A 56,024-nucleotide genomic window follows, 5' to 3' on the forward strand; every position below is an offset into this window, starting at 1 on the left:
AGGACCACGGTTTCGCGATCGAGCAGTCGCATCACCACCGACTCGCCGTGCGCGGTCGGCACCGTGCTCACGCGCAGGTCGAGTTCCTTGCCCTGCACCCGCGCCACGATCCGCCCGTCCTGCGGCAGTCGGCGCTCGGCGATGTTGAGCTTGGCCATGATCTTGACGCGGCTGATGACCGCCGCAGTCAGGTTGGCCGGCGGGCTTTCGCCTTCCTCCAGCACGCCGTCGATGCGGTAGCGCACCTTCAGCCGGTTCTCGAACGGTTCGATGTGGATGTCGGAGGCGCGCAGCTCGACCGCCCGCTGGACGATCAGGTTCACCAGCCGGATGACCGGCGCCTCCGAAGCCAGATCGCGCAGGCGCTCGACATCGTCGAGGATCTCCTCGCCGCCTTCGGCGCCCTCGACGATGCTGTCCATCGTGCTGCGGCCCTGGCCGTACCAGCGCTCGATCAGTTCGTCGATTTCGGAGCGCGGGCAGACCGCCGGGCGCAGCGCGCGGCCCAGCGCCAGTTCCACCGCTTCGAGAATGTACGGGTCCTGCGGGTCGGCCAGCAGCACGTCGACCCCGTCCGCATCCACGCCCACCGGGACGACGTGGTACTGCTTCATGAACTTCACGCTGAGCGCGAGGTCCTCGGGCGGCAGGTCGGGCAGATCCTTGGTGTTGCGCAGTTCGAGCCCGTATTCGGACGAACAGGCGACGGCGTGGTCGCGCTCGGAGACCAGCCCGAGCCGCGCCAGCAGGATCAAAAGGTCGCCGCCGTCCTGCTCCTGCAACCGGCGCGCGCTGGCGAGATCGGCCTCCTTCAGGCGGCCGTACTTGAGCAACTGGGCGATGATGCGTTCTTCCGGGCCCTGCGGGACCTGGACAGAGTCTTCTGCAACGGCGTTCACTCGCGCCCCTCCGAGCACCTGCCGCAGACTTTAGCAGGACGGCGGGCGCGCCGGAACCGCAGGCGCCGCGCCTGCGGCCGTCAGCCCAACCAGACCCGGGCGTTGCGGAACATCCGCACCCACGGCGAATCGTCGGGCCAGCCGCCGGGCGCCCAGCTGAAATTGCCGCGGCGCAGGGTGCGCTCCGGATGCGGCATCAGCGCCAACACGCGGCCGTCGCGGTTGCAGACTCCGGCAATGCCGTCGGGCGAGCCGTTCGGGTTGGCGGGATAGCAATCGGCGCCCGCGACCTCGCTTCCGATGGCGTAGCGCAGGGCCACATCCACTGCCCCCTGGTCGGTGGCGTCGGCAAATACCGCCCTGCCCTCGCCGTGGGCGGAGGCCACCGGCAGGCGCGATCCTTCCATGCCGCGCAGGAAGATCGACGGCGACTGCTGCACCTGCAGCTGGACCAGGCGCGCCTCGAACTGCTCGCTGGCATTGCGCTGGAAACTGGGCCAGCGATCGGCGCCGGGGATGATGTCGCGCAACTGGGCCAGCATCTGGCAACCGTTGCAGATGCCCAGCGCGAAGGTCGCATCGCGGGCAAAAAACGCGCCGAACATCTCGCGCAGCGCGGCGCGCTCGAGGATCGAGGTCGCCCAGCCGCGGCCGGCGCCGAGCACGTCGCCGTAGCTGAAGCCGCCACAGGCCACCAGGCCGTGGAAATCGGCGAGGTCGAAGCGCCCGGAAATCAGGTCGCTCATGTGCACGTCGTAGCTGTCGAACCCGGCGCGGTGGAAGGCGAAGGCGGTCTCGACCTGGCTGTTGACGCCCTGCTCGCGCAGGATCGCCACTTTCGGCCGAGCGCCGGTGGCGACAAATGGCGCGGCGACATCTTCGGCCGCATCGAATGTCAGCTCGGGGAGCAGCCCGGGCGCATCGAAACGGCGGGCATGCGCGCGTTCGCTGTCGGCGCTTTCGGGGTTGTCGCGCAGGCGTTGGATCGCGTGACTCACCGACCACCACGCATCGAACAGTTCGTCCCAACGCCACTGCGTCAGCAATTCGTCGCCGTCGCTGACCCTGACCGTCGGAGCCGTGGTCGGCACCGCGATGCGCTGGGCGCACTCGATCAGACCGTGGTGGGCCACCAGATCGGCGAACGCGGCGCGCTCGGCGATCGGCACCTGCACCACCGCACCCAATTCCTCGTTGAACAGCACCCGCAGCGGATCGCCGGAGCGGCTTTCGCCCCAGCCATCGAGGCGAATCTCCAGCCCCATGCGGGAGGCAAAGGCCATCTCGCACAGGCTGGCGAACACGCCGCCGTCGGAGCGGTCGTGGTAGGCCAGCAGCAGGCCTTCCTCGCGCGCTTCCCGAATCAGTTCGAACAGCGCGCGCAGTCGCTGCGGGTCGTCCAGGTCCGGGACATCGCCACCAAACGCCGGCAGCGCGCCCTCGCCGTTGGCCTCGGGATAACACTGCGCCAGGATCGAACCGCCCATGCGTTGGCGCCCTGCGCCCAGCCCGATCAGCCAGAGTTCGGACGCCACCCCGCGTTGCAGCAGCGGCGTCAGCTGCCCATGCACATCCGACACCGGAGCGAAGGCCGTGACGATGAGGGAAACGGGCGAGATGGATCTGTTCGTTGGTGCCGATGCCTGGTCCGGATTCCGGCCCGCGCCCTCCTGCCACACCGCCTGCATCGACAACGAATCCTTGCCGACCGGGATGCCCAGTTCCAGCGCCGGGCACAGTTCCATGCCCACCGCCTTGACCGCGTCGAACAGCCGCGCGTCCTCGCCGGCGTGGCCGGCGGCGGCCATCCAGTTGGCCGACAGCTTGACCCGGCGCAGCGATTCCAGCGGTGCCGCCATCAGGTTGGTGATCGCCTCGCCCACCGCCATGCGGGCGGCGGCGGCGGCGTCCAGCAGCGCCAGCGGCGTGCGCTCGCCGATCGCCATCGCCTCGCCGGCCTGGCCCTCGAAGCCGGCGAAGGTGATTGCGCAGTCGGCCACCGGCAGCTGCCAAGGCCCGACCATCTGGTCGCGCGCGGTCAACCCGCCGACGGCGCGGTCGCCGATCGTGACGAGGAAGGACTTGGACGCGACCGTCGGATGCGCCAGCACCCGCAGCCCGGCCTCGCGCAGGTCCAGCGCGTCAGTCTCCAGCTGCGGCCAGCGCGGCCGCACGGGATGCGCGGCGTCGCGGTGCATCTTCGGCGTCTTGCCGAACAGCACGTCCATCGGCAGGTCGATGGCCAACGGCTGCGACCCGCGCTGATGGTCTGGTGCCTCGTGAACCTGGATATCCACGCCGTGACCGACCACCAGGCGCTCCTCGGCGGTGGCGGTGCCGACCACCGCGAACGGGCAGCGCTCGCGACCGCACAGTGCGGAAAACTCCGGGAGCCGCGACTGCGCCACGCCGAGCACGTAGCGCTCCTGCGATTCGTTGCACCACAGCTGCATCGGCGTCAACGAAGAATCGTCGCTGGGCACGCGATCCAGGTCGATCACACCGCCCACGCCGGAGTCGTGCAGCAGCTCGGGGATGGCGTTGGACAGCCCGCCCGCGCCGACGTCGTGGATGCACAGGATCGGATTGTCCGCGCCCAGCGCCACGCAGCGGTCGATCACTTCCTGGGCGCGCCGCTCCATTTCCGGGTTGTCGCGCTGCACCGAAGCGAAATCGAGGTCCTCGGCGGAATCGCCGGAGGCCACCGAACTGGCGGCACCGCCGCCGAGGCCGATCAGCATCGCCGGCCCGCCGAGCACGATCACCGCATCGCCCGGCGACAGCCGCAGCTTTTCCACCTGCCCGCGATCGATCGCGCCCAGACCGCCAGCCAGCATGATGGGCTTGTCGTAGGCGCGGGTGAGCCGGTCGGCTTCGTGCAGTTCGAAGCTGCGGAAATAGCCGGTCAGGTTGGGCCGGCCGAATTCGTTGTTGAAGGCGGCCGCGCCCAGCGGGCCGTCGCGCATGATTTCAAACGCTGTGGCCATGCGCGGATTGAGGCTGCGCGACGCCTCCCACGGCTGCGCCAAGGTCGGGATGCGCAGGTGCGAGACCGAGAAGCCGCACAGCCCCGCCTTCGGGCGACCGCCGCGGCCGGTGGCGCCCTCGTCGCGGATCTCGCCGCCGGCGCCGGTGGACGCGCCCGGGAACGGCGCGATCGCGGTCGGGTGGTTGTGGGTCTCGACCTTGATGCAGAACGCCGAATCCGCCGCCGGCTCGGTGCGGTACAGCTGGCTGGCAGGATCCGGGCGCCAGCGCGCAGCGGCATGGCCTTCCACGACGGCCGCGTTGTCGCTGTAGGCCGACAGCACGTGGTCGGGAGTCTGCGCCTGGGTGTTCTTGATCATCTTGAACAGCGACAGCGGCTGCGCCTGCCCGTCGATGGTCCAGCTGGCGTTGAAGATCTTGTGCCGGCAGTGTTCGGAGTTGGCCTGAGCGAACATCATCAGTTCGACGTCGTGCGGATCGCGCCCCATCTCGGCGTAACGCGCGCGCAGGTAGGCGATCTCATCGTCGGCCAGCGCCAGACCCAGTCGCGCGTTGGCCGCTTCCAACTGCGCCAGCGGAACCACCTCGAATGCCCCGGCCGGTGGTGCGGTGAACAGCTCCGCCCCGGCCTCCCTGCTGTCCAGCAGGGACTGGGTCATCGGGTCGATCAGGAGATCGCGCAACGTCTGCTGCACGCCCCGCTCCGCCGGCCATCCGAGCAGATCGACGCGGGTACCGCGCTCGACCCGGCGCACCGGCAAACCGGCCCCGCGCAGCAGTTCCGTGGCCTTGCTGGCCCAGGGCGAGAGCGTGCCCAGCCTGGGCACGATGAAGCGCGTGACGGCACCGGCCTCCGCCGCGGCGAAGGCGTCGCCCGCCTGCAGGATGCGGCACAGCGCCGCAGCGTCCGGCGTGCTTCCGGGCTCGGGGTCGATCCAGTATCCGTGCCAACTGCCGGCGATCCGCAGTTCGGGAACGAGGGTCTGCAGGCGGGCCTGCAGGCGGTCGCGGCGGAACGGCGACAGGGCGGGCGCGCCCTCGAGGGCGATCATGTCCGGCTTGGCTTTGGGCGGACCCGGATTGTAGCCGAGCCGCGGGCGCCTTGCTCATCGGCCGCGCCGTCCCCTTGTTCACGGGCGCCGTTCTGGCGGGCGTCCGGACGATGCCCCTCTTCGCCCACTTTCATCTGGCGCGGCAGGCGGTCAGGCGGTTTCGAAGCGGCCCTCGCGCAGGAAACTGGCGGCCTGTCGGGCCGCCGGCTCCGAAAACAGCAGCCCGCTGTGGCTGGCCGGCACCACCACGTGATCCGCCAGCGCCGGCACCCGGGTTTCCGCGACCGCCACGGTGCCGTCGTGCGGGCCGTCGAATCGCGCCAGCAAACCACCCAGCCCGCGCGGCACGCTGCCGGCGATCACGCCGGCCTCGATCCCCTGCGGAATGCGCCCGATACCCGCCTGCAGCAGGTCGCGATTGGAACCCACCAGCCAGTCGCCGGCAGGAATCCGTTTCACCACGCCCTGCGCCACGTGGCTGCCGGCCAGCGGACTGCCAAGACAGACGACACGTCCGGCGATCCCGGCGCCCAGCTGCCTGGCCGCACGCAGCGCCAGCAGCCCGCCCAGACTGTGCGCGACCACGTGCATGCCCGGCCGCGCGGCCCAGGTTTCGGCCAGCCGCGCCACCACCGCGTCGGTGTCCTGCAGCAGGCTGTAATAACCGAATTCACGGGGCGCAAAGCCCTGCTCGCGCAGCCGCGCCGCCAGCCAGCACATCGCGATGCTGTGCATCCACAGCCCGTGGACGAGCAGGACTTCAGTCGCCATTGCCGCGCCCCGCGTCGCCCGGGCGGCGATACATGAACTCGCGATCCTGCTGCTCGCCGACGATGAAGGCATATTCGCCCGCAAACGCGAAACCGTAGCGGGCGTAGAACCGCTGCGCGCCGAAATTCTCCGACCACACCGAAAGCCACAGCGTGCGCGGGCCCTCGGCCAGCAGCCAGGCCATCGCCGTGTCCATCAAGGCGCGCCCGAGGCCTTGGTTGCATGCCTCGGCGCGAACGTAGAGCCGCTTGAGTTCGCCGTCACCGGCGCGTACGTCCGGATGCGGCAGCCCGCAGGGACCGGCCTGCGCGTAGCCGATGGCGCGGCCATCCACCTCGGCCAGCCACAGCGCGCACATCGGATCGGCCAGTACCTTGGCATGGACCGCCGGCGCGTGGCTCTGGTCGAGGAAGGTGCGCAAGTCCTCGGGCCGGTACAGATGCCCGAAGGTTTCGGTGAAGGTCGTCGCGCCGAGTTCGGCCAGCGTGTCGGCGTCGGCAAGGGTGGCGCGGCGGATGGTGGCTTCCATGGAATGAGCAGGCCTCCTGCGCACACTGTAGCCCGGATGGCTGCAACCAATTCCGAGTCAACCCGTCATGCCCACGGTGCACGCAAGCCTGCTGCCCGGCACTGACCGCCCCGCACTGCCAGGAAACCCGCAAGCGCCGCCCGCGGTCGGGGCGCCACGGTGTCCGCACCGCACGCTCTCATGAGCCCTTCGACGACACTGCGTCGGCATGCACGCCCTTCAGCCCGCAGCGTCGCGCACCTTCACATGCACCTCGGCCAACTGCGCATCGTCGATGGGCGACGGCGCATCGGTCATCAGGCACTGCGCCGAGGTGGTCTTGGGGAAGGCGATCACGTCACGGATGGACTCGGTCCCGGCCATCAGCGCGGCGATGCGGTCGATGCCGAAGGCGATGCCGCCGTGCGGCGGCGCGCCGTACTTGAGCGCGTCCAGCAGGAAGCCGAACTTGGCGCGCTGCTCCCCGGCGCCGATGCCGAGCAGATCGAACACCGCGCTTTGCATGTCCGGGCGATGGATGCGGATCGAACCGCCGCCGATTTCGTTGCCGTTGAGCACCATGTCGTAGCCGCGGCTGACCGCCGTGCGGGCGTTGGCGCGCAGGTCGTCGATGGAATCCACCGCCGGCGCGGTAAAGGGGTGATGCAGGGCGACGTAGCGCTGCTCCTCCTCGTCCCATTCGAACATCGGGAAGTCGGTGACCCACAGCGGCGCCCAGCCCTCGGCGACGAGGTTGAAGTCCTTGCCGGCCTTCAGCCGCACCGCGCCCATGAAGTCGGACACCTTGTTGTAGCTGCCCGCGCCGAAGAACACGAGGTCGCCATTGCCGGCGCCAACGTGCCTGAGCACGGCCTCGAACGCACCCTCGGCGAAGAACTTGGCGACCGGCGAATTGACCGCGGCAGCCTCGTCGATCTTCGCGTACGCGAGGCCCTTGGCGCCGTACTTGGCGGCGTGCGCGGCGTAGTCGTCGATCTGCTTGCGCGACAGCGACGCGCCGCCGGGGATGCGCAGCGCCGCCACGCGCCCGCCCGCGTCGTTGGCGGCGCTGGAAAACACCGCAAACCCGCAGTCCTTCACCTGCTCGGCCACGTCGACCAGTTCCAGGCCGAAACGCAGATCCGGCTTGTCCGAGCCATAGCGGCGCATCGCCTCGGCATACGTCATGCGCGGGAACTCGGCGGCGAGTTCGGCGCCGACGACCTCACGGAACACGTGGCGGACCATGTCCTCGGTCAGATCCTGCACGTCGCGCTCGCCCACCCACGCGAACTCCATGTCGAGCTGGGTGAATTCCAGCTGGCGGTCGGCGCGCAGGGCTTCGTCGCGGAAGCAGCGGGCGATCTGGTAGTAGCGGTCGAAGCCGGCGACCATCAGGATCTGCTTGAACAGCTGCGGGCTCTGCGGCAGCGCGTAGAACTCGCCGGGGTGCATCCGCGCCGGCACCAGGAAGTCGCGCGCACCTTCCGGCGTAGCCTTGGTCAGGATCGGGGTTTCGATGTCCTGGAAGCCGCGGGCGTCGAGGTAGTGCCGCAGCGCCGACACCAGCTTGGTGCGGGTGCGCAGCTTGCGCTGCATCTCCGGGCTGCGCAGGTCGAGGTAGCGGTACTTCAGGCGGATGTCCTCGCCCGGGTTCTCGTGATGGTGAAAGGGCAGCGGCTCGGCCTTGTTCAGCACTTCGATGCGGGTGGCGACCACCTCCACCTGCCCGGTCCTGATCCTGTCGTTGACCGACTGGCGCCTGCGCACGATGCCGGTGACGCACAGGCAGTCCTCGTAGCCCACCTTGGCGGCGACGGCCAGCACGGCGGCATTGCCTTCCGTCTCCGCCGGCTCGGCGACAATCTGCACGATGCCTTCATGGTCGCGCAGGTCGATGAACACGATCTGGCCCATGTTGCGGGCAACGTCGGCCCAGCCGCACAGGGTGACGGTCTGGCCGATCAACGCCTCGTCGATCAGGCCGCAAAAGTGGCTGCGCATGGAAACTCCAGAACCGGATGCCGGCGATCTGCCGGTGGACTGTGTATTTTAGGGCAAACGCGCAACGACCCGGACTTTCGGAATCCGGATCATTCCCCGCTTGACGACGTTGCCGCCGGCTTGGACTCCGAGGCCGTTTCCTTCTTGCCCTCGGACGTTTTCCCGCCGTCGCCCGCCAGATTGTGGCGATGCTCGCCCTTGGACTTGAAATCGGTCTCGTACCAGCCCGAACCCGCCAGCCTGAACTGCGGCGCGGTCAGTTCGCGATGCAGCCGACCCTTTTTGCCGCAGTGTGGGCAGGTGTCCGGATCGACGTCGGACAGCCGCTGCAGGTGATCGAAATGGTGGCCGCAGGCATTGCAGGCGAAGGCGTAAATCGGCATGGCGGCTCGCGATTTCCAGACAGGGACGAACGGCGCCTACCTTGGGGCGACTTCGGAATTTTCAAGCGCAGGATGACCGGCAGTCCGAAGATCAGGGTGAGGTACGCGAATTCATGCCGCATCGGCCAAGACCAACCGACAAAACCACGGGAACTGCCGACATCAGCCGCCATACAACGCCAGCAACTCGCTCTCGGCCGCATCCAGCTCGGCGCGCAACTGCATCTGTTCGCGGGCAAGATCGGCGATCCTGCCGGGATCCGAACTGTTCTCCGGCTCCACCATCCTGGCCTCGCAGTCCGCCAATTTGCCTTCCAGTCGCGCCACCCGCTCTTCGGCCTTCTGAAGTTTGTGCGGATTGATTTTCGGCTTGGCGAACGCGACCACGACGGGCGCGGGCGATACGATCTCCGCGGCCTTCTTCGGCGCCGGCGTCCCGGGATTGTCGCTGCCCGGACGCGAACGCAGCCACGCGGCATATTCGTCCAGATCGCCATCGAAGGGCTCGACCTTGCCACCGGCCACACGCCAATAGCCGTCGCACACCAGCCCGATCAAATGGCGGTCGTGGCTGACCAGCACGATCGCGCCGTCGAAATCGGACAGCGCCTCGGCCAGCGCCTCGCGCATGTCGAGGTCAAGGTGGTTGGTGGGCTCGTCCAGCAGCAGTACGTTGGGGCGGCGCCAGGCCAGCAGTGCCAGCGCCAGCCGCGCTTTCTCGCCGCCGCTGAAGGTGTCGATGGATTCGAAGGCGCGGTCGCCGGGGAAGTTCCATTTGCCGAGAAAATCACGCAGCACCTGATTGGGCGCATCGGCGTCGAGTTTGCGCAAATGATCCAGGGGCGAAGTGCCGGCCACCAGCGATTCCACCGTGTGCTGGGCGAAATAGCCGATGCGCAGGTCCGGATGCGCCTTGCGCTCGCCGGCCATCGGCGGCAGGTCACCGACCAGCGTCTTGACCAGGGTGGACTTGCCGGCACCGTTGGGACCCAGCAGGCCGATGCGGTCACCGGACTCCAGCCCGAATTCCACGCCTCCCAGAATCCGCGCGTTGGGCCCATAGCCGGCGTCCACGGCATGCAGCGACAGCAACGAAGTGGGTAGCCGAAGCGGCACGGGCAGGTCAATCCGCAGCGCGCGCTCGGCGCGCACCGCCTCGGTGCCGGCCAGCTTGGCCAGGCGCTTGATCCGCGACTGCGCCTGCCGCGCCTTGCTGGCCTTGGCCTTGAAGCGGTCGATGAAGCTCTGCAGATGGGCGCGTTCGGCCTGTTCCTTGTCGTGCGCGATCTGCTGCTGGCGCAGGTGTTCGGCGCGCTGGCGCTCGAAATCGGTGTAGTTGCCCGCATACAGCTTCGCCGTGCCGTCGTGCAGATGCAGGATGTGGGTCGTCACGTTGTCGAGGAATTCGCGGTCGTGCGAGATCACCAGCAGGGTGCCGTCATAGCGCTTGAGCCACTCCTCCAGCCACACCACGGCATCCAGATCGAGGTGGTTGGTGGGCTCGTCCAGCAGCAGCAGGTCCGAAGGCGTCATCAGCGCACGCGCCACGTTCAGGCGCACCCGCCAGCCGCCGGAGAAGTCCGCTACCGCCTTTTCATGCACCTCGGCCGGAAATCCCAACCCATGCAGCAGCCGGCCGGCGCGCGCGGTGCCGTCGTAGCCATTCACTTCCTCCAGCCGCTGGTGCGCCTCGGCCACCGCCTCCCAATCTTCGTTGGCAAACGCATTGGCTTCCATCTGGATGGCGGCGTGCACGGCGGCATCGCCGGACAGCACGAAGTCGATCGCCGGGTCGGGTAACGTCGGAGTCTCCTGCGCCACTGCGGCAATCCGCGCTTTCCCGGGCAGTTCCAGGTCGCCCTTGTCGGGCTCCAGCGCGCCCAGCAAGGTGGCGAACAGCGACGATTTGCCGGCGCCGTTGCGACCTACCACGCCCACCCGCCAGCCAGCGTGCAGGGTCAGATCAACATTGGACAGCAGCAGGCGTTCGCCCCTGCGCAGGGCGAAATTGCGGAAGGAAATCATCGGCGGATTTTACGATGCCCGACCGCCGCCCCGCCGCATGGCGAAGATCAATGCCCGGGTTCGAGTTCCGGCTCGGGCAGATCGGCCGGCACCACCGCATCGGGACGGGCGATCTTGTACATCTCCCAGGCAATCGTGCGCGACAAGGCATGGCGGTCATTGCCCACTGTATACAGGTCGAAATGGGTGCGACCGGGCAGGAAGCGGAAGCCGGTTTTCGCTCCGACCGAGCGCATCGCCGCCTCGAGGCGACGCGCGCCGCCATCGAGATAGAACGTGTCGGCCGTGCCGACGATCAGGTGAATCCTGCCATCCAGGTCGGGTTTCAGCGTGTTCCAGTCGCGAGTGACGATGTGCGAAATGTCGTAGTGGTCGCGCCAGTAGGCGGCCACCGCCGGATCTACCGCGCCAGTACGGCGATCGAACATCGGCACCGGCCGGCCATCGGCGCCGCGCGGCGAGAATACCCATTCGAACGAGGCCATCTGCCCGCCGTAGGGACCCGTCACCGCCTCGATTCTTGCGAATTGTTCGAAGGTCGCCACCACTTTGCCATCCATGCGCACCAGCGGGATTGCCGAACCGTCGGCGCGGCGATACACGTTGGCGTTAGGCGCGTACAGATCGGCGCCAGTGAAGTCATGGAAATCGCTTGAATCCGGTGCGGTCGGCCAACTGCCGCCGAAGACTTTCGGATAGCGCACCTGCAGCCACAGTGCCGCCCAGCCGCCCGAGGAATGGCCGGTGACGAAACGGCTCGCGGGCTCGCCGTCGGTGCGGTATTCGCGATCGATCTGCGGAATCAGTTCCTCGGTCAGCGCCGCGCCCCACGGGCCGTTGTTGACCGAATCGGCGAACTCGTGGGTGCCGGTGGCGCTGGATTCGTCGAGAAACACCCAGAGCATCGGCGGGTCGTCGCCATTGGCCATGCCGGTGAACGCGGCGACGGCGGGAAACAGCGACCGGCTCAGGTTGCCGCCAAACCCGTGGGTCCAGTACACGACCGGATACCTGCCGTTGCCATCCGCATACCCGGGCGGCAGTACCACCCATCCACGCATGTGGATCGGTCGCCCCCAGAATGCCGTGAGCTTCTCGCTGACGAAATCCAGCTTCCGGATGTGCGGCTTCGCCGACGCAATCATGGCCCGCATTTCTTCCGGCGCGCCCGGCGGCAGCGCCCATGGGTCCGATGGCGCGCTGGATCTCTGGTCGAGCAGAAGCAGCGGCAGGCCACGACCGTTGCCCAAGGCGATCTTCATCGGTTTGCTGGCGATGTCGTCGCTGGAACCGCCGTAGTTGTTGTCGCGGGCGGTATCGAGCACCGCCTGGATGTAGTACTCGCCCGCAGGCAGCTCGGACAGCGCGGTTGGATAACTCTGCGCCGAGGCATCGACCACCAGAGGTTGTCCCGGTGCCAACCATGCCACGTCCATGCCGATGATGGTGCCCGTGACACCGCCGAACGGGCTCATCGAAACCGCCCGCACCACGCCGTCGCGGGCATTTCTTTCGGCCACACCGGCGGGCTGCAGATTGACCAGCAACCGACCCGAAGCCGCCGCGCCGCCCGATGGAATTTCAACCCGCAGCGGCTCCGCGGCCTGATCGGCACAAGCCTGCACGGATGGCAACACGCACAGCAAGACAGTCAGCAGCAGGCTGCGCAGGGACGGCTGGATCATGGCGACCTCCGCAAGGGAATGTGGCGAGTATGCATCGCTTCGGAGCCCAACATGATCGAAATCTAGACCTGTCCCCGTCGCAAACCGTGCGAAACTGGTCGCACTGCCACTTTGGACGCCGCATGCAGCATCACACCTCGCTGATCGCCATCCTCGTGTACGGATTCGTGCTCGCGTTCGCGCTGGGCGCGTTGGCAAACCGCTTGCGGCTGTCGCCGCTGGTGGGCTACCTGCTGGCGGGAGTGCTGGCCGGGCCGTTCACGCCCGGCTTCGTCGGCGATGCGGAACTGGCACCGCAGTTGGCCGAAATCGGCGTGATCCTGCTGATGTTCGGCGTCGGCCTGCACTTCTCGCTGCGCGACCTGATGTCGGTGAAGAACATCGCCATCCCCGGCGCGATCGCCCAGACCGCGGTCGCCACCGGGCTGGGCTGGGGGCTGGCCGAACTGATGGGCTGGCGCCACATCGAGGGCATCATTTTCGGCTTTTCGCTGGCCACCGCCAGCACCGTGGTGCTACTGCGGGCGATGGAAGAGCGGCGCCTGCTCGACACCCGGCGCGGCAAGATCGCGGTCGGCTGGCTGATCGTGGAGGACCTGGCCTGCGTGGTCGCGCTGGTGCTGATCCCCGCCTTCGCTGGCGCGCTCGGCGGCGGCGAGGCGGCCGGCCCGGCCGAGATCGGCAAGGCGCTGGCGATCACGCTCGGCAAGGTCGCGGCGTTCGTTGCCTTCATGCTGGTGGTCGGGCGCAAGGCGATCCCGTGGGTGCTGGAGCGCATCGCCGGCACCGGCTCGCGCGAGCTGTTCACGCTGGCCGTGCTGTCGATCGCGATGGGCGTGGCGTTCGGCTCGGCGGAGCTGTTCGGCGTGAGCTTCGCGCTGGGCGCGTTCTTCGCCGGCATGCTGCTCAACGAATCGGAGTTCAGCCATCAGGCGGCCAATGATTCGCTGCCGATGCGCGACGCCTTCGCGGTGCTGTTCTTCGTCTCTGTGGGCATGCTGTTCGATCCGCACATCCTGGTCCAGCATCCGCTGCAGGTGCTGGCCACCACGCTGATCATCGTGTTCGGCAAATCGGCGGCGGCCTACGCCATCGTGCGCCTGTTCGGCCACCCGAACGCCACCGCGCTCACCATTTCCACCAGCCTCGCCCAGATCGGCGAATTCGCTTTCATCATCGCCGGGCTCGGCCTGTCGCTGAAGATCCTGCCCAAGGACGGCCTCGACCTGGTGCTGGCCGGGGCGCTGATCACGATCATGCTCAACCCGCTGCTGTTCATGGCGCTGGACCGCTGGCAGGCGCGCCAGGAAGCCGTCTCTCCCGGCACAGCGCCAAACCCGCACGCAGATGAACCCACCGTCGATCCGATCACCGCCAACGACCACATCATCGTGGTGGGATACGGCCGCGTCGGCCGCCAGTTGGCGCACCTGCTGCACGACCGCGGGCTGCCGGTGGTGGTGGTCGAACACGACGCCGACCGGGTGACCGCCGCGCGCGCCAGCGGGCTGGCCACCGTGCGCGGCAACATTGCCAACGCGCGGGTGATGCAGGAGACCGCGCCCGAGCGCGCGAAGCTGGCGATCTTCGCCATGCCGCAGGCGCTGGAAGCCGGCGAGGCGATCGAGCGCCTGAAGGCGGCCAACCCCGGCATCAGCGTGCTGTCGCGCGCGCACAGCGAAGCCGAGGTCAAGCACCTGCTGGCGCACGGCGCCGATGCGGCCGTGCTGGCCGAACGCGAACTGGCCTACTCGCTGCGCGACATGGTGCTGGCCATGCCGCCCTGGCGCGCGCCGCGCCAGCCGGCCGACGCCACCGCGGCCTGACCCCGCTCCGCGCCGCGGCGCATGCCGGCATGCCCGATCGTCACCTGCGCCCACCCGCACGCGCCGCCCGCGGCGGTTAAAGTCCGTTGGCACACCGGGCTGCTTCCCGCCCGGCGCCCGACCCCACGAGGCATCCCATGAAACGCGAAACCATTGCCATCCACGGCGGCTTCAAGAACGACCCGACCACCCGCTCCGTGGTGGTGCCGATCTACCAGACCACCAGCTTCACCTTCGACGACACCCAGCACGGTGCGGACCTGTTCGACCTGAAGGTGGCGGGCAATATCTACACCCGCATCATGAATCCCACCACCGACGTGCTGGAACAGCGCGTGGCGGCGCTGGAGGGCGGCGTGGCGGCGCTGGCGTTCGCCTCCGGCATGGCCGCGATCACCGCCTCGGTGCTGAATCTGGTCGAAGCCGGCGACAACATCGTGGCGACCAGCCAGGTCTACGGCGGCACCTACACCTTCTTCGTCCACAGTCTGAAATCGCTGGGCGTGGAAGCGCGTCTGGTGGACGGTCGCGATCCGGAGGCCTTCGCCCGCGCCATCGATGACAAGACCAAGCTGGTGTACTGCGAATCGGTCGGCAATCCCGCCGGCAACGTGGTGGACATCGCCGCGCTGGCCAAGGTGGCGCACGACCACGGCGTGCCGCTGATCGTGGACAACACCGTGCCCACGCCGATCCTGTGCCGCCCGATCGAACACGGCGCGGACATCGTGGTGCACGCGCTCACCAAATTCATGGGCGGCCACGGCAACAGCATCGGCGGCATCATCGTCGACAGCGGCAAGTTCGACTGGAAGAGCAACCCGCGCTTCCCGCAGTTCTCCACGCCGGAACCGGCCTACCACGGCGTGGTGTACACCGACGCCTTCGGCCCCGCCGCCTTTGTTGCGCGCGCGCGCACCGTGGCGCTGCGCAACACCGGCGGCGCGATCTCGCCGTTCAACGCCTTCCTGATCCTGCAGGGCATCGAAACCCTTCCGCTGCGCATGGAACGCCACTGCGCCAACGCGCTGGCGCTGGCGAAATACCTTCAAAAGCACCCGAAGGTGGAGTGGGTGAACTTCGCCGGGCTGGAAGGCAACCGGGACTACGCGCTGGCGCAGAAATACATCGACGGCGGCATTCCGTCTTCGCTGTTCACCTTCGGCATCAAGGGCGGACGCGAGGCTTGCGCGCGCTTCATGGACAAGCTCGACATCGTCAAGCGTCTGGTCAACATCGGCGACGTGCGCTCGCTGGCCTGCCACCCGGCCACCACCACGCACCGCCAGCTCACCGACGCGGAACTGAAGACCGCGGGCGTCAGCGCCGATCTGGTGCGCCTGTGCGTGGGCATCGAACATATCGACGACCTGATCGCCGACGTGGAGCAGGCGCTGGCCGTCGCCTGACTCGGCGTCAGTTGGCGTCAGTCGGCGGCTGCCGTCAGGAGGGCCCGCAGCCGCCGATAGCCTTCCACCAGACGCGGGCCGGGACGCCCCAGGTAGGCCTCAGACACCGCGTGGATGCGGCCGTCGCGCACCGCGGGCACGGCATCCCAGCCCTCGCGCCCACTCACCACGTCGCTGCGGTAGTTTTCCTCCTTCACCCCGCACCAGCTCATCACCACCACGTCCGGCAGGGCCGCGCGCGCCTGCGCGGGCTCCATCGGCACGCTCTTCGCATCGACCTCGCCCCACGGGTTTTCCCCGCCGGCGCGCCGGATCAGGTCCGACACCCACGAACGCCGCGCCGGGGCGATGACGGGCTTGGGCCACCACTCCACCAGCACCTTCGGGCGCGCGCCGGCAACCGCCACTTCGGGCATCGCCGCCTCCATCTCCGCCACCAGCGCCGCACCACGCTCCGGCACGCCCAGCGCGTCCGCGATCTCCCGGACGTTGGCGTACACGTCCGCCAGCGACTGCGGATCGCAGACCAGCACCCGAAGCCCCGCCGCACGCAGCGCATCGACCACCTTCTCGTGGCCGGGCACGGTCAGCGAGGTCAGCACCAGATCCGGCTCAAGCGCGTGCACCGCCTCGATATCCAGGTCGAGGTCGCGGCCGGTCTTGGGCAATCCGGCCACGACCTCCGGCGGGTAATCGGAATCGGCGTCCACCCCGACCAGCATCGGCGCGCAGCCCAGCGCGCAGACGATCTCTGTGTTGGAGCAGGTGTGGGAAAAGACGCGCATCAGGTGGAGAACACCAGCTTGCCGCCTTCGGCGTTGACCCGGATGACATCTCCACTTGCGAAACGACCGGCCAGGATGTCCTGCGCCAGCGGGTTCTCCAGCTGCTGCTGGATGGCGCGCTTGAGCGGGCGGGCGCCGTACACGGGGTCGAAGCCGACGTTGCCCAGCAGCTCGAACGCGGCGTCGCTCACGTCCAGCTTCAGGCCGCGCTCGGCCAGCCGCTTTTCCAGCCCGCGCAATTGAATGCGTGCGATCTGCTTGATCTGCGCCTTGTCCAGCGGGTGGAACACCACGATGTCGTCCAGCCGATTGATGAACTCCGGGCGGAAGTGCGCCTGCACCACGCCCATCACCGCCGCCTTCATCTGGGTGTAGGCCTCCGGCGTGCCTTCGCCCGCCAATTCCTGGATCTGGTGGCTGCCGAGGTTCGACGTCATCACGATGACCGTGTTGCGGAAATCCACCGTGCGCCCCTGCCCGTCGGTCAGGCGGCCATCATCCAGTACCTGCAGCAGGATGTTGAACACGTCCGGATGCGCCTTCTCGACCTCGTCCAGCAGGATCACGCTGTACGGACGGCGGCGCACGGCTTCGGTCAGATAACCGCCTTCCTCGTAGCCGACGTAGCCCGGGGGCGCGCCGACCAGGCGGCTGACCGCGTGCTTTTCCATGAACTCGCTCATGTCGATGCGCACCATCGCATCGGTCGAATCGAACAGGAACTCCGCCAACGCCTTGCACAGCTCGGTCTTGCCGACGCCGGTCGGGCCGAGGAACAGGAACGAGCCGGACGGCCGGTTGGGATCGGACAGGCCGGCGCGCGAGCGGCGCACCGCGTCGGAGACGACGGTGATGGCCTCATCCTGCCCGACCACGCGCGCGTGCAGCTGGTCTTCCATCTGCAGCAGCTTCTCGCGCTCGCCTTCCAGCATCTTGCTGACCGGGATCCCGGTCCAGCGGCTGACGACCTGCGCGATCTCCTCGGCGGTCACCTTGTCCTGGAGCAGCTTGAAACCCTTCGTCTCGGCTTCCTGCGCGGCCGCCAGCTGCTTCTCCAGCGCCGGGATCCGGCCATACTGGATCTCGCTCATGGCAGCGTAGTCCTGCCGGCGTTGGGCCGCTTCCAGTTCGGTGCGCGCCGCCTCGATCTGCTCCTTGATCTTCGTCGCGCCCTGCAGGGTCGCCTTTTCCGCTTTCCACACATCTTCCAGGTCGGCGTACTCGCGCTCCAGCGCGTCGATCTCCTGCTCGAGGTCGGCCAGGCGCTGCTTCGATTCGGCGTCCTTCTCCTTCTTCAGCGCTTCGCGCTGGATCTTCAGCTGGATCAGCCGCCGCTCCTTGCGGTCCATTTCTTCCGGCTTGGAGTCGATCTCCATGCGAATGCGCGACGCCGCTTCGTCCATCAAATCGATGGCCTTGTCCGGCAGCTGGCGGTCGGCGATGTAGCGATTGGACAGCGTGGCGGCGGCGACGATGGCCGGGTCGGTGATCTCCACACCGTGGTGCAGGGCGTAGCGCTCCTTCAGTCCGCGCAGGATGGCAATGGTGTCCTCGACCGTCGGCTCGCCCACGAACACCTTCTGGAATCGGCGCTCCAGCGCGGCGTCCTTTTCGACGTACTTGCGGTATTCGTCCAACGTCGTCGCGCCGATGCAGTGCAGCTCGCCGCGCGCCAGCGCGGGCTTGAGCATGTTGCCGGCGTCCATGCTGCCTTCGGCCTTGCCGGCGCCGACCATGGTGTGCAGTTCGTCGATGAACAGGATGATCTGGCCCTCGTTCTTGGACAGGTCGTTCAGTACCGCCTTGAGCCGCTCCTCGAACTCACCGCGGAACTTCGCTCCGGCGATCAGCGCGCCCATGTCGAGACTGAGCAGGCGCTTGCCGCGCAGCCCCTCCGGCACCTCGCCGTTGACGATGCGCTGGGCCAGCCCTTCCACGATCGCGGTCTTGCCCACGCCGGGCTCGCCGATCAGCACCGGGTTGTTCTTGGTGCGCCGCTGCAGCACCTGGATGGTGCGGCGGATCTCCTCGTCGCGACCCACCACCGGGTCGAGCTTGCCGCCCTCGGCGCGCGCGGTCATGTCGATGGTGTATTTCTCCAGCGCCTGGCGCGCGTCCTCGGCGTTCTCGTCCTGAACCGCCTCGCCGCCGCGCAACTTCTCGACCGCCAGCTCGAGCTTGGCCCGGTTGCCGCCCGCCGCCTTCAGCGCCTTGCCCGCGTCGCCGCCGTCATCGGCCGCCGCCAGCAGGAACAGTTCGCTGGCGATGTAGGCGTCGCCGCGCTGCTGCGCCAGCTTGTCCGTCACGTTGAGCAGGCGAATCAGGTCGTTGCCGGCCTGCACGTTGCCGGCCTGCCCGGACACCTTGGGCAACCTGTCCAGCGCCTCGGCGAGGTGCTCGCGCAGCAGCGGCACGTTGACGCCCGCCTGCGCCAGCAGCGGGCGCGTGCCGCCGCCTTGCTGGTCCAGCAGCGCCAGCAGCAGGTGGGTTGGTTCCACGAAATTGTGATCGCGCCCCACGGCCAGCGACTGGGCGTCGGCAAGAGCTTGCTGGAAGCGCGAGGTCAGTTTGTCCATGCGCATGGGAAAGTCTCCGAAATCCAATGGCCGGACGACCCGGCAATGCCTTCAAGATGCGGTCAGAATCGGCACTTCCAAGCCCTGTTGCGCCGGTTTTCAGCGCCTTCTGTCCGCAAATGGCGGGTTCGGGCGTATTACAGGGCAGCCCCACGCCTTGAGGTGAACGTCCTTGTCCCGTGCACTCCTGTGGATTTCCGCGCTCCTGGTCGGCATGACCGGCTGCCAGGCTCCCGACGACGCCAGCGCCGCGCCGTCGCCGACCGCTTCCGCGCCGACTGCCACCGCAGCTTCCGGCACCGATCCGGCCCAGCCCACGAACACGCGCTGCGTGAAGCTGGATGACTGGCTCGCCGCCAGCAAAGGCACCTTCCAGGCCACGAACAGCATCGAAGACGACGCCTGGCTCGCGCGTCTTGCGGTGACGGTGGACGGCAAGACCTTCAGCGACAGCGTTCGGCTGCCTGCGGAGGATCTTTCGGCCGTCACCACCGAAGAGACGGACACGCCCGAATGGACCACGGTCTGCGGGGGTCACCTTTTCGTCCTCGCCCTGCCTTCCGAACGCGACGGCACGGTACTGGTCGGCAACCTGACCGGCGGCAAGCTGGCGCTGACCGCAAGCGACTACATCAGCGGCGAAGAAGACGGCCCGCCCACGGTGCGTCTGGAGAACGGCAGGCTGACCGTCGCCACGCCTGCGGGAAGCATCGCGCTGGTCGAGGAAACCGACCCCGACGCCGAAACGCCGCACGGCTTCGTCGCGGATTCCCTGGCCTGCAAGACCGAAGACGACGCGGGCAGCACCGACATCCGGCTGCCTGTCGATGCCGAAGGCCGGATCACCGGCCTGCACTACCTGTCGACCATGCCCGGCGGCAACAGCTGCAGCATGGACGCCGACCGCGGCGACGACGACACCACCTGGACCGTCCGGGGGAACCGCACCGACATCGTCTGGAACGACCAGGATTACCCGTCGCACGTCACCATCACCCGCAACGGCGACGACATCACCATCGACGCCAGCCGCACGTCTCCAACGCCGTTCTGCGGCCAAAGCGCGCAGCTTGCCGACGTGATCAAGCTGCGCCGCGGCACCGCATCCTGCACCTCCGTGAAGTGGCCACAATGAACCGTTTGCCGCCTGCCGTCCTCCTGCTCCCCGGCATGAAAGTGATCTACCCGGACGGCTATGATCCGGAAACCCTGAAGCGCGGGAGGAACCTGTGGTGAAGCTCTTGTCCCATCGCCTCAACTGGCTGCCAGCGACCCTCATGGCCCTGGGCATGACGGCCCTCCCCGCACTGGCGCACGACTCCGCCCCGGCGGCACCCTCGACGATTCCCGACGCCGTGCTGCGCCAGATCGGCCTGACCAACGCCAATTGCAACCCCGGCAAGGCCGCGTTCTCCGACGACGGCAAGCGCCTGGCGCTGAACGTGGACTGCGGCGAAAGTCGCCTCGGTCGCCGCGTCTGGATCATCGATCTGTCGTCCAGCACCGCCACGCCGGCGACGCCGCCGCTGGGCGCCAGCGATCCCAACGGCGAAACCATCGTCCAGGACGGCACCGAAGTGCAGTGGTCCGGCGACACCTTGTACGTCGCCACCTCCATGGAAACCCGCGCCGCACGCAAGGGCGACCCTGCTTATTGGCAGGAACGCTACTTCAGCGTGAGGCCCGGGCAGGCGCCGAAGGCTCTTCGTCAACAACAGATTCCAGGCTCCGTCAAGGCGAAATTCGAGCACCCCTTCGGTCGATTCCCGGTCGAAGAGGTTCTTCCCGATACCGACAACAACGTGGTCGCCGATGGCATTTTCCGAATCGGCAAACACCTGGTCTGGATTTCCAGCGACGCGAACGACCGCGTGACGCTGCGCACGCGCGTCGGCAAGGGTGCGATCCGCGACCTTGCCAGCGGTGGCTGGGAGCTGTCTTCGCTGCAATACGACTCCCGCCGGCTGATCTACCCCAGCCGCAACGGCATCATCGTCTTCGACCTCGATGCCGGCCAACCCACCCGGATCACGTTCACCCACGCCGACGCTCGGCCAGTCGCCTGGCAGCCCTCCAGTCACTCGCTCTCCTACACCGCCACCCGTGGCTGCGACGGCAAGGCGCAGCCCGGCAACCGCGTGCTTTGCCTCCTCGTCGTGCCCTGACGCGATGCGTCTGCTTGCGTCGATCCCCGTCGGGGTGCTGTTCGTCCTGGCCCTGTTTGCCGGAATCGGACTGTTGATGTGGTACGGCAGCCGCATCCGCAAACGCGACGCAAACGACACGTCCCGGCCCTGGGTGCCCGCTCGTGCCGTTGTGAAAAGCGTGCAGACCCTGGGCCCACCGGGCGCAAACGGCAGAGTGCCGGTGCGGCTGTGGGTACAGATCGACGACTTCACGTCCTCAGGCCGACACACCAAGGCTCCCGTCGATGCGGAGATTCCAGCCAGCTCGCTCGGCCGATTCGGCGACAGCACGGTGGTCCGCCTGCTGCACCATCCGGACAACAAACTGGTCTGCAAGCTCGACGGCGACATCCCGCTGGACCGCGAGTCGGCCGGCACAGGTTGCGACAACCCATGACAACCTCACCCAATCCCGCAGCTCTCCCGCCCATGCGCTTCATCGCGGCCGGCGAAAGCCGCGCCTCGTTGCCGAAACTCGACGGCAGCCTGTGGGTGACAGGAAGCAACGGATCGGGGCAGGTCGGACTGGACGCACGCCAGGACACTCCGATATTCGAATCGCTGAATTTGACGAGCCCGCAGGACGCTTGACCGAGGCTTCGGTCATCTTCGCGCCATCGGCGCGCAATCTCTCGTTGGACAGGCATTACAAGAACCGGTGCCGCACCTCGGGGACCGGGATGGTGCAGCTCTGGTGGCGGCCGAACCAGCGATAGCGGTTTCGCGCGAACCAGCGATACGCGCCGTCGCGCAAGCCACGCGGAACGATCCGCATGACGTTGGCCAGCCGCCAGATCCCGCCCAGACCCGCCAGCACCCGCCGCGCCGCTTCGCTGTCGGAACTGATGCGCGGTGCACCGGGCCGGTCGTATTCCACGAGCAGGAACGACACCGGGTCGTCCGGATTCAGGCCATTGTCCAGCAACAGGGCGCGGCCGGCATCGGATTGCATGGCGGCGAAGTGGTAGCGCTGCGCCTTGTCGTGCTTCAGGAGGAACCCGATCGAGCCGTTGCAGAACGCGCACACGCCATCGAACACGACGATGGCCCGCATATTGTCGTCAGCGTCCGCCATCGGTAGCCTCCGGCTCCAGCCAGCCTTCGTAGCGCACGATCAGTCCCATCAGCGGCAAGGCGGCCTCGACCAGAAATTCATAGCGCCCTTCCTGCTCGCTCTCGCGGCAGCGCACGCCATCGAACAACCTCTTCGGCAACGGCAGCACGCCGAACAGCCGCGCGCCGGCGACCTGCCACCACAGGACGCCGTCCTCGCCCGCATGCAGCCAGAACCAGAACTGCATCGGACCCAGCCGTTCGCGCAGCAGGCCGTCACGATAGGCCAGCTGCGAAATCATCTGCCTGCCACCGAAATCGCGCCGCCAGGTTTCCCCCTGCTGGCTGGCTTCGAACGTCACCGTGGTCGGCACCGCATCGCCCGCCGGAGGCAGGCCCGCCGTACGCGCGCACAGGCGGGCCAGCGGATTGGTGCCGCACTCGATGCGGCTGATCCCGCGATAGCGCGCCTGGCCTCGCACGGAATGCAGCCGCCGCACGCACGGCGCCGTCCAGAAAAAGGCCGCACCCAGCGCTTGCTGGAACAGCGTCGGCATCGAAGCCCCGTGCATCGTCTCGACCACCCCCTGCGGTGAAACGCCCCCTGCCACGCCCGTCGGTGCATTCACGATACCGATGGAGCGTGTTGCGTTTGGTCAAGGTACACCCTGCACCGGGCGGCATCCAGCGATCAGGCCGATCGCCATGCCAGCGTCGCCATGCGCCCGCTGCGACCGTCCCGGCGGTGGGAAAAGAACCGCGCCGATTCGGAGATCGTGCACAGCCCGCCGCCGTGGACTTCGATGACGCCGGCATCCAGCAGGCGCTGTCGCGCCAGCGTGTACAGATCGACGCGCCAGTGCCCGGGCCGGGTGGGCAGGAAGGCCATCCGGGCGCGGGCATCGCGGGCGCGGAAGGCCTCGAAGACCTCCTCGCCGACTTCATAGGCCTGCGGCCCGGCCGCGGGGCCCATCCAGGCGATCACCTCCTGCGCCGGCGTCCGCATGGCGGCCACGGTGGCCTCCAGCACGCCGGCGCACAGGCCGCGCCAGCCGGCGTGGGCGATCCCAAGTTCGCCGCCATCGCGGGCCGCAAACACGACCGGCAGGCAGTCGGCGGTGAGGATGGCCAACACGACGCCGGGCGTCGATGCGATGGCCGCATCGGCTTCCGGTTCGTCGAAACCCGGCTCACGCGCCACCGCCGTGCCGTGCACCTGCCGCAACCAGCGTGGGGAAGAAGGCAACGCCAGCGCGGCGTCCAGTTGCCTGCGGTTCTCCGCCACCGCGCCCGCCGCGTCGCCGCAGCGCGATCCGAGGTTGAAGGTGTCGAACGGCGCCGGCGATACGCCCAGTCCGTGGCGCAGCGTGACCAACGCCCGCACGCCGAGCGGGGCCGGCCAGTCGGCTTCAAGGAACGCCTTCACCGGCGCGCACGCTCCGCCTCGGTGTGGATCGCCGCATCCTCGCGCAGCGCCGCCAGCAAACCGAGCAAATCGACCGGCAGCGGCGCCTCGCAGCGCAGCGGCGCACCGCCGACGGGATGCTCGAACTCCAGCACCTGCGCGTGCAGGGCCTGCCGCCGAAAGCCGCGCAACGCGGCGACCAGGGTGTCGGAGGCGCCTTTCGGCAGCCGCAGCGACCCGCCGTACAGCGGATCGCCGACGATCGGGTGCTTCAGATGCGCCATGTGGACGCGAATCTGGTGGGTGCGCCCGGTTTCGAGCCGGCATTCCAGTGCGGTATGGGCGCGAAACCGCTCGCGCAGCCGGTAGTGGGTGACGGCCGGCTTGCCGTCCTCGCGCACGCCCATCTTCAAGCGGTCGCGGGGATGGCGATCGATGGGCGCATCGACCGTGCCGCCCGACACCAGCGCACCAACCACCACGGCTAGATACTGTCGGTGCACGTAGCGCGCCGAGAGCTGCGCGACCAGGGCGGTGTGCGCCTGAAGGGTGCGGGCCACCACCATCACGCCCGACGTGTCCTTGTCCAGCCGGTGCACGATGCCGGCGCGCGGCAGCCGCTCCAACGCCGGGTCGTGGTGCAGCAGGGCGTTCATCAAGGTGCCGCCCGGATTGCCGGCGCCCGGGTGCACCACCAGTCCCGCCGGCTTGTCCAGCACCAGCAGGTGCGCATCCTCGTGGAGGATCTGCAGGGGGATGTCCTCGGCCTCGGCCACGGTCTGGACGCTGTCCACCGCCGCGACCTCGATCCGCTCCCCGCCGTGGACCGCATCCCGCGGCCGCACGCGTGCGCCGTCCAGCAGCACGTCGCCGGATTTGATCCAGCCCGCCAGCCGCGACCGCGAATGTTCGGGAAACAGTTCCGCGATCACCTGGTCCAGCCGCCGACCGGCGGCTGAATCCGGGACAACGGCGAAACGATGGCCGGTCTGGGTCATGAATGTTCGCGCCTGCGGAAAGGGTGGCGGTCCCGAAACCGGGCCGGGTGCTGGTATTATCCAGCGTTCACGCCCCCGGCGCCCGCTTGCATGCCCATGATGCCCCGTTCCGCCCTGCTGCGCCCCGCCCTCGTGCTCGCGCTGGTTCTCCTCGTCACCGGGTGCTCCGGCATCAAGAACATGTTCAAGGACGAGGACAAGAACGAGGGCGTGCCGGTCGGCGAGTTGTACGACCGCGCCCACGACGCGATGACCAAGAGCCACTGGCAGACCGCCAACGAGACCTTCGGCCGCCTGATCGCCCAGTATCCCTACGGCCCTTACACCGAGCAGGCGCTGATGGAGCAGGCCTACGCCCAGTACAAGGCGGGCAAGCACGAGGACGCCGTCGCCAGCATCGACCGCTTCATCCGCACCTACCCGACCCACCGCAACATCGCCTACATGTACTATCTGCGCGGTCTGTCCAACCAGGCGCGCAATACCGTCTTCCTCGCGCGCGCCTTCAATCTCGACACCAGCACCCGCGATCTCGACGCGCCGCTGCAGGCCTACGCCGACTTCAACACCGTCGCCACGCGCTATCCCAACAGCCGCTATGCCGGCGACGCCCGCCAGCACATGGTGTTCCTGCGCAACGCCTTCGCCCGCTTCGAGTTCAACATCGGGGCGTATTACCTGCGCCGCGGCGCCTGGGTATCGGCCGCCGACCGCGCGACCTACCTGCTGGAAACCTATCCGCAGAGCGAATACCAGAACGACGCCGTGGCCCTGCTGGGCGCGGCCTACACCAAGCTGGGCAACGCGGCGCTGGCGGCGGACGCCCGCCGGGTTCTGCAGCAGAACGATCCGCAGCACCCGTGGCTGACCGACAGCGATTGGCCGCATCCCCCCAGCACCTTCTCCCGGCTCAATCCGTTCCGGGCCGACTCGCGCTGATCATTCCCGCCAGCCGCTGGTGATCGGATAGCGCCGCTCGCGGCCGAACGCACGTCGGCTGACCTTCGGCCCCGGCGCGGCCTGGTGCCGTTTCCACTCGCTGATCCGCACCAGATGCAGCACGCGCGCGACGACCGCCGGATCGAACCCGGCGGCCACGATCTCGGCCAGCGACTGCTCCTGGTCGACGTGGCGCTGCAGGATGGCGTCGAGCACGTCGTAGGCCGGCAGCGAATCCTGGTCGAGCTGGTTGGCGCGCAGCTCGGCCGATGGCGGGCGATCGATCACCGCCTGGGGGATCACCCGGTCGCCGACCGTGTTGCGCCAGCGCGCCAATTCGTACACCTCGGTCTTGTACAGGTCCTTGATCGGCGCATAGCCGCCGCACATGTCGCCGTAGATCGTGGCATAGCCCACCGCATACTCGCTCTTGTTGCCGGTGGTGAGCAGCAACCCGCCGAACTTGTTGGCCAGCGCCATCATCAACGCACCGCGGGTGCGCGACTGCAGGTTTTCCTCGGCCACGTCGGCCGGCCGGCCCTCGAACGCCCCTGCTAGCGCATCGAGGAAACCCTGGAAGGGCGGCTCGATCGGCAGGTCCAGCAGGCGCACGCCCATTGCCTCGCACTGCGCCTGCGCCAGCTCGTTGGACAGCCCGGCCGTGTAGCGGGACGGCATCCGCACCGCCGTGACGTTCCGTGCGCCCAACGCATCGGCGGCGATGGCCAGCACCACCGACGAATCGATGCCGCCGGACAGCCCGACCCACGCCTTGTCGAAGCCGTTCTTTAGGCAGTAGTCGCGGGTGCCGCGCACGACCGCGCGCCAGGCCAGCGCATCGCGACTTTCATCGCCATCCTCGCGCCAGACGATCGGCGTGAAACAGCGCGACCCGGCATCGAAATCCAGCACCAGCCACTGTTCCTCGAACGCCGCTGCGGCCGGATGCACGACGCCGTTGCCGTCCGCCACCACCGAGGCGCCGTCGAACACCAGCGCGTCCTGGCCACCGACCAGGTTGAGATAGGCGATCGCCGCGCCGGTCTCCTGCGCCCGCTGGACCAGCAGGGCATCGCGCTGGGCGTGCTTGTCGCGCTCGAACGGCGAGGCGTTGGGCACCAGCACCAACTGCGCGCCCGCCGCCACGGTGGACGCCAGCGGTTCCGGGAACCAAAGGTCTTCGCAGACCAGCACCCCGACCTTGACGCCGTTCACCTCGACCACGCAGTCCTCGCGATCGGGATCGGTCTCGAACCAGCGGCGCTCGTCGAACACCGCGTAGTTGGGCAATTCGCGCTTGCGGCACGTCTTCTCGGTGCCGCCATCGCGCAGCACGCTGGCGGCGTTGTAGACCACGCTTCCGGCCGCCTGCGGATGGCCGACGATCGCGACAATGCCGGCCGTTTCCCCGGCCAGCTCCTGCAGCGCCTGCTCGCAGGCATGCAGGAAGGATGGGCGATAGAGCAGGTCCTCGGGCGGATAACCCGACAGCGCCAGTTCGGGGAACAACACGACATCGGCGCCGTAGTCGTCACGTGCGGACCGGATCATCGCGCCGATCCGCGCGCGATTGCCGGCCACGTCGCCGACCGGGAAATCGAATTGCGCCATCGCGATACGCAGCGTATTGGCCATCGGTCAAATCCCGGAAATCAGCATGTCGAGGGCCGCCATGATGGCGTGACGCTCGTGGGAAAGATCGGCTTCCTGCCGGCCCAGCATCTGGATCGGCACGTTGGTGATCTGCGCCGTGTCCATGACCACCCGCTTGCCCGCAACCTCCAGCAAGGGCATCAGCCCCTGGATCAGCGGCCCCGCCTGTTGGAGCGCAATCAACGGTATCACCGCGCGGGAGTCGGCAATGTCGATCAAGTCGCTTTGCACGTTTAACCAATACGGGATGGCGCGCCTGGAGGCCGCGTCCGCATTCGCATACACGCAGAACTGGCTCATGTCGCGGACGATGCCTTGAGCGATGCCTTGAACGCGCGAACATGATCACCGGCAAGCCCGTCACGGGCGATCCTTGCGTTGTACGCGGCAATCGCCTCGCGGTTTTCCTCCAGCCACTGTACGCGTCGACGCGCGCGCACTTCCGCCTCCAGCGCGCGTTCCAGCGTGGCGGACAGGTTGATCTCCAGCGCCTTGGCGTCCTCCAGCAAGCCCTGGTTGATACTGACGTTGGTGGCGCGCTTGCCGTAGTTGGCATATTCACCCAGAATGCGCATGACATGCTCCTCTCAAATACGCATTCATAATACGTATGAGTCACGTATACGTCAAGTGCGCCCTCGCTCGGTTCGCCTGCCGTCAGCTTTGCGCCGTCGTACTCCGCTAAACTGCGCGCCCCCTTCCATCGCCGTGCCCATCGGGTGCGGCCAGCACGACGGAGCCTCGCATGGGCCTGGATCACGTCCCGAGCGGCCGCAATCCGCCGGAAGAAATCAACGTCATCATCGAAATCCAGAAGGACGCCGATCCGGTCAAGTACGAGGTCGACAAGGAGTCCGGCGCGATCTTCGTGGATCGCGTGCTGTCCACGCCGATGCGCTATCCGTGCAACTACGGCTACGTTCCCCATACCCTGTGCGGCGATGGCGACCCGGTGGACGTGCTGGTGATCCTGCCCCTGCCGCTGGTTCCGGGCGCGGTGATCCGCTGCCGCCCGGTCGGCGTGCTGAAGATGCGCGACGAGGCCGGCGGCGACGAGAAGATCCTGGCCGTGCCGATCGACAAGGTGTTCGCCGGCTACGCCCACATCGACGACATCGACAAGGTCAGCCGGCACTGGCTGCAGCGGATCGGCCATTTCTTCGAGCACTACAAGGATCTCGAAGACGGCAAATGGGTCAAGCTCGACGGCTGGGGCGACGCCGCCGAGGCACGCCGGATCCTGGGCGAATCGATGGCCCGTCACCAGACGACCGAGGACAAGCCGCGGTTCTGAGCCGCGGATCGGTTCGACAGCCCGGGTTCGGCAGCCCGGGCTGGATACGCCTCAGGGCTGGCCGTCGGCGCGATGCGGGTACCTGGCGAAGATGCCCGACACCGCGGCATCCAGCGTTGCCAGTTTTTCCTCGGGCTTGCGCTGCCGCGCCTCGGGCGCGCTGGCCGATCCCGTCCACACCATGCGGTTGCGGGCGCCATCCACCAGATCCACGGTCAAGGTCGCTTCGCGCCAGGTGCTGGCCATGGTTTCGTCGTACCAGAACGGAATCGCGACGTAGCTGCGCGCCCGGTAGTTGTACACCCACTGCACGTCCGTGCGCGGCACCGACCAGACGCTGGTCCGGTTCTGCACGTCGGCATGGAAATTCACCAGCAGATCGGCGCCTTCGGCGGCATAACGGTAGCCGCGCGCCTCCATCTCCTTGCGAACGTCTTCCTTGATGCGCTCGGACACCCAGGACGAATAACCGGACTGCTCCATGGCGATCGGCTGGTAGAAGCCCCAGGTCCGATACTGGCTGAAGTTGATGGTCGGGTCGGCATCGGTGCGCACGGTGGGGCCGGTGGCACAGGCCGACAGAGCCAGCGTTACGGCAACGAGCAGGGATCCGGCAAGGACGCGGGCGGTGCGGAACATGGGGCGGCTCCGGCAATCTGTCTGTGCCGAATCATCGCACCCGAACCCCGACGCTGCCTGAACGCCGATCACGACTTCGGCCAGAATGCAGACGCCCCGCGATGCGGGGCGTTGAGGACATTCCGATTGCCGGAACGCGCCGGCGTCGCGTCTTCAGTGCTTGAGGTTCTTGCGCAGCCGCTCCAGCGCCTGCAGCTGGGCCGTGACCTCGGCCAGCTTCTGCTGCGCCTCGGCGATCTCCATCGCCTCGCTGCGGCCGGCCAAGATGCGCTCGGCCTCTTCCTTGGCCGCCCGCACCGCCGCCTCGTCGATGTCCTGCGCGCGCACCGCGGTGTCGGCCAGCACCGTGACGACGGTCGGCTGGACTTCGAGGATACCGCCGGACACGGCAATATCGACCGTCTCCCCACCCGGCTGGTGGACCACGATCTTGCCGGGCTTGAGCCGGGTGATCAGCGGCGCGTGCTTGGGCGCGATGCCCAATTCGCCCATTTCGCCGGTGGCCACGACCAGTTCGGCCTCGCCGTGGAAGATCTCGGCCTCGGCGCTGACGATGTCGCAACGGATGGTGGATGCCATGACGATTCCTTACGCCGCGATCTTCTTGGCCTTCTCGACCGCTTCGTCGATCGAGCCGACCATGTAGAACGCCTGCTCCGGCAGGTGGTCGTAGTCGCCATCGACGATGCCCTTGAAGCCGCGGATGGTGTCCTTCAGCGGCACATACTTGCCCGGCGAGCCGGTGAACACTTCCGCCACGGTGAACGGCTGGCTGAAGAAGCGCTCGATCTTGCGCGCGCGTGCCACCGCCAGCTTGTCCTCTTCCGACAGCTCGTCCATGCCCAGGATCGCGATGATGTCCTTCAGTTCCTTGTACTTCTGCAAGGTGGCCTGCACGCGGCGCGCGGTGTCGTAGTGCTCGTTGCCGATCACGTTCGGATCAAGCTGACGGCTGGTGGAATCCAGCGGGTCCACCGCCGGGTAGATGCCCAGCGAGGCGATGTTGCGGCTCAGCACGACGGTGGCGTCCAAGTGCGCGAAGGTGGTCGCCGGCGACGGGTCGGTCAGGTCGTCGGCGGGCACGTACACGGCCTGGATCGAGGTGATCGAACCGGTCTTGGTGGAGGTGATGCGCTCCTGCAGCACGCCCATTTCCTCGGCCAGGGTCGGCTGGTAGCCCACCGCCGACGGCATGCGGCCCAGCAGCGCCGACACTTCGGTACCGGCCAGGGTGTAGCGGTAGATGTTGTCGACGAACAGCAGCACGTCGCGGCCTTCGTCGCGGAAGTACTCAGCCATGGTCAGGCCGGTCAGCGCCACGCGCAGACGGTTGCCCGGCGGCTCGTTCATCTGGCCGTACACCATCGCCACCTTGGACTTGGCGTGCTCCTGCACGTTGACCACGCCCGATTCCTGCATTTCGTGATAGAAGTCGTTGCCTTCGCGGGTACGCTCGCCCACGCCGGCGAACACCGACAGACCGGAATGTTCGGTGGCGATGTTGTTGATCAGCTCCATCATGTTCACGGTCTTGCCGACGCCGGCGCCGCCGAACAGGCCGACCTTGCCGCCCTTGGCGAACGGGCACATCAGGTCGATCACCTTGATGCCGGTTTCCAGCAGCTCGGTGGTGCTGGCCTGGTCTTCGTAGCTCGGCGCGGCGCGGTGGATTTCCCACGTGGTGTCGCTGGCGACGGGGCCGGCCTCGTCGATCGGGTTGCCCAGCACGTCCATGATGCGGCCCAGCGTGCCGATGCCGACCGGCACCGAGATCGCGCGGCCGGTGTTGTCGGCGAGCAGATTGCGCTTGAGGCCGTCGGTCGAACCGAGCGCGATGGTGCGCACCACGCCGTCACCCAGCTGCTGCTGAACTTCCAGGGTGATTGCGGTGCCCTGCACCTTCAGTGCGTCGTACACCTTCGGCACGCTCTCGCGGGGGAATTCGACGTCGACGACGGCGCCGATGATCTGGACGACCTTGCCTTGGGCATTGGCGGTATTCATGCTGGTTCCTGACTCACTGGTGTGTTGCGGTGGCTTGGGAAAACGCGGGCTTTCCCAAGCCGCCCGGGAAACGCGCCGCCCGCATCGCTGCGGGCGGGCGCGGTCAAACGCTTACTCGCACTTCAACGAAGCGGCGGTGGCGGCGAACTGGTCGTTCGCCATCTTGCAGGCGCTGGCCAAAGCATCCTGGTTGGAAATCCCCGCCCACTGCTGGCGGGTCGTTTCCAGACTCTGCTTCACGGCGTCAGACGCAGGATTGCTGCCAGCCTTGTCGACGCAGGCCTGGACGCGCGTGAGATAGGCCTCGCAATCGGCCGGCAGGCTGCTGGCGGAAGCCGCTTCCTCAGCCGGAGCAGCGGCGGCATCGGTTGCGGGCGCTTCTGCGGCTGCAGGTGCGGCGACATCCGCGGCCGGAGCGGCCTCTTCCTTCTTGCAGGCGGTCAGAGCAGCACACAGCGCCACGGCGATCAGCAACTTGTTCATGGTAGTCCCTCCCGGGTGTTCGATTGGATGAAGCAGCAACGCGGCGCAAAAGTGAAACGCACTTCAGGGGACGCCGTTGCGCGGCAACGCCCCCAATCCATCAAACCGCCGCAGCGCCGCCGACGATTTCCGAAATTTCCTGCGTGATCGCTGCCTGCCGCGCCTTGTTGTAGACGAGATTCAGCGTGTCGATCAGCTTGGTCGCGTTGTCCGAGGCGGCCTTCATCGCGACCATGCGCGCGGCATGCTCGGAGGCCACGTTTTCCATCACCGCTTGGTACACCAGCGATTCGATGTAGCGGGTGAGCACGTGGTCGAGCACGACCTCGGCATCCGGTTCGTACAGATAGTCCCAGTCGTGCCGCGCGTCGGACTCGGACTCCGTGGGCTGCAGCGGCAGCAGCTGCTCGAAGGTCGCCTTCTGTGTCATCGTGTTGACGAAGTCGTTGTAGGCGATATTCACGCGATCGACGTTGCCGGACGTGTAGGCGTCGAGCATGACCTTGATGCCGCCCACCAGCTGCTCGACCTTCGGGGTGTCGCCGATATGGGTGATCGAGGCCAGCATTTCGACCTTGATGTGACGGAAGAACGCCGATGCCTTCTGGCCGATGGTGACAAGGCTGATCTCCACGCCCTGCTCCTGCAGCGAGCGGAACTCGCCGAGAAGCTTGCGGAACATGTTGTTGTTCAGCCCGCCGGCGAGGCCGCGGTCTGAAGAGATCACGATGTAGCCGACGCGCTTGACCGCTGCGCGCGGCACCAGGTACGGATGCCGGTACTCGGAATTGGCCTGGGCCATGTGTCCGATCAACTGCTTCATCGCGTGCGCGTACGGGCGCGACTGCTTCATCCGATCCTGCGCCTTGCGGATCTTGGAAGCCGAGACCATCTCAAGCGCGCGCGTCACCTTGCGGGTGTTCTGCACGCTCTTGATCTTGGTTTTGATTTCGCGTCCGCCGGCCATGCTCTACTCGCTTCGTTCTCGACTTGCTTCACGCTGTGATTGCACCACGGATAACCGGGATCCGTGAAAACCGGGGAAATCCGGACACGTCCGACCGGCCATCACCCGGATTCGGTTCAGAAGGAACCGGTTGCCTTGAATTCCTCGATACCCTTCTTGAAGGCCCCTTCGATTTCATCGTCCCAGCCTCCGCTGGCATCGATCTTCGCCATCAGCGCGCCCGCCGTATTGGCAAAGTGCGCCTGCAGGCCGGCCTCGAACGCGGCGATCTTCGCCACCGGCACGTCGTCCATGTAACCCTTGTCGACCGCGTAGATCGACAGCGCCTGCTGCGCGACCGACATCGGCGCGTACTGCTTCTGCTTCATCAGCTCGGTGACGCGCTGGCCGCGCTCCAGCTGCTTGCGGGTGGCGTCGTCCAGGTCGGAGGCGAACTGCGCGAACGCGGCCAGCTCGCGGTACTGCGCCAGCGCGATGCGGATGCCGCCGGACAGCTTCTTCATGATCTTGGTCTGCGCCGCGCCACCCACGCGCGACACCGAGATGCCGGCGTTCACCGCCGGGCGGATGCCGGCGTTGAACAGGTCGGTTTCCAGGAAGATCTGGCCGTCGGTGATCGAGATCACGTTGGTCGGCACGAATGCGGACACGTCGCCGGCCTGGGTTTCAATGATCGGCAGCGCGGTCAGCGAGCCGGTCTTGCCCTTGACGGCGCCATCGGTGAACTTCTCGACGTAGTCCTCGGACACGCGCGCGGCGCGCTCCAGCAGGCGGCTGTGCAGGTAGAACACGTCGCCCGGATAGGCTTCGCGGCCCGGCGGGCGGCGCAGCAGCAGCGAGATCTGGCGATAGGCCACGGCCTGCTTGGACAGGTCGTCGTAGATGATCAGCGCGTCTTCGCCGCGGTCGCGGTAGTACTCGCCCATCGCGCAGCCGGAGTAGGCGCTGAGGTACTGCATCGCCGCCGATTCGGAGGCCGAGGCGGCGACCACGGTGGTGTATTCCATCGCGCCGTACTGCTCGAGCTTGCGCACGATGTTGGCGATGGTCGAGTTCTTCTGGCCGATCGCCACGTAGATGCAGCGGATGCCCGAACCCTTCTGGTTGATGATGGTGTCGACCGCGAGCGCGGTCTTGCCGGTCTGGCGGTCGCCGATGATCAGCTCGCGCTGGCCGCGGCCGATCGGGATCATGCTGTCCACCGACTTGTAGCCGGTCTGCACCGGCTGGCTGACCGACTTGCGCCAGATCACGCCCGGGGCAATGGTCTCCACCGGCGAGGTGGTCCTGGCGTCGATCGGGCCCTTGCCGTCGATCGGCTCGCCCAGCGCGTTGACCACGCGACCGAGCAGCTCAGGGCCGGTCGGCACCGACAGGATCTTGCCGGTGGTCTTGGCGGTTTCGCCTTCGCGCAGGTGCTCGTAATCGCCCAGCACCACCGCGCCCACCGAGTCGCGCTCGAGGTTCAGCGCCAGCGCGAAGGTGGCATGGCCGTCCTCGGAGGCCGGCAGTTCGATCATTTCGCCCTGCATCACGTCGGCCAGGCCGTGGATGCGCACGATGCCGTCGGACACCGAGGTGACGGTGCCTTCGTTGCGCGCCTCGGCGGCGAGCTTGACCTTCTCGATGCGGGCCTTGATCAGTTCGCTGATTTCGGACGGGTTGAGCGTGGTGGTTGCCATTTGGATTTCCTGTGGCGGGCGCGAACCCGCCGTTGCGTTGCGTTGCGTCATGCGCCGGTCGAACCGAAGCCCGGCCGGCCAATGGGATTTCAGTGGACCAAGGCGTCGTGCAGTCGCGCCAGGCGGCCGCGCAGCGAACCGTCGATGACGACATCGCCGGTGTCGATCAGCACGCCGCCGATCAGCGCCGGATCGACGGCGGCATCGACATCGACCTCGCGGCCGAAGCGGCGACGCAGGGCGGCCTTGAGGGTTTCGATCTCGGATGCCGGCAGCGCCTCGGCCGATGTCACCCTGGCCTTGACCACCCGCTCGGCGTCGAAGCGCAGCGCGTCGTACAAGCCGCCGATCTCGGGCAGCAGCGCCAGCCTGTGGTTCTCGAACAGCAGCTGCAGCAGGCCGTCGAAGTTCTGCGGCGCCGATTCCGGCACGAGCAGGGCGATGGCGGCGTCCGAAGTCAGCCTCGGATCGCCCAGCAGCACGGCAACCTGCGGATCGGCCGCGACGCGGGCGGCGAAGGCCAGCGCATCGGACCACGCCGGCAGCGCGGACTGCTCGCGCGCCACCGCGAAGGCGGCGCGGGCGTAGGGACGGGCGAGGGTTGCCTGGGTCATCGGCCGGTCCTCAGAGCTGGGTCGCCAGCTCGTCGATCAGTTCCTTGTGATCGGCGGCATTGATCTCGCGACGCAGCAGCTTCTCGGCGCCCGACACGGCCAGCGCCGACACCTGCCGACGCAAGTCTTCCCGCGCGCGGTTGGCGGCAGCCTCGATCTCGGCATCGGCCAGCGCTTTCTGGCGCTGTCCCTCGGCGATCGCGTCGTTCCTGGCCGCCTCGATCAGCTGGCTGGCGCGGGCGTTGGCCTGGTCGATGATCTCGTTGGCCTTGATCCGCGCGGCCTTGAGCTCTTCGTTGGCCTTGTCCTGCGCCTGCGCGAGGTCCTTGCGGGCGTTGTCGGCCGCGGCCAGACCCTCGGCGATCTTCTGCTGACGCTCTTCGATCGCCCGGATGATGTGCGGCCAGCCGAACTTCATCACCAGCCAGGCCACGGCGAAGAACGCGACGCCCTGAATGACCAGCGTAAGGTTGGGTAGCATGATGCTGTGCTCCTGACTTCCGGCGGCGCGCGGCCGCCGGCTATTGCCTTTGACGATTCGGTCCGCCGTGCGGCGGATCAACCGCCCAGCGAGGACAGCAGCGGGTTCGCGAACAGCAGCAGCAGCGCGATGGCCACGCCGATCATCGGCACCGCGTCGAGCAGGCCGGCGACGATGAACATCTTCACCTGCAGCATCGGGGTCAGCTCCGGCTGGCGCGCCGCGCCTTCGAGGAACTTGCCGCCGAGGATGGCGAAGCCGATGGCGGTGCCGAGGGCGCCGAGGCCGATCAGCAGTCCAGCCGCGATGACGGTGAACTTGAGAACTTCAGCGACGAGGGTTGCGTGGTCCATGGTGTGCTCCGGTTGAAACGTTTGCGTGTCGGGGTGAAAGGGGAAAGCGAAGTGGATCCTTGGAACTTTCTGATGCGGCCCGCGTTCAGTGGCTTTCGGCGGCCATGCTGAGGTAGACGATGGTCAGCACCATGAAGATGAAAGCCTGCAGGACGATGATCAGGATGTGGAAAGTCGTCCAGGCGAAGCCGGCGATGAACTGCGCCGCACCCAGTGCGTAGGTGCTCACGTGCGCCAGCGACGCGTTGAGCGTCATCAGCGCGATCAGGATGAAGATCAGCTCGCCGGCGTACATGTTGCCGAACAGTCGCAGGCTCAGGCTGAGCGGGCGCACGCCCTCCTCGATCAGGCGCAGCAGCAGGTTGGCCGGCGCGAGGCAGATCCTGGCGAACGTGCCGTGGGCATGGAACGGGGCGCTGAAGGCTTCCTTGGTGAAGCCCGCCAGGCCCTTGTGGCTGATGCCGAAGTACTGGATCAGGAAGAACACCGCGATCGACAGGCCGAAGGTGGTGTTGAGGTCGGCGGTCGGCACCACGCGCAGGTAGGCGTGCGCAGGATCCTCGCCCGCCAGCTCGTGCCCGCTTGCCCAGACCCAGGGCAGGAAGTCGATCGGCAGCATGTCCATGAAATTCATCAGGAACACGAGCAGGAAGATGGTGATCGACAAAGGGGCAATCAGCTTGCTGTTGCCATGGAAGGTCTCGCGCACCAGCCCGTCGACGAACTCGACGACCATCTCGACCACGGTCTGGAACTTGCCCGGGACGCCGGAAGTCGCCCGCCGCGCGGTGAGCAGGAAGACGGCGACGAACAGCACCGAAAGCACCAGCGTGAAGAACAGCGTATCCACGTTGAGGGTCATGAACGAGGACTCGCCCACCTTCATCTGCAGGAAGTGCAGATGGTGGTTGATGTATTCGGTCGAGCCGCCGCCCGCAGGTTCCATCGCGCTGAAGTTTCCGATCGCGTTCAACACAGCCGTCTCTTGCCTCTAATCCTGCAATCGTCCTTTCAACAGACCCAGCGCCAGCAGGTAGGACGCTTCCGCGACCAGCAGCCCTGCCAGCATCGGCAGCGCGAGCAACCTGCAAACCGCCAACGCAACCGCCATCGCCGCCACCACCAACAACCACTTCCCGGCGGTACCCAGCACCAGCCGCGCCAAGGCCGCACGCGCCGGAAGGGCCCCGCCGCGCAGCGACACGATGACCGCGGCCAGATTCCCGGCCAGCATCGCCACGGCGCCCGCAGCCACCGCCTCCGCCGATTCCGGCCCAGCGAACGCAAGCGCTGCCAAGGCCACCACGGCCGCCGCAAGGGCGGAAACGACGACCGCGCGCATCGCGCCGCGTCGCCCCGTGGCGATGGGATCGTGCATGCGCAGGTCGTCGTTAGCTTTGGAGTTGGGCCGGGCAATCGAAACGCAACCGCCTAGCCCGGGAATTGTAGCAGTACCCGAGGAGACGCGGCAACCGCAGCCGGAAAACATGAATGGGCTTCCGCTGCCGGGGGAACCGAGCTTGTGGAACTTTTCCTGGATTCCGCGGTCGATGCAGTACGGGATCGCTTCCTACCTCGTCAACTCCGCGGCGATCCCGGCAAGCCCCGGCCCTCACCGACCGGGGCTTTTTCGTGCTTCACGTCGCCCGTCGCGTTCGCGCCGGCGCATTTCGGGATCTTTCTGGGCGCATCGAGCAGCGGGAAGGTGATGCCCGATTCATCGGGCTCCGGATGTTCGATCATGAGGTCGATGATGACGGGCATCAGGGCGCCGAGGATCGCCACGGCGTCGCGAACCTGCTGGCGGTTGGCGTCGCTGTTCCAGGTTGCGCCGCCGTGCATGAGCTGGTTGCGCAGGACATAAAGGCGGTCGGCGACAATCGACAGGACGACGTCGGTCTTGCGCGCCATCAGCGCCCGCATCGCCAGTTTGCGCGCATTGGCGAACTGCACTTCCCAGGTGTTGCTGGCGTCGTGGTCTCGCAGCGCACGCCAGAATGGTTCGTAGACGAAGCGGTTCTCCAGCAAGGTGCGAACCGGGCCGGTGAAGCGATCGAACAGGATCTGCTGCAAGCGTCCTTCGCGGTCGTGGACGATGAGCCGGTCGATGAACTGGCGCGCCTGGTCGCGCTCGCTCTGCTCGAATCCGAATTCGCGCGCATAAGCGGCGTTGAGCGCGATCCACAGAAACAGGAAGCGGGCATCGTCGTCGGCAGACTCGCGCTCGGCCCGTTGAAGCCAGCTGATCGCCCGGTGGATGCGGATCCGCCAGTTCTCGGGCTGGCCGTCGCGCACCTTGCGATGGCGCTGTTTGAGCGTGGCGGCGGTAAGGGGCGTCGCCACGATGCCGCCTTCAGCCGGCGATGCGGCCGGCGAAATCGACCAGGCGCCGGGTCTGGGCGCGGATCGACACTTTGAGTTCTTCGCTCAGCGGCTCGCCCTTGGCGGTGGCGCTGGCGCCATAGGGGTTGCCGCCGGAGGCGTAGATCCCCGGATCGGTGTAGCCAGGCGGCACCAGGATCGCGCCCCAGTGGAAAAAGGTGGTGTACAGGCCGAGCAGCGTGGTTTCCTGGCCGCCGTGCATGTTCTGGGCGCTGGTCATGGCGCTGACGGCCTTGTTCGACAGCGTGCCGGCCGCCCAGAGCGGCCCCAGGGTGTCGATGAAGGCGCGCATCTGGCTGGCCACGGTGCCGAAGCGGGTCGGGGCGCTGAACAGGTAGGCGTTGGCCCATTCCATGTCGTCGTAGCTGGCGTGCTGGACGTGGGCAGTGCGCTCGGCGTGTGCGGCCCAGGCCGCCTGTCCGGACACGATCTCTTCCGGCACGGTTTCCTTGACCTTGCGCAGCCGAACCTCGGCGCCGGCTGCCTGGGCGGCATCGACGGCGACTTCGGCCATGGCGTGGTTGGTGCCGTAGGTGCTGTAGTAGACGATCGCCAGACGGACTTGGCTCATGGCGGCTCCCTGTTCAACCGCATCATGCGGAATCACATTGATAGCCGCAACGGGGTGAAGCCGGCGCGAAAGCCACGCTCGCCCGGCTCAGGAACCGGACAGGGTGGCCGTGCAGTTGCGGCCGCGATCCTTGGCCAGGTAAAGCGCGCGGTCGGCGCGGGCGAACAGTGACTGGAAATCGGGATCCGTCGCCTCCAGTTCCGTGGCGCCGAAGCTGGCGGTGATCTGGAGCGAGGGATGGGCATCGACCGGATGGCAAGCCGCCGTCATGGTGCGAATACGCTCGGCGATCTCGCCGGCGGCCTCGAGCCGGGTGTCCGGGAGAAGAATGCAGAATTCCTCGCCACCGGTGCGCGCCAGGATGTCGATTTCGCGCAGCAGCCCGCGGCAGCAACCGACGAAATCCTGCAACACGATATCGCCCACCGGATGGCCGTGGCGGTCATTGATCCGCTTGAAATGGTCGATGTCGATGGCGATCAGGCTCAACGGCGTGCCGTGTCGGCGGCTGCGCGCATATTCGACTTCGGCCAGTTCGAAGAAATACCGGCGATTGACGCAGCCGGTGAGGCCGTCGGTCCTGGCCTGCTGCTGCAGCTCCTCCTTGAGGTCGTGCAGCGCGGTGATGTCCGTGATCAGGCCGATCAGAGCGTTCTGGCCGTCGCCGTCTTCGCAAGGCACCACCACGCTCCAATAATGACGCTTGCGCCCTTGCGCATCGACCAGGGACTGCTCGCCGGCGTAGCGCTGGCCGCTGGTCAAGATCTGCTGTTCGATCACCCAGAATCGATCGGCGACCTCCTTCGGCATCAGCTCGCTGTCGAGTCGGCCGATCGTGTCTTCCACCGATCGGCCGAACACATTGGCAAGCTGCTTGTTGGCATAAACGATCCTGCGGTCGGCGCGCTTCATGTACACCAGCGCATCGAGGTTTTCGAGCACGGTGTCCAGCAGCTCCTTCTGCCGGAGCACCCGGTCTTCCAGCCGCTTCTTATTGGTGATGTCGTGCGAGATGCCGACCATGCCCACGATGGCGCCGGAGGCATCGCGCAACGGTTTCTTCGTCGTCCAGTAGCTGCGCAGTTCGCCGGTGGCGTGGATGTAGTTGGCTTCCTCGCGCTCGATCGTCTCGCCGTTTTCGAGCACGCGGCGGTCGGTTGCGCGCAGTTCGTCGTCTTCATCGATGGACACGAAATCGGTGAAGGCCTTGCCGATCACGTCCTCCAGGCGCAGACCGGGCCGCAGCAGGTCCAGCACCAGCCGGTTGGCGAAGGTGAATTTGCCCTGGATGTCGGTCGTATAGACGAACGCGCCCACCGCATCGAGCATCGTGCGGTAGGCGGTTTCGCCCATTGCGGGCGGCGCACTGGAACCGGAGGTAGCCATATCCATTGACCGTCAGCGACCTGCGGGGCCTTGAACAAGGTTCGGGAGCATGCACCAAAGTACCGCAGCCACGCGGGTCGGAGGCCGGATTTGTGAGGCGCATCCCGTAATTGCGGGGGGGGGGGGGGCGAACCCCGAAATTCAGCCCATCCTCGCGCGCTGGGTCGTCAACGTGGCCAGTTTGACCGACCAATCGGCCAGGCGCTGCCGCTCCTGCTCGACCACGGCTTCGGGAACGCCGGCGCCGAACCGGGCCAGCTTGGCCGCGCTCTTCTCTTTCTCGGCGCCGATCCTGGCGATCTCCTTGTCGAGGCGCGCACGCTCGGCATCGAGATCGACCAACCCTTCCAGCGGCACGAACAGTTCCAGTTCGCCGACCACCGCCGGGGCGGCGGCGGGCGGTTCGCCGACGAGGGCGTCGAGGCGGTCCAGCTTGCACAGGAAGCGCAGCTGGGCATCGAAGCGCCGCGCACGCTGTGCATCCTGCGCATCGCCACCGCGCAGCAGCAACGACACCTGCCGGGCCGGGGAAACGCCCAGTTCGCCGCGAATGCGGCGCACCGAACCGATCACGGCCTTGAGCCATTCGACATCGGCATCGGCCTGCACGTGGGCCTCGGCATGGAAGTCGGACGGCTGCGGGTAGTCCTGCAGCATCAGGCTGCCGGACTTGCCCAGCTTTGGCGCGACCGCCTGCCAGAGTTCCTCGGTGACGAAGGGAACCAGCGGATGCAGCAGGCGCAGCAGCGCATCGAGCGCGAACAGCAGGGTGTGGCGGGTGCTGTCGGCGGCCTTTGCGTCGTTGCCGCCCAGCGCCGGCTTGGCCAGTTCCACGAACCAGTCGCAGAACTGGTTCCAGGCGAACTCGTGCAGGCACTGCGCGAGCAGGTCGAAGCGGTAGTTGGCGAAGTGCTCGGCTGTTTCGGCGCTGGTTTTGGCCAGCCGCGAGAGGATCCATTTTTCGGCGTCGGTGACGGGCTGCGGCGCGCCATTGAAGGTGGCATCCCCGACGTTCATCAGCGCGAAGCGGGTCGCGTTCCACAGCTTGTTGCAGAAATTCTTGTAGCCCTCGGCGCGGGCGAGATCGAACTTGATGTCGCGACCGGGGCCGGCGAGCGCGGCCATGGTGAAGCGCAGGGCGTCGGCGCCATGGGCATTGATGCCGTTGGGATAGTCCCTGCGGGTGTCCTTCTCGATCTTTTCCGCCATCTTCGGCTGCATCAGCCCGGCGGTGCGCTTGGCGACCAGGTCGTCGAGCGAAATGCCGTCGATGATGTCCAGCGGATCGAGCACGTTGCCCTTCGACTTCGACATTTTCTGGCCGTTCTTGTCGCGCACCAGGCCGGTCATGTACACGTCGTGGAACGGCACCCTGCCGGTGAAGTGGTCGGTCATCATCACCATGCGGGCGACCCAGAAGAAGATGATGTCGAAGCCGGTGACGAGCACGCTGGACGGAAGGTACCGATCGAAGCCGCGCTCGGCCATGCCGGCTGCATCGGGCCAGCCCTGCGTGCTGAACGGGAACATCGCCGAGGAAAACCAGGTTTCCAGCACGTCGGGGTCCTGGCGCAGCGGCGCATCGCCAAGGCCGTGCGCGGCGCGCACTTCGGCTTCATCCCGGCCCACGTAAATCCTGCCGGCCTCATCGAACCACGCCGGGATGCGATGGCCCCACCACAGCTGGCGGCTGATGCACCAGTCCTGCAGGTTTTCCATCCAGTGGCGGTAGGTGTTCACCCAGTTCGGCGGCACGAACCGGACGGAACCGTTCTCGACCAGTTCCAGTCCGCGCGCGCCCAGCGTGTCCATCTTCACGAACCACTGGTCGGTGAGAAAAGGCTCGATCACCTGCCCGCTGCGATCGCCACGCGGCACCATCAGCTTGTGCGGCTTGACGTCCACCAGCAGCCCGGCGGCGTCGAGGTCGGCCACCATGGCCTTGCGCGCGTCGAAGCGGTCGAGGCCGCGGTACTTTTCGGGAATGTCGTCGCGATCGGCAACCACTCTGGCGGTGTCGGTGAAGATGTTGATCGTCTTCAGACCGTGACGCTGGCCGACGGCGTAGTCGTTGAAGTCGTGCGCGGGCGTCACCTTCACCACGCCGGTACCGAAGGCGCGATCGACGTAGTCGTCCAGGACGATGGGGATGCGACGGCCGGTCAGCGGCAGATCCACGAACTTGCCGTGCAGGGCCAGATAGCGGGGATCGTCCGGATGCACCATCGCGGCGGTGTCGCCGAGCATGGTTTCCGGGCGGGTGGTGGCCACGATCACGTAGTTGCGGTTTTCGCGCAGGGTCTCGACCCCATCGGCGTCCACTTCGACGTATTCGTAGCTCGCACCGTCGGCCAGCGGATAGCGGATCTCCCACAGGTGGCCGTTTTCTTCCTCGCTCACCACTTCCAGATCGGAGATCGCGGTCTTCAGCACCGGATCCCAGTTCACCAGGCGCTTACCGCGGTAGATCAAGCCTTCTTCATGCAGGCGCACGAAGGCTTCGGTGATCGCCTTCGACGGCATCGGATCCATGGTGAACACGCTGCGCGACCAGTCGCCGGACGCGCCGAGGCGGCGCATCTGGCGTTCGATGGTGCTGCCGGAATGCTGCTTCCATTCCCACACTTTTTCGATGAATTGTTCGCGGCCCAGCGAGTCGCGGGTTTCGCCCTTGCCTTCGATCGCAAGGTTGCGGCTGACGACCATTTCGGTGGCGATGCCGGCGTGGTCGGTGCCCATCTGCCACAGGGTGCGGTAGCCGCGCATGCGGTGATAGCGCACCAGCGCGTCCATCAGCGTGTGCTGGAAGGCGTGGCCCATGTGCAGGGTGCCCGTCACGTTCGGCGGCGGCAGCAGGATGGTGTAGGCCGGGCCGTCGCCCTGCGGGGCGAACGCGCCGCTGTGTTCCCACTGCGCGTACAGGCGGGTCTCGAAGGATTGGGGATTGAAGCCGGCGTCGAGGGTGGTCATGGGCGTCACATGTCGAATTTCTTGAGCTCGAAACCGAGCGATTGGTAGTGCTTCCAGCGTTTGCGCGAGCCGCCGCGCGCGGCGGGGTCGGCGGACACCACTTCCAGCACGCGGTCGAACCGGCCATCGGGCGCGGTGTCGCGCAGGTTGATCAGCAGCGGACGCAGGGCGGCGTCGGTTTCCGGCGCGGCGATGAGTATCGGCGCCTCCTCCTCGTCTTCGTCCAGGCCGGCGATCTGGTGCGGGAGGAACAGGTCGGGATCGAACGACCACAGCAGATCGTCGAGTTCTTCGGCCTGCGCCATGTCGCGCGCCAATATCAGGGTCGGCAGGTTGGCGGCGTGCGCCCGCTTCGCCAGTTCGCACACCAGCAGCAGCGGCTGCTCGCGAAAGCGGGGCTTGTCGATCAGGTAGAAATGCGCGCGCTGCACGGCTTACCCGACGCGATCCAGCAGCCACTGGCTGAGCATGCCGACCGGGCGGCCGGTGGCCATGCCGGCCTTGCCGCTGTCGGAGGCGCTGCCTGCGATGTCCAGGTGCACCCAGCGCTGGCCGTCGGTGAAGCGCGACAGGAAGCAGCCGGCGGTGATGGCACCTGCCCAGCGGCCGCCGATGTTGTAGACGTCGGCAAACGTGGAATCCAGCATGCCCTGGTACTCGTCCCACAGCGGCAGCTGCCAGCCGCGGTCGAACACGGTCTCGCCGGCGTCGATGAGTTCGCGCGCGAGGTCGTGGCTGGTCTTGGTCATCACGCCGGTGGCGTACTTGCCCAGCGCCACCATGCAGGCGCCGGTCAGGGTGGCCATGTTCACCAGCGCCTGCGGCTCGAAGCGCTGCGCGTAGGTCAGCGCATCGCACAGGATCAGCCGGCCTTCGGCGTCGGTATTGCCCACTTCAATCGTCTTGCCCGACATCGAGGTGATGACATCGGAGGGACGATAGGCGTTGCCGTCGATGGCGTTTTCCACTGCGGCGGCAATGCACACCAGGTTGATCGGGAGCTGCATCTTCACCGCCGCCACGAAGGTGCCGAGCACCGCACCGGCGCCGCACATGTCGTACTTCATTTCCTCGATGCCGCCCTGCGTCTTCAGGTTGACGCCGCCGGTGTCGAAGGTGATGCCCTTGCCGACCAGCACGTAGGGCTTGGCGTCGCCGCCGTTGTCGTACTTGAGCACGACCAGGCGCGGACGCTGCGCGCTGCCGCGGGCGACGGCCAGCAGCGAACCCATGCCCAGCGCTTCCATCTGCGCTTCGTCCAGGATTTCGCAACTGGCGTGCGGTTTGCCGGTCGCGAATTCCCGCGCCTGTCGGGCCAGGTATTCGGGCGTGCAGACGTTGGGAGGCAGGTTGCCCAGCTCACGGGTGAACTGCACGCCTTCGGCAATCGCGACGCCCTGGGCCAGGGCGGTGGCGTCGTCGCCGGCGATTTGCAGCCGCGCAAGTCCGCTCTCCTCGCGCTTCTTGTTCTTCTCGCCCAGCGTCGCCAGGTAGCGATAGCAGGCATGGTCGGCGGCGACTATGGCCTGGCGAATGTTCCAGCCGGCATCGCGATCCTTGACCGCGACTTCGCTCAAGGTGAACAGCGCCGAGACGACCGGCCCGGTCTTGAGCGCGCGGGCGGCGTCGGCCACCGCCTTCAGGTATTGCGGCACCCCGAACTTGCCGGCATCGCCCAGCCCGATCACCAGCACCCGCCGCGCCGTGATGCCGGGCAAGTCGTGCAGCAGGATGGTCTTGCCGGCCTTGCCGGAAACGTCGCCACGCGCGCCGAGGACCGCGATCCGCCCGCCGCTGGCCGCATCCAGCGCCTTGCCCGCCGGGCTGAGGCTGCCGTCCGCAAATGCGCCGACGATCACGCAATCCACGTCGGCGGTGGCGGCGGGAGTCCGGTTCAAGCTGAATTCAAGGCTCATCGAGAATCTGTCCGATGTGAAGGGGAAAGGAACACGCGGCCCGCCGCCTGCGGATGGCGGCAGCCCGGGGCGCGTACAATGCGCGGTCGCGGCCCGGCGTGTGGGAGACGCGGCAAACCCCCGATTCTAAGGCAACCCGGCCCGATGCCGAAGCTGGACCGCTACCTCAGCAGCGAATTCACGCGCGCCGTACTGGCGACGCTGCTGGTGCTCGTCATTGTCAGCCTCGGCGGCGTGTTCGCCGACCTGATCGGCGAGATGGCGTTGGGCAAGGTGCCGCCGACGCTGCTGCTGTCGCAGCTCGGCCTGCGCCTGCTGGGCTATCTGCCCGTGATCCTGCCGCTGGCGCTGTTGCTGGGCTTGCTGCTGGCCACCGGGCGACTGTACCGGGATTCGGAAATGCCGGTGCTGGCCGCGGTCGGCGTCGGCCCGAAGCGGCTGTTGAGGCCGCTGCTGCTGGTGACGCTGCCGGTGGTCTTGGCGATCGCGGCCTGCTCGCTGTGGATTGGCCCTGCGGCGAACCGGATGGCCAAGGCCATGGTGATCGAGGCCAACCGCAATCTGCTGGTGGCCGGGTTGGAACCTGGCCGGTTCACGCCGATGTCCAACGGCGGCGTGGCCTACGTCGGGGAAATGTCCTCGGACGGCACCCGGCTGGGCCGCGTGTTCATCTACCGCGAGCGCGGCAACCGCATGGACGTGGCCACCGCCCGCAGCGGCGAGCTGTACCGCGATCACGGCGCGCGCGTGCTGGCCCTGCTGGACGGGTTCCGGGTCGAAGGCTCCGCCAGCGGCGACCAGCTCGACTATCGGCTGATGCGCTATGCCCGCAACGAAATCCAGCTGCCCGAAGCCGATCCGCCCAGCCGCCTCGACGACCCCCCGTTCCGCACGACCTCCGAATTGCTCCGGATGCCCGGTGCGGCGGCCGCTGCCGAACTGCACTGGCGGCTGGCGCCGGCGCTGCTGGCGCTCGCATTCGCGCTGATGGCCCTCCCGCTGGCGCGCACTTCGCCGCGCCAGTCCCGCCACGGCGCGATGCTGCTGGCGTTCATCGCCTATCTCACAGGCATCTTCCTGACCCTGCTGGGCGTGCAGTCGCTTGCGGAAAGCCGGCTGCCGCTGGCCCTGGGCCTGTGGTGGCTGCTCGTGCCGATGCTGGCGATAGGAGTCTGGCTGTTCGTCCGCGACGGCCAGCCACTGTTGCCGAGGCGGCGGCGATGAAGCATTTCCCCCGGCTGCACGACAGCTATATCGCCCGCGCCATCATCTCCAGCGTGCTGCTGGCCTGGGGCGTGCTGCTCGGGCTCGAAGTGGTGCTGTCCTTCGCCGACGACCTGAGCAACATCGGCAGGGGTTCCTACACGATCAACCACGCCATCGCGGTGGCCGGGCTGTACCTGCCGGGCAACGCCTATGACTTGTTCCCCACCGCCGCCGTCATCGGCTCCCTGCTGGGCCTGGGCGAACTGGCCGCGACCTCGGAACTGACCGCGCTGCGTGCGCTGGGCCTGTCGCGCCGCCGGATCGGGCTGTCGGTCCTGCTGGTGCTGTCGGCTTTCACCGCCCTGATGGTGGTCAATGGCGAAACCCTCTCACCCTGGGCCAGCGAACGCGCGCAGGCCATCCGCTCGATCCGCCACAGCGACATGGTGGTTTCACGCTACGACGGTCTGTGGGCGCGCGAGGGCGGGATGTTCCTGAGCGCGCGCGGCGGCGAGCAGAAGCAGCGCGGCGCCGACAGCTGGCTGGAACTGCACGGCGTGCGTTTGTTCGAATTCGCCGAAGACGGCCGGCTGCTTTCGATCGCCAACGCGCGCGTCGCAGAGCACCACGGCAATCACTGGACCTTGCACGACGTCGAACGTACCCGCTTCGGCGCCCGCTCGGTGCAGCGCAGCAAAGTCGCCACCGAGCGCTGGGATTCGACCCTGAGCGAATCGGTGCTGGCCGCCAGCGTCACCCGGCCCGGCAACATGGCCAGCTCGCAATTGCGCACCAGCATCGACTACCGCCAACGCAACGGCCTCGATGCCAGCAACTACGAGCGGGTGTACTGGGGGCGCTGGTTCTATCCCTTGAACGTTCTCACGCTGTGCCTCGCCGCCGCGCCATTCGCCTTCGGATCCTTGCGCAGCGGCGGCTACGGCAAGCGCGTCTTCATCGGCATCGTCTTTGCGCTGGGCTTCTGGCTGCTGCAGCAGATAACGACCAAGCTTGCCGGCATCTACCGCTTCGATTTCCGGATCGCCTACGCGGTGCCGCCGCTGATCATGCTGGTGGTGTCGTGGATGGTGTTCCGGCGCCGCAGCGGCTGAAGCAGACGGATTCCGGTTCCCGGCAGCATCGATTCAATCGGCCCCGCCTTCAGCCGCCTGCCCGCGCACGGCCTTGGGCAGGCGGATCAGGCGCGTCGCGCTGGCGCGGTCGTGCCAGGTCAGCCGATCGCGGTCGAACCACGCCCACCAGAACCCCAGGCCGGCAGAGGCAAGAGACAGCAAGCCGACGCCGAAGCGCAGCCACAGGCGTCCGGTTCCTGGCACGCCGCCGTCGGCCGCAACCACCCGCAAACGCCATGGCCGCATGCCGATGGTCTGGCCGCCGCGCTTCCAGCTCAATGTCGCATACAGCCCGGCAATGGCGAGGAAGACGAGGAATTCCAGCGCGCCCATCCAGCCGCCGCGCACCGAGTCCCCGTGCGCGAGGGTGAACGCAGTCGCAGCCACGAACCACATCGCCAGCAGCGGGAAGAAATCGTACAGCAAAGCCAGCAGGCGCCAGCCCAGCAGGGTGGAGGGACGGTCGGACATGGCGACAGGATACAGAGCCCTTCATCCGGTACCTGTCGCCACCTTTTTTCAGAAAGCGTGAAAAAGGCCGCTGCTCGCGGATCTTCCAGTGACGCCGATTTGATCGACCTTGCCCTCACGTAGGGCGGCAAGGGGTGCTCTATTCTTGCTGTATGTCCACCGTTGCCGAGCGCCGCCGCCTGTTTACCGATCTGCCACCACTGGAGCCGGCAGACGCCGACGCGATCGAGCGGTTTCTGGATGCGCTCTGGGCCGAACGCGGTCTGGCCAAGGCCACGCTGACGGCCTATCGCACCGATCTGGAGCAGCTTGCGCGCTGGCTGCGTCAGGCGCGCGGACGGGCGCTGGCCGCGGCCGGACGCGAGGATCTGTTCGAATACCTCGCCCTGCGCGCCCGCGCCGGCTACAGCCCGCGCAGCGGCGCACGCCTGCTGGCCAGCCTGCATGCGTTCTACGGCCGAACGGTGCGCACCGGTCTGCGCAGCGACGATCCGGCGGCGCTTCTGCAGGCCCCGAAGCTGCCGCGGCTGCTGCCCAGGGCGCTGTCCGAGGCGCAGGTGGCCGCGCTGCTGGAAGCCCCCGACTGCGCCGATCCGCTCGGTCAGCGCGACCGCACCATGCTCGAACTGATGTACGCGGCCGGACTGCGGGTCAGCGAACTGGTCAACCTGCCCGCCACCGCGCTCAACCTGCGCCAGGGTGCGCTGCGTGTCACCGGCAAGGGCGGGAAGGAGCGGCTGGTGCCGCTGGGCGACGAGTCGCGGCATTGGCTGGAGCGCTATCTGCACGAAGCCCGACCGCCGCTGATCGGAAGCAGCCCGGACGTCGGCGCGCTGTTCGTCGCGCCGGGCGGCGGCGCGCTCAGCCGGCAGGCCTTCTGGACGCTGGTCAAGCGCTACGCGGCCGCCGCCGGGATCGAACCGGCGCGGATCAGCCCGCATGGGCTGCGCCACAGTTTCGCGACCCATCTGCTCAACCACGGCGCCGATCTGCGTTCGCTGCAGATGCTGCTGGGGCACGAATCGCTTTCGACCACCCAGATCTACACCCTGGTCGCCCGCGACCGCCTGCGCAACCTGCACGCCCTGCACCATCCCCGCGCCTGAACGCACCGCCGCATTGCGCGACGACCGTCACGCGGACGCCTGCGGAACGTGGGAAAATGCCGAACCTTTATTCTCGGGCACAAGCCCGGCAGCCGGCTTTGCCCGCGGAGTTTCGATGAAGCAGTTCGTCCTGACCCTCCTGATCCTGCTCAGCACCAGCCTGTCGGCCTGCGCCCAACCGGCCGCAGCGCCCACCGCCGGCACCGCGCCCGTGGCCGAAGCCGCGGCAACGCCGGGCGAAACCGCCTATGCGGCGGGCACGCCCGAGGCCCGCGCCCGGGAAGCGCTGCGCAAGCTGGATCCGCGGATCGTCGTCGAGCGGATCGGCCCTGCGCCGCTGCCGGGCTTCCGCGAAGTGATCGCCGCCGGACAGGTGGTCTACGTCAGCGACGACGGCAAGTACATGTTCTCCGGCGGCCTGCTGGATCTGTCCAATCGCTCGAACCTGAGCGAGGCGGCAATGGCCGGGGTGCGCAAATCGATCCTCGCCACCTTGCCGCAGTCGGACCGGATCGTGTTCGCGCCCAACGGCCCCGCACGCTACACCGTGGTGGTGCTGACCGACATCGAATGCGGGTTCTGCCGCAAGTTCCATTCCGACATCGCCAAGTACACCGCGCTGGGGATCCGCGTGGAATACCTCGCCTTCCCGCGCGCCGGGCTGGGCAGCGACGACTACCGCAAGATGGTGGCGGTCTGGTGCGCACCGAACCGGCAGCAGGCGTTGACCGACGCCAAGAACGACCGTCCGGTGCCGATGACCGCCTGTGCCCGCACGCCGGTGGACATGCAGTACCGGGCCGGCCAGCGGATGGGTCTGGAGGGCACGCCGATGATCCTGACCGCCGACGGCAAGCTGCTGGGCGGCTACTCCTCGCCGCAGGATCTGTTGCGGCGGCTGCAGGCCGTCCAGGGCGAAGCCGCGGCCGGATGACCACGGACCCCGCCGCCATGGACGCGCTGCACGCGCGGGCGATCGACGTGGCCCGACAGGCCTACGCGCCCTACTCGCAACTGCGCGTGGGCGCGGCGCTGCGTTCGACCAGCGGCACGGTGTACACCGGCTGCAACGTCGAAAACGCCTCGTTTTCGATCGGCGGCTGCGCCGAACGCGCGGCGATCGCGGCCGCGGTACAGGCCGAAGGCAGCGCATTCCGGCTTGCCGCCATCGCGGTTGCCGCGTTTGCGCAGGACGGCAGCGAACTGCCGATCACGCCCTGCGGCGCCTGCCGGCAGGCGCTGGTGGAATTCGGGCCGGAAGCGCGCGTGGGTTTCCGCCAGCCGGACGGCGCGTGGCTCGATGTCAGCGCCGACGCACTGCTGCCCTACCGGTTCGCGTTCCCCCGGCAATAAACCGGGTCAGCCATCCAGCCATTCGTACAGCGGCACGGATGCCGGCGGCGCTACGCCCAGGGTGAACGCCGCCCGCACCTGCTCGGCCGCGCGCTCGGCAGCGGACGGGGTGCGCGCGTGGATCACGGCCAATGGTTCCCCAGCGGCAATGCGTTGCCCGCGCTCGGCGACCTGCGCCAGACCCACGGCGTGGTCGATTCTTTCGTCCGGGCGACGCCTGCCGCCACCCAGATCGATCACGCACTCGCCCAGCCCGCGCACGTCGACGGCCTGCACGAACCCTTCCCGCAACGACGCAACCGCCACCTGCTCGGGCGCCTGCGGCAGGTGCCAGGCCGGATCGTCCAGAAGATCGGACGGGCCGCCAAGCTCGGCCACCATGCGCTCGAAGCGCTCGGCCGCCGCGCCGCTGGAAAGCGCGCGCTCCAGCTTCCCGTGCGCGTCGGCATCGTCCGCGGCCAGGCCGCCCAGCACCAGCATCCGCGCCGACTCCGCCAGCACCAGCGCGCGCAGGCGCGGGCAGACCGGGGCGCCGACCAGCAGGCCGATGTTTGCGCGCACCTCCAGCGCATTGCCGGCTTCGCGCCCGAGCACCTGCCCCATGTCCGACAGCAGCGCCGACAGCCGCAGCCCGCTGGCGTTGGCCACCGCCCGCATCGCCGTGGCGAGCGCGCGCGCATCGGCGGGGTCCGGCGTCTGCGCGCCGTTGCCGACCTTGATGTCGAGCACCAGCGCCTGCGCGCCGCCGGCGAGCTTCTTCGACAGGATCGACGCCACGATCAGCGCCTGCACATCGACCGTGGCCGTGACGTCGCGCACGGCATAGAGACGACGGTCGGCCGGCGCCAGGTCGTCGGTCTGGCCAATGATCGCGCAGCCCACGTCGGCGACCACCCGGCGCATGCGCTCGGGCGTCGGGTAGGCGTCGTAGCCGGGAAGGCTCTCCAGCTTGTCGAGGGTGCCGCCGGTGTGCCCCAGTCCGCGCCCGGACAGCATCGGCACATAGCCGCCGCAGGCGGCCACCAGCGGCGCCAGCGCGAGGCTCACGCCATCGCCGACCCCGCCGGTCGAATGCTTGTCCAGCGCCGGACCGGGCAGATCGCTCCAATCGAGGCTGCGGCCGGAGTCGCGCAATGCCAGGGTGAAATCACCGCATTCCTGCGCGTCCATTCCATGCAGCGCCACCGCCATCGCGAACGCGCCCACCTGCCCTTCGCTCCAGCGCCCGCTGCCGATGCCCTGCGCAATTTCGTGCAGTTGCCCGGCGGACAGCCGCCCGCCTTCGCGCTTGGCGCGCAGCAGCGCGGTGGCGGGCCAGTTCGCCACTATTCCACCGTCACCGATTTGGCCAGGTTGCGCGGCTTGTCGACGTCGGTGCCGCGCGCCAGCGCGACGTGGTAGGCCAGCAGCTGGACCGGGATCGCGTGCACGATCGGCGAGAGCATGCCGCCGTGGCGCGGGGTGCGGATCACGTGCACGCCTTCGGAATCGCCGAAGCGGCTGTCGGCGTCGGTGAACACGAACATCTGGCCGCCGCGCGCGCGCACTTCCTGGATGTTGGACTTCACCTTTTCCAGCAGGGCATCGTCCGGGGCGATGACGACCACCGGCATCGCCGCATCCACCAGCGCCAGCGGACCGTGCTTGAGCTCGCCGGCCGGATAACCTTCGGCGTGGATGTAGGAGATTTCCTTGAGCTTGAGCGCACCTTCCAGCGCAATCGGGTAGTGCACGCCGCGGCCGAGGAACAGCGCGTGCTGGCGCGGGGCGAAGCTGCCCGCCCAGGCCGCGATCTGCGGCTCCAGATTGAGCGCGTGCTGCACGCTGCCGGGAAGATGGCGCAGCTCGTCGATCAGCGCCGCTTCCCGGCCCGCGTCCAGTCGCCCGCGCAGCCGCGCAAGCACACCGGCGAGCGCGAACAGCGCCACCAGCTGGGTGGTGAACGCCTTGGTCGAGGCCACCCCGATCTCGGCCCCGGCGCGGGTGTGGAACACCAGCCGGCTGGCCCGCGGAATCGCGCTTTCCGGCACGTTGCAGATCGACAGTGTCCGTTCCTGCCCCAGCGATTTGGCGTACTTGAGGGCCTCCATCGTGTCCAGCGTTTCGCCCGACTGCGAGATGGTGACAATCAGCTGGCGCGGATCGGCCACCACCTTGCGGTAGCGGAACTCGCTGGCGATATCGACGGCGCAGGGGATGCCGGCCAGTTCCTCGATCCAGTAGCGTGCGATCAGGCCGGCGTAGTAGCTGGTGCCGCAGGCAAGGATCTGCACCGAGTCGCTATCCGCCAGCAGCGCCGCGGCATCGGCGCCAAACAACGCCGGGTCGAATCCGTCGACAGCCGCGATGCCTTCCAGCGTGTCGGCAATCGCGCGCGGCTGCTCGTGGATCTCCTTCTGCATGAAGTGGCTGTAGGGGCCGAGCTCCAGCGAGGCCAGCGAGACGTCGGAGAGGTGGACTTCGCGTTCCACCGGCACGCCGTCGGCATTGAACACGCGCACCGCCTTGCGGGTCAGCTCGGCGGTATCGCCTTCTTCGAGGAAGATCACCCGGCGGGTGGCCGAGACGATCGCCGAGACGTCCGAGGCGACGAAGTTCTCGTCCTCGCCCAGCCCGACCAGCAGCGGGCAGCCGACCCGCGCCGCCACCAGCGTGTCGGGGTCGCGCTTGTCGATCACCGCCAGCGCGTAGGCGCCGTGCAGTTCCTTCACCGCCGCCTGCAGCGCTTCCAGCAGGGTTCTGCCCTGCGCGCGATGGTGGTGGATCAGGTGGGCGACGACTTCGGTGTCGGTCTGCGACTCGAACACGTAGCCCAGCGCCTGCAGCCGCTGCCGCTGCGCCTCGTGGTTCTCGATGATGCCGTTGTGCACCAGCGCCAGTTCGCCGTGGCTGATGTGCGGATGCGCGTTGCACTCGGTGACGCCGCCGTGGGTGGCCCAGCGGGTGTGGCCTATGCCGAGCCGGGCGTGGAAATCCTCGGCCCGCGCCGCGGCCTCCATTTCCGCCACCCTTCCGGTGCGGCGCACGCGGCGGACGCCGTCGCTTTCCACCACGGCGATTCCGGCCGAGTCGTAGCCCCGGTATTCCAGCCGCTTCAAGCCATCGACCAGCAGCGGCACCACGTCACGCTGGGCGATGGCTCCGACGATTCCGCACATGCGAACTCCGCTTGAAAACGCAGGCGGCAAGTGTAGCCGGTGCCATGTTCGCAGCGTCCGGGTGTCCGCATGCACACCGCGACCGGACAGGCGCATTGAAAATAATATTTCGATATTTCAATGACTTGAGATTGGCACGCGACTTGCTTTTGTCAAGGCATGGACACGACGCCCCTTCCTCCGAAGCGCGAACCCGGCCACGGCATCCGCGACACCGCCGCGCAGGACCAGCGGCTGACCACCCCGCGCCACCGGGCGCGGCGCTGGCTGCTTCCGGGCGCGGCCGCAATCGGCGTACTGGCATTGGCCGGCTGGGTCGCCAGTGGCTGGCTGTCGGGCCAGCACTCCTACGACAGTGCCCAGCTGCGCATCGCCACCGTCACCCGCGGCGACCTGGTGCGCGATCTCAGCGCCGAAGGGCGCGTGATCGCGTCCAACAGCCCGACGCTGTACGCGATCGCACCCGGCATCGTCACCCTGAACGTGGTCGCGGGCGACGCGGTGAAACAGGGCCAGGCGCTGGCGGTGATCGACAGCCCGGAACTGCGCAGCCGATTGGTGCAGGAAGAATCCACCCTCGCCAGCCTCGAAGCCGAGGCCGGCCGCGCCCAGCTGGACGCGCAGATCGCGCGCTCCAATGCCCAGCGCGCACTGGACCAGGCGCAGATCGACCGCACCGCCGCCCAGCGCGACCTCGAACGCTATCAGCGCGCGTACGCGGGCGGTGCCGTGGCCCAGAACGATCTGGCGCGCGCGCAGGACCAGCTGAAGAAGGCCGACATCGGGCTGGCGGCCGCCCGCCGCGATGCCCGCCTGCAGAGTGCCGGCGCCGGGCTCGATGCGCGCAACAAGATGCTGCAAGCGCAACGCCAGCGCGCGGTGGTCGAGGAAGCGCGGCGCCAGGTCGAGGCATTGACGCTGCGCGCCCCGTTCGACGGCCAGGTCGGTCAGGTCCAGGTCCCGCAGGGCACCAGTGTCGCCGCCAACGGCCCGGTGCTCAGCGTCGTGGACCTGGGCAAGTTCGAGGTCGAAATCAAGGTGCCGGAAAGCTTCGCTCGAGATCTCGGCCTCGGCATGCCGGCGCAGATCTCCGCCAACAACGCGCAATACGCCGGCGAGATCGCCGCGGTGTCGCCGGAAGTCGTGAACGGCGAGGTGACGGCCCGCGTGCGTTTCGCCCAAGGCAAGCAGCCGCCCGGTCTGCGCCAGAACCAGCGCCTGACCGTGCGCATCGTGATGGACACCCGTCGCAACGTGCTGATGGTGGAGCGCGGCACGTTCCTCGATCAGGGCGGCGGCCATTTCGCCTACGTCGTCGATGGGCATGTCGCCGTGCGCCGCCCGATCTCCACCGGTGCCAGCAGCATGGCCAGCGTCGAAATTCTCTCCGGGCTGAAGGCCGGCGACCGCATCGTGGTCTCCGGCAGCGATCAGTTCGACAACGCGGACCAGGTCCGCATCACCGGCAACTGAAGGAGCAACGCCATGAACACGTTTCCCCTGTTTCCCCCGCGCTTTCGCTGGACTCCGGAGCAGCTCGCCGACGCGGTGCCGCTGCGACTGTCGCAGGTCGTCCGCTTCGATGCGCCACGCGTGCGTGCCGCCAACGCATCACGGCATGCCCGCCGCACCGATAGCTACCTTCCCGATGTCGGCTCACCGGGTCCATTCCGGATCTCCTGAGCCCGACCCGCGATCCCAACTTTCCCCACAAACCGCAAGGACCCCGCCATGTTGGACATGCGCCAGATCACCAAGGTGTACCGCACCGAACTGGTCGAGACCCACGCCCTGCGCGCGCTCGACCTGCAGGTTGCCGACGGCGAGTTCGTCGCCGTCACCGGGCCGTCCGGCTCGGGAAAGACCACCTTCCTCAACATCGCCGGCCTGCTCGAAGAATTCACCGGCGGGCAGTACACGCTCGACGGCGTGGACGTGAAGGGCCTGGACGACAACGCCCGCAGCCGCCTGCGCAACGAGAAGATCGGTTTCATCTTCCAGAGCTTCAACCTGATCCCGGACCTCAACCTGTTCGACAACTGCGACGTGCCTTTGCGCTACCGCGGCATGCCCGCCAGCGAACGCAGGCTGCGGATCGAGGACGCACTGGGCATGGTGGGCCTGGGTTCGCGCATCAAGCACTACCCGGCGGAGCTGTCCGGCGGCCAGCAACAACGTGCGGCGATCGCCCGCGCGCTGGCCGGAAGCCCGCGCCTGCTGCTGGCCGACGAACCCACCGGCAACCTGGACAGCCAGATGGCGCGCAGCGTGATGGAGCTGCTGGAGGACATCAACGAACAAGGCACCACGATCGTCATGGTCACCCATGACCCCGAACTGGCCGCGCGCGCGCAGCGCAACGTGCACATCGTCGACGGCATGGCGACCGACCTGAGCGTGGCCTCGGCCCTGCAACACTCGCTGCACGCCGACAGCGCCAGCCCCGCCACCGCCTGAGGACACCGCGATGTTCGGCTATTACCTCAATCTTGCCTTGCGCAGCTTCCGCCGCAATCGCGCCATCACCGCACTGATGGTGCTCACGATCGCGTTCGGCGTGGCGGCATCGATGACGGCGTGGTCGGTCTTCCGCGCCGTCTCCGGCGATCCGATCCCGTGGAAATCGGCGCAGCTGTTCGTTCCCCAGATCGACAGCTGGGGCACCAACGGCGGCAATTCCGACCACGAGCCGCCATCGGCGATGAGCTAC

54 protein-coding genes (1 of these 54 running past the window's edge) are annotated in these 56,024 nt (G+C 67.7%); 17 read left to right on the plus strand and 37 right to left on the minus strand.

What is annotated here, in order from left to right:
- The 8 genes from Q0X16_RS07530 to Q0X16_RS07565 form a co-directional block, all read right to left on the minus strand.
- Positions 1 to 899 (minus strand): ATPase, T2SS/T4P/T4SS family (locus tag Q0X16_RS07530; RefSeq protein WP_297832792.1); only part of this gene is annotated, 899 nt, incomplete at its 3' end.
- A gap of 80 nt (positions 900 to 979) precedes the next feature.
- Positions 980 to 4,939, minus strand: a complete 3,960-nt coding sequence (gene purL / locus Q0X16_RS07535) for a phosphoribosylformylglycinamidine synthase (protein ID WP_297832795.1) — start codon at positions 4,937 to 4,939, stop codon at positions 980 to 982.
- A gap of 150 nt (positions 4,940 to 5,089) precedes the next feature.
- On the minus strand, positions 5,090 to 5,710 hold the full coding sequence (locus Q0X16_RS07540; protein ID WP_297832799.1) for an alpha/beta hydrolase: 621 nt from the start codon (positions 5,708 to 5,710) through the stop codon (positions 5,090 to 5,092).
- Positions 5,700 to 6,239 (minus strand): GNAT family N-acetyltransferase, encoded by a 540-nt coding sequence (locus tag Q0X16_RS07545; RefSeq protein ID WP_297832802.1) that lies wholly within the window; start codon positions 6,237 to 6,239, stop codon positions 5,700 to 5,702. Before Q0X16_RS07545 ends, Q0X16_RS07540 begins: the two co-directional genes overlap by 11 nt.
- 219 nt (positions 6,240 to 6,458) lie before the next feature.
- Positions 6,459 to 8,222, minus strand: coding sequence for an aspartate--tRNA ligase (gene aspS, locus Q0X16_RS07550; RefSeq protein ID WP_297832804.1), 1,764 nt, complete (start codon positions 8,220 to 8,222; stop codon positions 6,459 to 6,461).
- Between the two features lie 89 nt (positions 8,223 to 8,311).
- On the minus strand, positions 8,312 to 8,605 hold the full coding sequence (locus tag Q0X16_RS07555; protein ID WP_297832807.1) for a zinc ribbon domain-containing protein: 294 nt from the start codon (positions 8,603 to 8,605) through the stop codon (positions 8,312 to 8,314).
- Between the two features lie 162 nt (positions 8,606 to 8,767).
- Positions 8,768 to 10,630: an ABC-F family ATP-binding cassette domain-containing protein gene (locus Q0X16_RS07560; protein WP_297832810.1), complete on the minus strand. Its 1,863-nt coding sequence runs from the start codon at positions 10,628 to 10,630 to the stop codon at positions 8,768 to 8,770.
- A gap of 47 nt (positions 10,631 to 10,677) precedes the next feature.
- A complete protein-coding gene (locus tag Q0X16_RS07565) occupies positions 10,678 to 12,315 on the minus strand; it encodes an alpha/beta hydrolase-fold protein (protein WP_297832813.1) in 1,638 nt (545 codons plus the stop codon).
- 122 nt (positions 12,316 to 12,437) lie between these two features.
- Here Q0X16_RS07565 and ybaL point away from each other — a divergent pair, with 122 nt between their 5' ends.
- Positions 12,438 to 14,141, plus strand: coding sequence for a YbaL family putative K(+) efflux transporter (ybaL, locus tag Q0X16_RS07570; RefSeq protein WP_297832817.1), 1,704 nt, complete (start codon positions 12,438 to 12,440; stop codon positions 14,139 to 14,141).
- A 137-nt stretch (positions 14,142 to 14,278) separates the two neighbouring features.
- Complete coding sequence (locus Q0X16_RS07575; protein ID WP_297832820.1) at positions 14,279 to 15,550, plus strand: O-acetylhomoserine aminocarboxypropyltransferase/cysteine synthase family protein; 1,272 nt, start codon at positions 14,279 to 14,281, stop codon at positions 15,548 to 15,550.
- Between the two features lie 17 nt (positions 15,551 to 15,567).
- Here Q0X16_RS07575 and Q0X16_RS07580 read toward each other — a convergent pair whose 3' ends face one another.
- Positions 15,568 to 16,335, minus strand: coding sequence for a helical backbone metal receptor (locus Q0X16_RS07580; protein ID WP_297832823.1), 768 nt, complete (start codon positions 16,333 to 16,335; stop codon positions 15,568 to 15,570).
- Complete coding sequence (gene clpB / locus Q0X16_RS07585; protein WP_297832826.1) at positions 16,335 to 18,917, minus strand: ATP-dependent chaperone ClpB; 2,583 nt, start codon at positions 18,915 to 18,917, stop codon at positions 16,335 to 16,337. Before clpB ends, Q0X16_RS07580 begins: the two co-directional genes overlap by 1 nt.
- 166 nt (positions 18,918 to 19,083) lie before the next feature.
- On the opposite strand from clpB, the gene Q0X16_RS07590 reads away from it, so the two are divergent.
- The 4 genes from Q0X16_RS07590 (at position 19,084) to Q0X16_RS07605 (ending at position 21,688) form a co-directional block, all read left to right on the plus strand.
- Complete coding sequence (locus Q0X16_RS07590) at positions 19,084 to 20,046, plus strand: hypothetical protein (protein ID WP_297832829.1); 963 nt, start codon at positions 19,084 to 19,086, stop codon at positions 20,044 to 20,046.
- A gap of 97 nt (positions 20,047 to 20,143) precedes the next feature.
- Positions 20,144 to 21,076, plus strand: a complete 933-nt coding sequence (locus Q0X16_RS07595; RefSeq protein WP_297832832.1) for a hypothetical protein — start codon at positions 20,144 to 20,146, stop codon at positions 21,074 to 21,076.
- Positions 21,077 to 21,080: 4 nt separating this feature from the next.
- A complete protein-coding gene (locus tag Q0X16_RS07600; RefSeq protein WP_297832833.1) occupies positions 21,081 to 21,494 on the plus strand; it encodes a hypothetical protein in 414 nt (137 codons plus the stop codon).
- Positions 21,491 to 21,688: a hypothetical protein gene (locus Q0X16_RS07605; RefSeq protein ID WP_297832834.1), complete on the plus strand. Its 198-nt coding sequence runs from the start codon at positions 21,491 to 21,493 to the stop codon at positions 21,686 to 21,688. Before Q0X16_RS07600 ends, Q0X16_RS07605 begins: the two co-directional genes overlap by 4 nt.
- A gap of 55 nt (positions 21,689 to 21,743) precedes the next feature.
- Here the strand turns inward: Q0X16_RS07605 and Q0X16_RS07610 are convergent, their stop codons facing one another.
- From Q0X16_RS07610 to rluD, 4 genes are all read right to left on the minus strand, one after another.
- Complete coding sequence (locus Q0X16_RS07610) at positions 21,744 to 22,172, minus strand: thiol-disulfide oxidoreductase DCC family protein (protein ID WP_297832835.1); 429 nt, start codon at positions 22,170 to 22,172, stop codon at positions 21,744 to 21,746.
- Positions 22,159 to 22,779: a DUF4166 domain-containing protein gene (locus Q0X16_RS07615; RefSeq protein WP_297832836.1), complete on the minus strand. Its 621-nt coding sequence runs from the start codon at positions 22,777 to 22,779 to the stop codon at positions 22,159 to 22,161. The genes Q0X16_RS07610 and Q0X16_RS07615 overlap by 14 nt, the downstream gene beginning before the upstream one ends.
- A 62-nt stretch (positions 22,780 to 22,841) precedes the next feature.
- Positions 22,842 to 23,576 (minus strand): peptidoglycan editing factor PgeF, encoded by a 735-nt coding sequence (gene pgeF, locus Q0X16_RS07620; RefSeq protein ID WP_297832837.1) that lies wholly within the window; start codon positions 23,574 to 23,576, stop codon positions 22,842 to 22,844.
- Entirely contained in the window at positions 23,573 to 24,553 is a 981-nt protein-coding gene (gene rluD, locus Q0X16_RS07625) for a 23S rRNA pseudouridine(1911/1915/1917) synthase RluD (RefSeq protein WP_297832838.1), read from the minus strand. The genes pgeF and rluD overlap by 4 nt, the downstream gene beginning before the upstream one ends.
- A 96-nt stretch (positions 24,554 to 24,649) precedes the next feature.
- On the opposite strand from rluD, the gene Q0X16_RS07630 reads away from it, so the two are divergent.
- Positions 24,650 to 25,492 carry an outer membrane protein assembly factor BamD gene (locus Q0X16_RS07630; protein WP_297832839.1) on the plus strand — a complete coding sequence of 281 codons (843 nt, stop codon included), beginning with the start codon at positions 24,650 to 24,652 and terminating at the stop codon, positions 25,490 to 25,492.
- On the opposite strand, the gene Q0X16_RS07635 is transcribed toward Q0X16_RS07630, so the two are convergent.
- From Q0X16_RS07635 to Q0X16_RS07645, 3 genes are read right to left on the minus strand one after another with little or no spacing between them, the layout of a single operon-like run.
- On the minus strand, positions 25,493 to 27,127 hold the full coding sequence (locus Q0X16_RS07635) for an NAD+ synthase (RefSeq protein ID WP_297832840.1): 1,635 nt from the start codon (positions 27,125 to 27,127) through the stop codon (positions 25,493 to 25,495). It abuts the gene before it with no gap.
- Between the two features lie 3 nt (positions 27,128 to 27,130).
- The gene (locus tag Q0X16_RS07640) at positions 27,131 to 27,445 is read right to left on the minus strand and encodes a CcdB family protein (protein ID WP_297832842.1); all 315 of its coding nucleotides are present in this window, start codon (positions 27,443 to 27,445) and stop codon (positions 27,131 to 27,133) included.
- The gene (locus Q0X16_RS07645) at positions 27,442 to 27,720 is read right to left on the minus strand and encodes a type II toxin-antitoxin system CcdA family antitoxin (RefSeq protein ID WP_297832844.1); all 279 of its coding nucleotides are present in this window, start codon (positions 27,718 to 27,720) and stop codon (positions 27,442 to 27,444) included. The genes Q0X16_RS07640 and Q0X16_RS07645 overlap by 4 nt, the downstream gene beginning before the upstream one ends.
- A gap of 170 nt (positions 27,721 to 27,890) precedes the next feature.
- Between Q0X16_RS07645 and ppa the strand changes: the two genes are divergently transcribed.
- Entirely contained in the window at positions 27,891 to 28,439 is a 549-nt protein-coding gene (ppa, locus tag Q0X16_RS07650) for an inorganic diphosphatase (protein WP_297832846.1), read from the plus strand.
- 51 nt (positions 28,440 to 28,490) lie between these two features.
- On the opposite strand, the gene Q0X16_RS07655 is transcribed toward ppa, so the two are convergent.
- The 17 genes from Q0X16_RS07655 to Q0X16_RS07735 form a co-directional block, all read right to left on the minus strand.
- Positions 28,491 to 29,078, minus strand: coding sequence for a DUF4136 domain-containing protein (locus tag Q0X16_RS07655; RefSeq protein WP_297832847.1), 588 nt, complete (start codon positions 29,076 to 29,078; stop codon positions 28,491 to 28,493).
- A 153-nt stretch (positions 29,079 to 29,231) separates the two neighbouring features.
- Entirely contained in the window at positions 29,232 to 29,657 is a 426-nt protein-coding gene (locus tag Q0X16_RS07660; protein WP_297832849.1) for a F0F1 ATP synthase subunit epsilon, read from the minus strand.
- 9 nt (positions 29,658 to 29,666) lie between these two features.
- Positions 29,667 to 31,082, minus strand: a complete 1,416-nt coding sequence (gene atpD / locus Q0X16_RS07665) for a F0F1 ATP synthase subunit beta (RefSeq protein ID WP_297832851.1) — start codon at positions 31,080 to 31,082, stop codon at positions 29,667 to 29,669.
- Between the two features lie 111 nt (positions 31,083 to 31,193).
- Entirely contained in the window at positions 31,194 to 31,565 is a 372-nt protein-coding gene (locus Q0X16_RS07670) for a DUF5339 family protein (RefSeq protein WP_297832852.1), read from the minus strand.
- Positions 31,566 to 31,665: 100 nt separating this feature from the next.
- The gene (atpG, locus tag Q0X16_RS07675; RefSeq protein WP_297832854.1) at positions 31,666 to 32,532 is read right to left on the minus strand and encodes a F0F1 ATP synthase subunit gamma; all 867 of its coding nucleotides are present in this window, start codon (positions 32,530 to 32,532) and stop codon (positions 31,666 to 31,668) included.
- Between the two features lie 116 nt (positions 32,533 to 32,648).
- On the minus strand, positions 32,649 to 34,214 hold the full coding sequence (gene atpA / locus Q0X16_RS07680; RefSeq protein WP_297832856.1) for a F0F1 ATP synthase subunit alpha: 1,566 nt from the start codon (positions 34,212 to 34,214) through the stop codon (positions 32,649 to 32,651).
- A gap of 89 nt (positions 34,215 to 34,303) precedes the next feature.
- Complete coding sequence (locus Q0X16_RS07685) at positions 34,304 to 34,828, minus strand: F0F1 ATP synthase subunit delta (protein ID WP_297832858.1); 525 nt, start codon at positions 34,826 to 34,828, stop codon at positions 34,304 to 34,306.
- 10 nt (positions 34,829 to 34,838) lie between these two features.
- Positions 34,839 to 35,309, minus strand: a complete 471-nt coding sequence (locus Q0X16_RS07690; RefSeq protein WP_297832860.1) for a F0F1 ATP synthase subunit B — start codon at positions 35,307 to 35,309, stop codon at positions 34,839 to 34,841.
- Positions 35,310 to 35,386: 77 nt separating this feature from the next.
- Positions 35,387 to 35,662, minus strand: coding sequence for a F0F1 ATP synthase subunit C (gene atpE, locus Q0X16_RS07695; RefSeq protein WP_297832862.1), 276 nt, complete (start codon positions 35,660 to 35,662; stop codon positions 35,387 to 35,389).
- 85 nt (positions 35,663 to 35,747) lie between these two features.
- Entirely contained in the window at positions 35,748 to 36,635 is an 888-nt protein-coding gene (gene atpB, locus Q0X16_RS07700) for a F0F1 ATP synthase subunit A (protein ID WP_345780284.1), read from the minus strand.
- Positions 36,636 to 36,653: 18 nt separating this feature from the next.
- Positions 36,654 to 37,040: a hypothetical protein gene (locus tag Q0X16_RS07705; protein WP_297832865.1), complete on the minus strand. Its 387-nt coding sequence runs from the start codon at positions 37,038 to 37,040 to the stop codon at positions 36,654 to 36,656.
- A gap of 200 nt (positions 37,041 to 37,240) precedes the next feature.
- On the minus strand, positions 37,241 to 38,005 hold the full coding sequence (locus Q0X16_RS07710) for a HEPN domain-containing protein (protein WP_297832868.1): 765 nt from the start codon (positions 38,003 to 38,005) through the stop codon (positions 37,241 to 37,243).
- A 10-nt stretch (positions 38,006 to 38,015) separates the two neighbouring features.
- Positions 38,016 to 38,615, minus strand: coding sequence for an NAD(P)H:quinone oxidoreductase (wrbA, locus tag Q0X16_RS07715; protein WP_297832871.1), 600 nt, complete (start codon positions 38,613 to 38,615; stop codon positions 38,016 to 38,018).
- Positions 38,616 to 38,702: 87 nt separating this feature from the next.
- A complete protein-coding gene (locus Q0X16_RS07720) occupies positions 38,703 to 40,001 on the minus strand; it encodes a diguanylate cyclase (protein WP_297832874.1) in 1,299 nt (432 codons plus the stop codon).
- 141 nt (positions 40,002 to 40,142) lie between these two features.
- Positions 40,143 to 42,971, minus strand: coding sequence for a valine--tRNA ligase (locus tag Q0X16_RS07725; protein ID WP_297832878.1), 2,829 nt, complete (start codon positions 42,969 to 42,971; stop codon positions 40,143 to 40,145).
- A 5-nt stretch (positions 42,972 to 42,976) separates the two neighbouring features.
- Positions 42,977 to 43,402, minus strand: coding sequence for a DNA polymerase III subunit chi (locus Q0X16_RS07730; RefSeq protein ID WP_297832880.1), 426 nt, complete (start codon positions 43,400 to 43,402; stop codon positions 42,977 to 42,979).
- A gap of 3 nt (positions 43,403 to 43,405) precedes the next feature.
- On the minus strand, positions 43,406 to 44,887 hold the full coding sequence (locus tag Q0X16_RS07735) for a leucyl aminopeptidase (RefSeq protein WP_297832883.1): 1,482 nt from the start codon (positions 44,885 to 44,887) through the stop codon (positions 43,406 to 43,408).
- A 144-nt stretch (positions 44,888 to 45,031) separates the two neighbouring features.
- On the opposite strand from Q0X16_RS07735, the gene lptF reads away from it, so the two are divergent.
- On the plus strand, positions 45,032 to 46,111 hold the full coding sequence (lptF, locus tag Q0X16_RS07740) for an LPS export ABC transporter permease LptF (protein ID WP_297832887.1): 1,080 nt from the start codon (positions 45,032 to 45,034) through the stop codon (positions 46,109 to 46,111).
- Entirely contained in the window at positions 46,108 to 47,205 is a 1,098-nt protein-coding gene (lptG, locus tag Q0X16_RS07745; protein ID WP_297832890.1) for an LPS export ABC transporter permease LptG, read from the plus strand. Before lptF ends, lptG begins: the two co-directional genes overlap by 4 nt.
- 33 nt (positions 47,206 to 47,238) lie before the next feature.
- Here the strand turns inward: lptG and Q0X16_RS07750 are convergent, their stop codons facing one another.
- On the minus strand, positions 47,239 to 47,697 hold the full coding sequence (locus Q0X16_RS07750; RefSeq protein WP_297832893.1) for an RDD family protein: 459 nt from the start codon (positions 47,695 to 47,697) through the stop codon (positions 47,239 to 47,241).
- A 152-nt stretch (positions 47,698 to 47,849) separates the two neighbouring features.
- Between Q0X16_RS07750 and xerD the strand changes: the two genes are divergently transcribed.
- The 3 genes from xerD (at position 47,850) to Q0X16_RS07765 (ending at position 50,156) form a co-directional block, all read left to right on the plus strand.
- Positions 47,850 to 48,803, plus strand: coding sequence for a site-specific tyrosine recombinase XerD (gene xerD / locus Q0X16_RS07755; protein ID WP_297832896.1), 954 nt, complete (start codon positions 47,850 to 47,852; stop codon positions 48,801 to 48,803).
- A 115-nt stretch (positions 48,804 to 48,918) separates the two neighbouring features.
- On the plus strand, positions 48,919 to 49,737 hold the full coding sequence (locus tag Q0X16_RS07760; protein ID WP_297832899.1) for a DsbC family protein: 819 nt from the start codon (positions 48,919 to 48,921) through the stop codon (positions 49,735 to 49,737).
- The gene (locus Q0X16_RS07765; protein ID WP_297832901.1) at positions 49,734 to 50,156 is read left to right on the plus strand and encodes a cytidine deaminase; all 423 of its coding nucleotides are present in this window, start codon (positions 49,734 to 49,736) and stop codon (positions 50,154 to 50,156) included. Before Q0X16_RS07760 ends, Q0X16_RS07765 begins: the two co-directional genes overlap by 4 nt.
- A 6-nt stretch (positions 50,157 to 50,162) precedes the next feature.
- On the opposite strand, the gene Q0X16_RS07770 is transcribed toward Q0X16_RS07765, so the two are convergent.
- A complete protein-coding gene (locus tag Q0X16_RS07770; protein WP_297832903.1) occupies positions 50,163 to 51,482 on the minus strand; it encodes a thymidine phosphorylase in 1,320 nt (439 codons plus the stop codon).
- Positions 51,482 to 53,314: a glutamine--fructose-6-phosphate transaminase (isomerizing) gene (glmS, locus tag Q0X16_RS07775; RefSeq protein WP_297832905.1), complete on the minus strand. Its 1,833-nt coding sequence runs from the start codon at positions 53,312 to 53,314 to the stop codon at positions 51,482 to 51,484. The genes Q0X16_RS07770 and glmS overlap by 1 nt, the downstream gene beginning before the upstream one ends.
- 159 nt (positions 53,315 to 53,473) lie before the next feature.
- Here glmS and Q0X16_RS07780 point away from each other — a divergent pair, with 159 nt between their 5' ends.
- The 4 genes in view from Q0X16_RS07780 to Q0X16_RS07795 are tightly spaced (at most 48 nt apart) and all read left to right on the plus strand, a layout consistent with a single transcriptional unit that may run on beyond the window.
- A complete protein-coding gene (locus Q0X16_RS07780) occupies positions 53,474 to 54,787 on the plus strand; it encodes an efflux RND transporter periplasmic adaptor subunit (RefSeq protein WP_297832910.1) in 1,314 nt (437 codons plus the stop codon).
- Positions 54,788 to 54,799: 12 nt separating this feature from the next.
- Positions 54,800 to 54,997 carry a hypothetical protein gene (locus Q0X16_RS07785; protein ID WP_297832913.1) on the plus strand — a complete coding sequence of 66 codons (198 nt, stop codon included), beginning with the start codon at positions 54,800 to 54,802 and terminating at the stop codon, positions 54,995 to 54,997.
- Positions 54,998 to 55,045: 48 nt separating this feature from the next.
- Entirely contained in the window at positions 55,046 to 55,771 is a 726-nt protein-coding gene (locus Q0X16_RS07790) for an ABC transporter ATP-binding protein (RefSeq protein ID WP_297832916.1), read from the plus strand.
- Between the two features lie 10 nt (positions 55,772 to 55,781).
- A protein-coding gene (locus tag Q0X16_RS07795; RefSeq protein ID WP_297832918.1) for an ABC transporter permease crosses the window boundary here: on the plus strand, positions 55,782 to 56,024 show its beginning. Its footprint extends 1,074 nt past the window's final position; the window shows 243 of its 1,317 coding nt (coding positions 1-243); the start codon lies at positions 55,782 to 55,784; its stop codon lies beyond the right edge, outside the window.

The organism is Thermomonas sp., assembly GCF_025993755.1.
Lineage (GTDB): Bacteria > Pseudomonadota > Gammaproteobacteria > Xanthomonadales > Xanthomonadaceae > Thermomonas.

What these genes read in the sequence shown, in the direction of transcription:
- Q0X16_RS07565 (WP_297832813.1), bottom strand. Translation starts at nt 12,315, where the DNA reads ATGATCCAGCCGTCCCTGCGCAGCCTGCTGCTGACTGTCTTGCTGTGC.
- Q0X16_RS07690 (WP_297832860.1), bottom strand. Translation starts at nt 35,309, where the DNA reads ATGCTACCCAACCTTACGCTGGTCATTCAGGGCGTCGCGTTCTTCGCC.
- Q0X16_RS07685 (WP_297832858.1), bottom strand. Translation starts at nt 34,828, where the DNA reads ATGACCCAGGCAACCCTCGCCCGTCCCTACGCCCGCGCCGCCTTCGCG.
- xerD (WP_297832896.1), top strand. Translation starts at nt 47,850, where the DNA reads ATGTCCACCGTTGCCGAGCGCCGCCGCCTGTTTACCGATCTGCCACCA.
- atpG (WP_297832854.1), bottom strand. Translation starts at nt 32,532, where the DNA reads ATGGCCGGCGGACGCGAAATCAAAACCAAGATCAAGAGCGTGCAGAAC.
- ybaL (WP_297832817.1), top strand. Translation starts at nt 12,438, where the DNA reads ATGCAGCATCACACCTCGCTGATCGCCATCCTCGTGTACGGATTCGTG.
- clpB (WP_297832826.1), bottom strand. Translation starts at nt 18,917, where the DNA reads ATGCGCATGGACAAACTGACCTCGCGCTTCCAGCAAGCTCTTGCCGAC.
- Q0X16_RS07750 (WP_297832893.1), bottom strand. Translation starts at nt 47,697, where the DNA reads ATGTCCGACCGTCCCTCCACCCTGCTGGGCTGGCGCCTGCTGGCTTTG.
- Q0X16_RS07560 (WP_297832810.1), bottom strand. Translation starts at nt 10,630, where the DNA reads ATGATTTCCTTCCGCAATTTCGCCCTGCGCAGGGGCGAACGCCTGCTG.
- Q0X16_RS07765 (WP_297832901.1), top strand. Translation starts at nt 49,734, where the DNA reads ATGACCACGGACCCCGCCGCCATGGACGCGCTGCACGCGCGGGCGATC.
- Q0X16_RS07780 (WP_297832910.1), top strand. Translation starts at nt 53,474, where the DNA reads ATGGACACGACGCCCCTTCCTCCGAAGCGCGAACCCGGCCACGGCATC.
- Q0X16_RS07640 (WP_297832842.1), bottom strand. Translation starts at nt 27,445, where the DNA reads ATGAGCCAGTTCTGCGTGTATGCGAATGCGGACGCGGCCTCCAGGCGC.
- Q0X16_RS07655 (WP_297832847.1), bottom strand. Translation starts at nt 29,078, where the DNA reads ATGTTCCGCACCGCCCGCGTCCTTGCCGGATCCCTGCTCGTTGCCGTA.
- Q0X16_RS07555 (WP_297832807.1), bottom strand. Translation starts at nt 8,605, where the DNA reads ATGCCGATTTACGCCTTCGCCTGCAATGCCTGCGGCCACCATTTCGAT.
- Q0X16_RS07735 (WP_297832883.1), bottom strand. Translation starts at nt 44,887, where the DNA reads ATGAGCCTTGAATTCAGCTTGAACCGGACTCCCGCCGCCACCGCCGAC.
- lptF (WP_297832887.1), top strand. Translation starts at nt 45,032, where the DNA reads ATGCCGAAGCTGGACCGCTACCTCAGCAGCGAATTCACGCGCGCCGTA.
- atpD (WP_297832851.1), bottom strand. Translation starts at nt 31,082, where the DNA reads ATGAATACCGCCAATGCCCAAGGCAAGGTCGTCCAGATCATCGGCGCC.
- Q0X16_RS07540 (WP_297832799.1), bottom strand. Translation starts at nt 5,710, where the DNA reads ATGGCGACTGAAGTCCTGCTCGTCCACGGGCTGTGGATGCACAGCATC.
- rluD (WP_297832838.1), bottom strand. Translation starts at nt 24,553, where the DNA reads ATGACCCAGACCGGCCATCGTTTCGCCGTTGTCCCGGATTCAGCCGCC.
- glmS (WP_297832905.1), bottom strand. Translation starts at nt 53,314, where the DNA reads ATGTGCGGAATCGTCGGAGCCATCGCCCAGCGTGACGTGGTGCCGCTG.
- wrbA (WP_297832871.1), bottom strand. Translation starts at nt 38,615, where the DNA reads ATGAGCCAAGTCCGTCTGGCGATCGTCTACTACAGCACCTACGGCACC.
- Q0X16_RS07630 (WP_297832839.1), top strand. Translation starts at nt 24,650, where the DNA reads ATGATGCCCCGTTCCGCCCTGCTGCGCCCCGCCCTCGTGCTCGCGCTG.
- Q0X16_RS07600 (WP_297832833.1), top strand. Translation starts at nt 21,081, where the DNA reads ATGCGTCTGCTTGCGTCGATCCCCGTCGGGGTGCTGTTCGTCCTGGCC.
- atpA (WP_297832856.1), bottom strand. Translation starts at nt 34,214, where the DNA reads ATGGCAACCACCACGCTCAACCCGTCCGAAATCAGCGAACTGATCAAG.
- atpE (WP_297832862.1), bottom strand. Translation starts at nt 35,662, where the DNA reads ATGGACCACGCAACCCTCGTCGCTGAAGTTCTCAAGTTCACCGTCATC.
- ppa (WP_297832846.1), top strand. Translation starts at nt 27,891, where the DNA reads ATGGGCCTGGATCACGTCCCGAGCGGCCGCAATCCGCCGGAAGAAATC.
- Q0X16_RS07720 (WP_297832874.1), bottom strand. Translation starts at nt 40,001, where the DNA reads ATGGCTACCTCCGGTTCCAGTGCGCCGCCCGCAATGGGCGAAACCGCC.
- purL (WP_297832795.1), bottom strand. Translation starts at nt 4,939, where the DNA reads ATGATCGCCCTCGAGGGCGCGCCCGCCCTGTCGCCGTTCCGCCGCGAC.
- Q0X16_RS07645 (WP_297832844.1), bottom strand. Translation starts at nt 27,720, where the DNA reads ATGCGCATTCTGGGTGAATATGCCAACTACGGCAAGCGCGCCACCAAC.
- Q0X16_RS07670 (WP_297832852.1), bottom strand. Translation starts at nt 31,565, where the DNA reads ATGAACAAGTTGCTGATCGCCGTGGCGCTGTGTGCTGCTCTGACCGCC.
- Q0X16_RS07790 (WP_297832916.1), top strand. Translation starts at nt 55,046, where the DNA reads ATGTTGGACATGCGCCAGATCACCAAGGTGTACCGCACCGAACTGGTC.
- Q0X16_RS07785 (WP_297832913.1), top strand. Translation starts at nt 54,800, where the DNA reads ATGAACACGTTTCCCCTGTTTCCCCCGCGCTTTCGCTGGACTCCGGAG.
- Q0X16_RS07660 (WP_297832849.1), bottom strand. Translation starts at nt 29,657, where the DNA reads ATGGCATCCACCATCCGTTGCGACATCGTCAGCGCCGAGGCCGAGATC.
- Q0X16_RS07580 (WP_297832823.1), bottom strand. Translation starts at nt 16,335, where the DNA reads ATGCGCGTCTTTTCCCACACCTGCTCCAACACAGAGATCGTCTGCGCG.
- Q0X16_RS07605 (WP_297832834.1), top strand. Translation starts at nt 21,491, where the DNA reads ATGACAACCTCACCCAATCCCGCAGCTCTCCCGCCCATGCGCTTCATC.
- Q0X16_RS07725 (WP_297832878.1), bottom strand. Translation starts at nt 42,971, where the DNA reads ATGACCACCCTCGACGCCGGCTTCAATCCCCAATCCTTCGAGACCCGC.
- Q0X16_RS07760 (WP_297832899.1), top strand. Translation starts at nt 48,919, where the DNA reads ATGAAGCAGTTCGTCCTGACCCTCCTGATCCTGCTCAGCACCAGCCTG.
- lptG (WP_297832890.1), top strand. Translation starts at nt 46,108, where the DNA reads ATGAAGCATTTCCCCCGGCTGCACGACAGCTATATCGCCCGCGCCATC.
- Q0X16_RS07635 (WP_297832840.1), bottom strand. Translation starts at nt 27,127, where the DNA reads ATGGCCAATACGCTGCGTATCGCGATGGCGCAATTCGATTTCCCGGTC.
- Q0X16_RS07545 (WP_297832802.1), bottom strand. Translation starts at nt 6,239, where the DNA reads ATGGAAGCCACCATCCGCCGCGCCACCCTTGCCGACGCCGACACGCTG.
- Q0X16_RS07610 (WP_297832835.1), bottom strand. Translation starts at nt 22,172, where the DNA reads ATGGCGGACGCTGACGACAATATGCGGGCCATCGTCGTGTTCGATGGC.
- Q0X16_RS07575 (WP_297832820.1), top strand. Translation starts at nt 14,279, where the DNA reads ATGAAACGCGAAACCATTGCCATCCACGGCGGCTTCAAGAACGACCCG.
- Q0X16_RS07705 (WP_297832865.1), bottom strand. Translation starts at nt 37,040, where the DNA reads ATGCACGATCCCATCGCCACGGGGCGACGCGGCGCGATGCGCGCGGTC.
- aspS (WP_297832804.1), bottom strand. Translation starts at nt 8,222, where the DNA reads ATGCGCAGCCACTTTTGCGGCCTGATCGACGAGGCGTTGATCGGCCAG.